Consider the following 57,394-nt stretch of genomic DNA (forward strand, 5'->3'; position numbering starts at 1 on the left):
CCACCTCCGGCGCATCATCAATAATAATGGTGTAGTGCTTACGCGCTTCATCACCCAGCGTAGCGACGATAAATTCGTCCAGTACGCGGAAGTAGTCGGCGCTTTCCTGCGGGCCGGTGAGGATGAGCGGTAATACCTGGTCGCGGTTATGGGGATTCATCAGTATCCCCAGCAGATAGAGCAGCTCTTCAGCCGTTCCGACACCGCCAGGGAAGATAATGATGCCGTGCGCGATGCGCACGAAGGCTTCCAGTCGCTTTTCAATATCGGGCATGATGATCAGCTCGTTAACCAGCGGGTTAGGCGGTTCAGCGGCGATAATCGAGGGTTCGGTCAGACCAATAAAGCGGCCTTCTTTATAACGCTGCTGGGCGTGGCCCACCGCAGCCCCTTTCATTGGCGCTTCCATGACGCCAGGCCCACATCCGGTACAGATGTTCAGCTCACGCAGACCCAACTGGGATCCGACGTTACGGCAATACTGGTATTCAACGGCGTTAATCGAGTGACCGCCCCAGCACACCACGGTATTCGGCTCTTCTCCTATATGCAGCGCACGCGCATTACGCAATATGGAGAACACCAGGTTAGTGATATGCACCGGTTCGACGATTTGCTGATGCTGGAAGCGTCCGGCGTTATCAATCTGTCCGTTGACGAACAGGATATCGCGCAGCACGGCAAACAGGTTAGCCTGTAGGGAACGAATAATACGCCCGTCGACAAAAGCCTCTTCAGGCGGATTGATCAGTTCAAGTTTGACGCCGCGCTCACGTCGCAGCACGTTGATATCGAAGTTTTCAAAGCGTAAAAGCAGTTCCTGGCTACTGTCAGTTTGACTGCCAGAGTTAAGTACGGCGAGCGAACAGTTACGGAACAGCTGATAAAGATCGCTGCTCGCCGTACGTTTCAGCATGTCGACTTCCAGTTGGGAAAGCAGATCCATTGAGCCGAGTGGGCTGATTTGTGTAATCAAGTGATCTCCGTTACACCCGCCTGGGTGTGTCATAACTCCGTGACTTCGCTATCACGGAGATAATATATATCCCTGGGCCGCGTCAGGTTGCGGCCTGTGTTCAGATTAGCCTTTACCGTGGATAAATAACACCTGGCTGAGCCGTCTTTACTGGCGTACCAGCCGCGAGTGCCCGGGCGTGAAGTGCGTGTTGCTGCGCCACGGATTGATATCAAGCCCACCGCGACGCGTATAACGGGCATAAACGCTCAGGCTTTCCGGCCGGCAGTAGCGCAGAATATCGCTGAAAATGCGTTCTACGCACTGCTCGTGGAACTCATTATGCTGACGGAAAGACACCAGATAACGCAGCAGTGCCTCGCGCTGTATGCGTGGCCCGCGATAACTAATTTGCACTGTTCCCCAGTCCGGCTGGTTGGTTATCAGGCAGTTGGATTTTAGCAGGTGGCTGACTAACTGTTCTTCAACGATTTCATCACCCACGGCGTCGTGCAGATAACCGGCGTTAAATTCATAGTTGTCGATGACAATATCCTGCTCATCAATGCAGTAACCGTCGAAATGACCCACTGGCTGGCCTTCAATTTCATGCAGGCGGTACAGCGCAACGCTAACCTCACCTTCTGCACAAGCACTCAGGTCTCGCTCAAGGATTTGGCGCACCTCACCCCAGTCGGCAAATTTGGTCTGATTAAAACTGTTCAGATACAGCTTGAAGCTCTTGGACTCGATCAGATTGATACTACTGGCATCCAAGATCACTTCGCCGACGGCCACCTGTGGAACCCCCTTGCCATTGAGCCAGGAGAGTTCGTACATTGTCCAGATATCTGCTCCGCCGAACGGCAAACTCTCGGGATAAAGGCCCAAGGGTTCACGATTCAGACTACGAGGTACCGCCTGCAACAGAGCCGGCTGATAAGTATCGTGATATTCTGTGGGTTGCCCCAGGGTCAGTCCTTTCAGAGCATGGTGATTGTCATAAGTAGACATGGCATTCCCTAACGTTGTAGTGCCTGCTGAGGCAGGCGTTGTGACAAATTCGTCAGCCCACGATGAGTTCAGGCTACAATAGAGTGTTAGTGTAACCCAGTCAGTTAAGAGTAAAAAAATGATTGATGAAACTTCTCAGGCACTACGCGACTTTAGTCAGCGGTATTGCGATCTCTGGCAGCAGAAAAGCGGCCATGCTCCCGCCAGTCAGGATCATCATGGTCTTCCTTCACCCTGCGTGATGGAGACACACGAAGATGAAGTCTGGTGGCAGCCACAGCCGTTTACACTGGCCGCCAATCTTGATGCCGTTGAGCGGGCGCTGGATATTCGCCTACAGCCAGCGGTCACCGCATTCTATACCTCACAGTTTGCCGGAGATATGACAGCAACGTTGGCCGGACAGTCGATGTCTCTGGTACAGGTCTGGAGTGAAGATGATTTTATTCGTGTACAGGAAAACCTGATTGCTCACCTGGTGATGAAACGTCGTCTTAAACAATCGCCAACGCTGTTTATCGCCACCACTGACTCCGAACTGGAGGTGGTGTCGGTATGTAATATGAGTGGAGAAGTCATTCTTGAGCAGTTAGGCACGAAAAAGCGTCAGGTTATTGCCTCATCAATTGAGAGTCTTCTTATTGCTTTACAGCCTCTTATCATTGATCGCTCGAATTAGCCCCCGCGTCTTGTGAGAGATCTCTTACAAAATCTGTAAGAGATCGCTTGTTATTGTGCAGATATCATCAGAGCTTAACCATTAAATATGATTTATATCATCTGTTTAGCATATAGTTTATCACTAAAGACGATTAAATCGATTAAATAACCGTCTCAAGCATCTTGTTTGCTTATGTTATTCAGGCACAATAGGCCCCGTTGCAAAGGAGTCGCATAAGATGAGATTAACATCAGGATGATGTGCTCATCGGACCCATCGGGATGATGTATCAGGGACAGGATTCGGGATGGAGCAGAGGATCCCTCAGGAAGAGGTAATGGACACCTCCAGGATGGAGAAGTGCGCCGGGTAGGATATTCGGCCGTTACGGACGATAACAGGATCACTATCAGGACGATAGATCAGGGACAGGCTTCTGGATGAAGCGCAGGAGACCTCAGGAAGAGGTAATGGACACCTCCAGGATGGAGAATGTGAGCCGTACAGGACTGTAGGCGTTCAGGGATGTCAAAGGATTAGCGTCAGGAAGATGTTTGCTCAGGAGAGTGTAGGAATAGTTTTCAAGGATGAGCAGGGAGCATAAAGGTAGCAGGATTGCTGCGAACGAACCGGGGGCACTGTGCAAACAGTGCCCCTTTTTTTTGTCGATACTTTTCCCAGAGCCCGGTGCGAATGATATGCTTTGCGCTCTTTTTACCCCAAATGATTTAAGAGGTTTCCAATGAGCCGCGAACAGCAGGTTCAGCAACGATTGCTGGCGATAGAATCGTTACTCAAACAGGCCGGATTATGGCAATACGTCGCCCCTGTCAGCGAAGCCTTCACCAGTACTGAACCTTTCTGCCTTGATACCATGACGCCCTTACAGTGGCTACAGTGGATACTGCTGCCAAGAATGCAGGCGCTGTTGGACGCGGGCGCACCGCTGCCGGTGTCGATGGCCCTTGCTCCCTACTATGAAGTCGCGTTGGAAGGAGAGATCCCTGAACGCGCACAGCTGCTGCACCTGCTGAATGAGTTTGACCAGCTGTTTGAGTCGCCATAATGCTGGAGATTATCTATCAGGATCGCTGGCTGGTAGCGGTCAATAAACCGTCTGGCATGCTGGTGCATCGCAGCTGGCTCGATCGGCATGAAACCGTGTTTGCCATGCAGACGGTGCGCGATCAGATTGGTCAGCATGTCTTTACCGTTCATCGTCTCGATCGTCCGACTTCCGGCGTGCTGCTGATGGCGCTGTCAAGTGAGGTTGCTCGTCTTCTGTCGCAGCAGTTTGAGCTGCATCAATTGCAAAAAACCTATCATGCGGTGGTGCGCGGCTGGCTGGTGGGGGCAGAAACGCTTGATTATCCACTGTCGGAAGAATTGGATAAAATTGCGGATAAATTCAGTCAGCCGGAAAAAGCCCCGCAGCCAGCGGTAACGCACTGGCGTGGTATCGCTACCGCTGAATTGCCGGTTGCGGTCGGGCGTTATGAGACCTCGCGCTATTCATTAGTGGAGATGTTGCCTGAATCCGGACGAAAACATCAGCTTCGCCGCCATATGACCCACTTGCGTCATCCCATTATTGGCGACAGTGCTCACGGTGATTTAAAGCAGAACCGTTCTGCCGCGGCTCACTTTGGTATGGATCGCCTGATGCTGCATGCCAGTGAACTCAGTCTGACGCATCCCGTGACCGCCGAGCCGCTGCAATTGCGCGCCGGGTTAGATGCGGTCTGGCAGAAGATAATCAATCAGTTTGATTGGCGGGCGAGTTTGCCTGAAGTGATGCGCACCGGGCTGGTGCAGGACGTTCCACAAAATTAAGTATGAGTAATGGAGAAGATGATGGCTGAAGTAGGCATTTTTGTTGGCACCGTTTATGGAAACGCGCTGTTAGTCGCTGAAGAAGCTGAACCTTTGCTAACGCAGGCGGGCCACAAAGTCACAATTTTTGACGATCCGACCCTGGAAGAGTGGCAGCGTTATGCGGATAAAGTGGTGCTGGTCGTCACCTCCACCACCGGTCATGGCGATCTGCCGGACTGCATTGTCCCGCTGTATCAGTCTGTTAAAGATAAGCTGGGCTATCAGCCCGGGCTGCGCTATGGCATTATCGCGCTTGGCGACAGTAGCTATGACAATTTCTGTGGCGGTGGCAAAACGTTTGACGCGCTGTTATCTGAACAGAGTGCGGTACGCGTGGGCGAAATGCTGTTGGTGGATGCGAGCGAACACCCGGAACCTGAAGAGGTCACCTCGCCGTGGATCGAGCAGTGGGCTAAACTTTTAGGCTAAAGGGCCGACAGGAGCGGACTTTTTACCGGTTCGCCGCCTGTTATGCACACGGTTAAAAAGGTCACTCCTGGGGCATTTGATTCATCACCTTGCACCCGGGACAACCAATGAAAATTGTTATCGCTCCTGATTCTTACAAAGAAAGCCTCTCTGCCTTACAGGTCGCCACCCAGATTGAACTGGGCTTCCGCGATATTTTTCCCGATGCGCAATATATCAAACTGCCTGTTGCAGACGGCGGCGAAGGGACGGTTGACGCTATGGTCGCTGCGACTGGCGGGAAAATCATCCCTTTGCAAGCCACCGGGCCGCTGGGAAATACCGTTGATGCATTCTACGGCCTGTCCGGCGACGGGCAGTGCGCCATTATTGAAATGGCGGCTGCCAGCGGGCTGGAGGGGGTACCTGCCGCACAGCGGGATGTGATGACCGCGACCAGCTGGGGAACCGGAGAACTGATGCGTGATGCGCTGGATAAGGGCGTCAAACGGATGATTATCGGCATGGGTGGCAGTGCGACCAATGACGGTGGGGCGGGGATGATTCAGGCATTGGGCGCGAAGCTGCTGGACCAGCAGGGCAAGCGCATTGGCTATGGCGGTGCTGAACTGACAAGGCTGGCTTCTATCGATCTCAGCGGATTCGATAGCCGAATTGCTGATTGCCAGATTGACGTTGCCTGCGACGTGTCCAATCCGTTGACCGGCGAGCAGGGGGCATCCGCCGTGTTTGGCCCACAAAAAGGGGCCACGCCACAACAGGTCGTAAAGCTGGATCATGCGCTGAAGCACTTCGCGGCGCTGATCCTGCGAGAGATGCACTGCGATGTGTTGACCCTTGCGGGGGGAGGGGCTGCGGGTGGTATGGGAGCCGGGCTTTATGCCTTCTGTCGTGCCACGCTGCGTCCGGGGATTGATATTGTTACTGAAGCGCTCGGACTGGATCTCCTGGTGCGGGATGCCTCGCTGGTGATCACCGGAGAAGGGCGCATCGACAGCCAGACCATTCAGGGTAAAGTGCCTGTGGGAGTGGCGCGGGTGGCAAAACGGTATCATAAGCCGGTGATCGCCATTGCCGGAAGCCTCTCCCGCGATGTGGGCGTGGTGCATCAGCACGGGCTGGACGCGGTATTCAGCGTGATTTACCGCATCTGTAGCCTGGATGATGCGCTCCAGGAAGCCGCTGAAAATGTGCGTATGACGGCGCGTAACGTTGCCGCTACCCTCAATATCGGGCGGCAAATATAATCGGCAGGGGCGATATCATCGCGTTATTTATCCTGTCGTGGTCTCACTGCTGTCGTTACCGTTTCAGCCGTTCCTTAGCTAGTCGCGCCACATTGTGCATTTCGTCCAGCAGCTCCAGCAGCTCGGGTTCTGACGCCGTGATATCGTCACTGTGGCGTAGATTTTTTTCCAGCTGCAGACAGAGCTGTTTCATGCGTGGCACGCCGCTATAACTGGCACTGCCGTGTAGTTTATGAATGATATCGCACAGTGCCCCGGCGTTGTTATCTGCCGTATGCTGCTCCACCAGCTTTTCTACCTCGGGCAAAAAGTCGACCAGCATCTGCAAAAGATCGTGCGCCAGATCGGGCTTATTCGCGGCCTGGCGCAGTGCCATCGCCCAGTCGAGAGAGGCCGGAACCTCCACCACTGGCGGCAGTACATGCTGCCCGGTTGATGAATAACGGGCCAGCAGGTGGCTAAGCCTCTGCTCATCGATAGGCTTGGCGAGATAGTCATTCATCCCCGCTTTCATCAGCTGCTCGCGTTCGCCGTCCATTGCATGAGCGGTGACGGCAACAATCGGGGTATTCGCATGTTGTGGCATTTCGCGGATCAATTCACTGGCGCGGATGCCATCAATATCAGGCATTTGAATATCCATCAGAATGATATCGAGATGCTGCTGCCGCGCCTGCACAATCGCCGCTTCACCACTGCCGCACAGGACAATATCGACCACCAGTTCTTCCAGCAGCGCACCGATAAGTTTAAGGTTCGCCGGATTATCATCCACCGCCATCACCCGCAGTGGCAGAAGCGTGCGTTCTGGCTGTGGCAGCATATCGCGTCGATGGTGGTGATCGACCAGAACCGGCAGCAGGCGCGTCATGGACAGGGGTTTAATCAGGCAGGCGGTCACGCCACGCGCTTTCAATTCTTCCGCATATATCTGCATCTGGAAGGGCAGAGCAATGATCACGCTGTTGGCGCGTTGCAACATCGGCGCGAGCTGTTCTTCGCCAATCTCAAGGTTTTGCCTCTGCACCACCGGCAGCCCCATCAGCAGTACATCGTAGTGGTCTTCCGCCAGCTCATCGAGTGAGGGACTGTAACTCACCCTCATTGGGGTGGCATTGAGCATCTCCAATACCGCTTTTGCCGCCGCTGCGTTAGGTTCAATGTAAGCCAGATGCTGATTTTCGATACAATCCATGATGCTCGGATCGCTGGCGGCGTTAGGGTTAAGTGCCAGGTTAACATGGAACCAGAAGGTTGAACCGCGATGCAGTCGGCTGTGGAATGAGATTTCGCCGCCCATCTCATTAACCAGCTTTTGGGTGATCACCAGCCCCAGTCCGGTGCCGCCGTGACGGCGTGAAATGCTGGCATCCGCCTGGCGGAATGCCTGGAACAGCTGCGACTGCTGTTTGTCAGATATGCCGATGCCCGTGTCATGGATCTGCACTTCCAACTCCATGCGGTTATTGCTCAATGCGCGCTTTTCCACACGAATATCGATATTGCCAGATTCGGTAAACTTAATGGCATTACCCAGCAGATTAACGATGATCTGCTGCATGCGCATCGGATCGCCAATGGCATTATCCGGCACATCACTCTGAATATTCAGCGTGAGCTCCAGCCCTTTCTCATGCGCGGACTGTGCCAGTAACACCACCACTTCATCCAGGGTGGCACGCAGCGGGAACGGAATGGTTTCCAGCACCAGCTTTCCGGCTTCCAGCTTAGAGAAATCCAGCACGTCATTGATAATGCCCAGCAGATTATTGGCCGAGCGCTCAATGGTATGCAAATAGTCGCGCTGGGTTGAGTTGAGAGTGGTCTTCAGCGTCTGGCGGGTAAAGCCGATCACTCCGTTGAGGGGAGTGCGTAATTCGTGGGACATATTCGCCAGGAATTCTGACTTGATACGCGCCGCTTCCTGGGCGCGTCGCTTCGCCAGATCCAGCTCAACATTCTGAATTTCCATCTGTTCCAGCGTTTCACGCAGATCTGAGGTGGCCTGATCGATATTCTGCTGCATCTCTTCGTGGTAGGCGGTGAGCGACATGGCCATCGAATTGATACCGTTTTTCAACACGTCAAGTTCGCCCAGCATGTAGCCTTCCACACGGCTGTCGAGCTGCCCACGGCGGATGCGGTCAACGGTACTCACCATATTGCGGATGGGCCAGGTAACGTCACGCATCAAACGATAAGCAAACAGCATCGCGATACACAGACATAGCAGCAGCAGTAGCGTAGAGATAAACACCTCTTTGTACTGCTGCAGTCTGACCGATTGCAGATCCAGCTCAATCGCAACATAACCAAGCGGATTACCGGTTGGTTTGGCATCCTGATCGGGTGATTCATCCGGATAATAGCTTTCAGAAAGAATTGGAGTGCGCAGGATGACGGAATTACCATAACGCAGTTTCATGGTTTGCCTGGTTAAGGGCGTGTTATCCGGCAGGCGCAGCAGGTCCGGAGCCTGATGATAATTCGAGGTAACGAAAAGCTGATTATGGTCGTCAAAAACTGAAATAGCCCGCACAATACCCGAGTGGCGGCGATGTAGCAGGCTAACTAACTGGCGTACTGATTCACGGCTGTGAAAGGTCATGCCGTACTCGCTGGAAACGGCCAGCGGTTCGATAATATTGATCCCGGCATCCGTCAACTGGCCCTGTAATTCGTTGTAGCGGTTAACAACAAAAAAAGTGGAAAGCAGCAGGCCGATCATCAAGGTCGGTGCCAGAATCAAAATCATCATGCGCGCCCGCAGGCTGTATTTGGTCATCATATTCCCTGTGTGCGACAGTGCGCGGTGCCGTCCATTTGGCATTGTGTCCTTAAAAGGTCGAATTATGACTGACGTTATGTCAGGCTACGCCCGTTTTTTTACCATCATCATATTTACTTTTCGAGAACGAAAAAAATAATGGCGCAATTCTACTCTGCAAAAAGGCGCGTGACGACCCGCCAGACAATTACCGTAACCGTCCATGAGCTGGACAGCTTTGGTCAGGGCGTGGCGCACCATAATGGCAAGGCGCTGTTCGTACAGGGAGCACTGCCTGACGAAGTCGCCGAAGTGAGCATCACTGAAGACAAACGCCATTTTTCACGCGGAGTAGCAAAACGCATCATTACCGCCAGCCCGCATCGTGTCGAACCCCGTTGCCCTCATTATAGCCACTGTGGCGGCTGCCAGCAGCAGCATGCCTCCCCGGCTCTGCAACAAATCGGTAAAGCCAAAGCGCTAAGCCGTCTGTTGTCAAAGTCGTGCGGCGAGGCGGTGGAAGTGGACGATATTATCGCCGCCCAGCCGTGGGGCTATCGCCGACGCGCGCGCCTCGGGCTTAGCTTCCAGCCGAAAAGCCAGAGCTTACAGATGGGATTTCGTGAGAAATCCTCCAGTGAACTGGTCAATATTTCGCAATGCCCTATATTAAAACCCGAGCTTAACGCATTGCTCCGGCCACTTCATGCGGTGCTGAGCAGCCTGCAGGCGGTTCGTCGCCTCGGTCACGTCGAGCTGGTACAGGCAGATAACGGGCCACTGCTGGTGTTACGCCATCTGGATGCGCTAACGGCGGAGGATCGACAAAAACTGGTACAGTTTTCGCATAAGTATCGGCTGTCATTATTTCTGGCCGCAGAAAGCGACACGCTGGAGCAGGTTAGCGGCGGGATGCCGCATTACCAGTCCCACGATCTGACCCTGACGTTCAGCCCGCGTGACTTTATTCAGGTTAATGATGACGTTAACCAGCAAATGGTCGCGCGTGCGCTGGCGTGGCTTGACCTGCAACCAGAAGACCGTGTGCTGGATCTGTTCTGTGGAATGGGAAACTTTACGCTGCCAATGGGGAAAATGGCTAAAAATGTTGTGGGAGTGGAGGGCGTTGCAGCATTAGTGGCCAAGGCTGGGTATAATGCAGAATTAAATCGTCTTAATAATGTGACGTTCTGGCAGCATAATCTTGAAGAGGATGTCAGCCGTCAGCCGTGGGCGGCGCAGGGATTCAATAAAGTATTACTTGATCCAGCGCGTGCCGGTGCAGCGGGAGTGATGGCGCATATCATTAAGATTGCGCCGCAACGGGTGGTCTATGTTTCCTGTAACCCCACGACGCTTGCCCGCGATAGTGAGATTTTGCTTACGTCCGGCTACCAGTTAGAAAGGGTAACGATGCTTGATATGTTTCCCCATACCGGGCACCTGGAATCTATGGTGCTGTTTAGCCGAAAATAAGTTCCTGAAAGGGGACGATGCCTGGAGAGCATATGGTTGCGGTAAGAAGTGCGCATCTTAATACGGCTGGCGAGTTTGCACTCGATCAATGGATCGCCGGGCTGGGGATCTCTAACCCGCAGTCATGTGAACGACTGGCCGATACCTGGCGCTATTGTGACACGGCGACAAAAAATCATCCCGATGCATCCCTGCTGCTGTGGCGCGGCGTTGAGATGGTGGAAATCCTCTCCATGCTCAGCATGGATAATGAGACGTTAAGCGCCGCCCTGCTTTTCCCGCTGGCCAATGCCAACGTGGTCACTGAAGAGGTGCTCGAAGCGCAGTTTGGTAAACCGATCGTCTCGCTGGTCCACGGCGTGCGCGACATGGATGCCATTCGCCAGTTAAAAGCCACGCATAATGATTCGATGGCCTCCGAGCAGGTTGATAACGTGCGCCGTATGCTGCTGGCGATGGTGGAAGATTTTCGCTGCGTGGTGATCAAGCTGGCGGAACGTATCGCCCACCTGCGAGAAGTGAAAGATGCGCCGGAAGATGAGCGCGTGCTGGCGGCGAAAGAGTGTACCAATATCTATGCGCCGCTGGCGAACCGCCTCGGGATTGGCCAGCTCAAATGGGAGCTGGAGGATTTCTGCTTCCGCTACCTGCACCCGGAAGAGTACAAACGCATCGCCAAACTGCTGCACGAGCGGCGCATCGATCGTGAAGATTATATCGATACCTTTGTGCAATCACTGCGCACTGAAATCATTAAAGAGGGCGTAAAGGCCGAGGTGTATGGCCGCCCGAAACATATCTATAGCATCTGGCGCAAGATGCAGAAAAAGTCGCTGGCTTTCGATGAGCTGTTTGACGTGCGTGCGGTACGTATCGTTGCTGAACGTTTGCAGGACTGCTATGGCGCACTGGGTATCGTACATACGCTTTACCGCCATTTGCCGAACGAGTTTGACGACTACGTTGCCAATCCCAAACCCAACGGCTACCAGTCGATCCACACCGTGGTGCTGGGGCCGAAAGGCAAAACCGTCGAGATCCAGATCCGCACTCGCCAGATGCATGAAGATGCGGAACTGGGCGTTGCCGCGCACTGGAAGTATAAGGAAGGGGGCGTGGGCGGCAGCGCACGCGGCGCATCCGGCCATGAAGAGCGCATTGCCTGGCTGCGTAAGCTGATCACCTGGCAGGAAGAGATGGCGGACTCCGGTGAGATGCTCGACGAAGTACGCAGTCAGGTATTCGACGATCGGGTTTATGTCTTTACGCCGAAAGGGGATGTGGTCGATCTGCCTGCCGGTTCGACGCCGCTTGATTTCGCCTACCATATCCACAGTGATATTGGTCACCGCTGCATCGGGGCAAAAATTGGCGGGCGCATTGTGCCCTTTACCTATCAGCTGCAAATGGGCGATCAGATCGACATCATCACCCAGAAGCAGCCCAATCCAAGCCGCGACTGGCTGAACCCTAACCTCGGCTATGTCACCACCAGCCGTGGGCGCTCAAAGATCCACGCATGGTTCCGCAAGCAGGACCGCGACAAAAATATTATTGCCGGTCGGCAGATCCTCGACAACGAACTGAGTCATCTGGATATCAGCGTCAAAGAGGCAGAGAAAGTGCTGCTACCGCGCTATAACTACAACTCGCTGGACGAACTGCTGGCGGCGATTGGCGGCGGCGATGTGCGTCTGAATCAGATGAGTAACTTCCTCCAGTCGAAGCTGCATAAGCTGAGCGCCGAAGAGGAAGATCGCGAGGCGCTGCGCCAGCTGACGCAGAAAACGTCCAATAGCGTGCCGCGTAGCAAAGAGAGTGGGCGCGTGGTGGTCGAGGGCGTTGGCAATCTGATGCATCATATTGCACGCTGCTGCCAGCCGATACCCGGTGACGACATCACCGGCTTTATCACCCAGGGGCGCGGTATTTCCATTCACCGCGCTGACTGTGACCAGCTGGCCGACCTGATATCACACGCGCCAGAACGCATCGTCGATGCCGTGTGGGGAGAAACCTATTCCAGCGGCTATTCGCTGGTGGTGCGTGTGACCGCGAACGACCGCAGCGGTCTGCTGCGCGATATCACCACTATTCTGGCCAATGAAAAGGTCAATGTGCTCGGTGTTTCCAGCCACAGCGATACCAAAAAGCAGCTGGCAACCATTGATATGGATATTGAAATTTACAATCAGCAGGTACTGAGCCGGGTATTGGCGCGTCTGAATCAGGTGCCCGATATCATTGACGCCAGGCGTCTGCATTAACCCGTCTGACCGAATAAAAACGACCTGAATGGATAACACTATGACTTCTCTCGATCGCCTGCTGGGCATCATGAAAATCCTGCGCGACCCGGAAAACGGCTGTCCGTGGGATCGCCAGCAGACTTTTGCTTCCATTGCGCCCTATACGCTGGAAGAAGCCTATGAAGCGATTGACGCCATCAATCGTGCTGATTATGACGATCTGCGCGGCGAACTGGGTGACCTGCTTTTCCAGGTGGTGTTTTACGCCCAGATGGCCCAGGAGCAGGGGCATTTCAACTTTGATGATATTTGCCAGACTATCAGCGATAAGCTGGAGCGTCGCCATCCGCATATCTTTGCCAGCGCGCAGGATAGCGATCGGGCGCAGAGCGACTGGGAAACCATCAAAAGCGCCGAGCGTGCAGAGAAAGCACAGCACTCGGCGCTCGATGATATTCCCCATGCGCTACCGGCCCTGATGCGCGCCCATAAAATCCAGAAACGCTGTAGCAGCGTGGGCTTTGACTGGGATACCCTCGGGCCGGTGTTGGATAAAGTGCATGAAGAGATTGATGAAGTGATGCACGAAGCGCAGCAGGCGGTAATCGACCGCGACAAGCTGGAAGAGGAAATTGGCGATTTGCTGTTTGCCACGGTCAATCTGTCGCGTCATCTCGGCAGTAAAGCGGAAACTGCCTTGCAAAAGGCCAATCTCAAGTTTGAACGTCGCTTCCGCCAGGTTGAGCAGATCATTGCCGCACAGGGCTTGCAGATGCAGCAGGCGAGCTTGGATCAAATGGAAGCCGCATGGCAAATCGTCAAATCGCAGGAATAGTTAGCTGACACGATTCAACAAAAGTGTGACGCACGTCAACCTCCTGCGGCCAACATTCAGGTAATCTCATGCGGTAAATACGGTGGGACGCACACAACTGGAAACGATTAATTGTCGGCCCCGGGGGTTTCGGGTATACTATTTTCCCGTCTTGGTTATTCATTCCATCGTCTTTAAACCTACATTCTCAGGTTCAGCATGACAACGAACTATATATTTGTGACCGGCGGGGTCGTTTCCTCTCTGGGTAAAGGCATTGCCGCAGCCTCCCTGGCTGCCATCCTTGAAGCACGTGGTCTTAAAGTGACCATCATGAAGCTGGACCCGTACATCAACGTGGACCCGGGCACTATGAGCCCGACGCAACACGGTGAAGTTTTTGTCACCGATGATGGCGCGGAAACCGATCTGGATCTCGGTCACTACGAGCGCTTTATCCGTACCCGGATGAGCCGCCGTAACAACTTCACCACTGGCCGTATCTACTCCGAAGTGCTGCGCAAAGAGCGTCGCGGTGACTATCTCGGCGCGACCATTCAGGTGATCCCACACATTACCAATGCCATCAAAGAGCGCATCATCGAAGGTGGCGAAGGCCATGATGTGGTGCTGGTGGAAATCGGCGGTACCGTCGGCGATATCGAATCCCTGCCGTTCCTGGAAGCCATCCGTCAGATGGCGGTTGACGTGGGCCGTGAGCACACCATGTATATGCACCTGACGCTGGTGCCGTATATGGCGGCGGCGGGCGAGGTCAAAACGAAACCGACTCAACATTCAGTCAAAGAGCTGCTGTCAATTGGGATTCAGCCCGACGTGCTGATCTGCCGTTCCGATCGTGCGGTGCCGGCTAACGAACGGGCGAAAATCGCGCTGTTCTGCAACGTGCCGGAAAAAGCGGTGATCTCGCTGAAAGACGTTGACTCCATCTACAAAATCCCAGGCATGCTGAAATCGCAGGGCTTGGATGACTATATATGTAAGCGCTTCCACCTGGATGCACCTGAAGCTAATCTGCAAGAGTGGGAGCAGGTCATTTATCAGGAAGCCAACCCGGGCGGCGAAGTTAACATCGGCATGGTGGGTAAATATGTCGAACTGCCGGATGCCTATAAGTCGGTGATTGAAGCCCTGAAGCATGGCGGTCTGAAAAACCGTGTGACGGTGAATATTAAACTTATCGATTCACAGGATGTCGAAACCCGTGGTGTGGAACTGCTGAAGGATTTGGATGCGATCCTGATCCCCGGCGGATTCGGCTACCGTGGCGTTGAAGGCAAGCTGATGACGGCGCAATATGCCCGTGAAAACAATATCCCTTATCTGGGCATCTGCCTGGGGATGCAGGTGGCGCTGATGGAATTTGCCCGTAACGTCGCGCATATGGAAGGGGCGAACTCCACGGAGTTTGTACCGGACTGTAAATACCCGGTGGTGGCGTTGATCACCGAATGGCGTGATGAAGAGGGTAACGTTGAGCAGCGTACCGAGCAGAGCGATTTGGGCGGCACCATGCGTCTGGGTAGCCAGCAGTGTCAGCTGACCGAGAACAGCCTTGTGCGCGAGATGTACGGCTCCGACACCATCGTTGAGCGCCACCGTCATCGTTATGAAGTCAACAACATGCTATTGAAGCAGATTGAAGCGGCAGGACTACGTGTGGCAGGTCGCTCCGGGGATGACCAGCTGGTTGAGATCGTTGAGATCCCAAATCACCCTTGGTTTGTTGCATGTCAGTTCCATCCGGAATTCACCTCAACACCTCGAGACGGTCACCCGCTGTTCAGCGGCTTTGTTAAGGCTGCTAGCGAGTACCAGAAGCGTTTGGCAAAATAAGTGTTTTCATAACCTGTTGAAACTGAAAAGTTTCAACAGGTGTGTCTAAGTTTAAGCTAACTTGTACTGAGGAAAAACTAATGTCCAAAATCGTTAAAGTCATCGGTCGCGAAATCATCGACTCTCGTGGAAATCCGACCGTTGAAGCAGAAGTTCATCTGGAAGGCGGTTTTGTCGGCCTGGCAGCTGCGCCATCAGGTGCTTCTACCGGTTCGCGCGAAGCGCTGGAACTGCGTGACGGTGACAAATCGCGTTTCCTGGGTAAAGGCGTAACCAAAGCGGTTGCTGCGGTTAACGGCCCTATCGCTGAAGCGGTCACCGGTAAAGATGCGAAAGACCAGGCTAACATCGATAAGGTCATGATCGATCTGGACGGTACTGAGAACAAATCTAAGTTTGGTGCTAACGCCATTCTGGCTGTTTCTCTGGCTGCTGCTAAGGCTGCCGCTGCCGCGAAAGGCATGCCGCTGTATGAGCACATCGCTGAACTGAACGGGACTCCGGGCAAATTCTCAATGCCACTGCCAATGATGAACATCATCAACGGTGGTGAGCACGCCGACAACAACGTCGACATTCAGGAATTCATGATCCAGCCTGTTGGCGCGAAAACCCTGAAAGAAGCGGTACGCATCGGTTCTGAAGTCTTCCACAACCTGGCGAAAGTGCTGAAGTCGAAAGGCATGAGCACCGCTGTCGGTGACGAAGGTGGCTACGCGCCTAACCTGGGTTCTAACGCCGAAGCGCTGGCGGTTATCGCTGAAGCGGTAAAAGCAGCAGGCTATGAGCTGGGCAAAGATGTGACCCTGGCGATGGACTGCGCAGCGTCTGAGTTCTACAAAGACGGTAAATATGTGCTGGCTGGCGAAGGCAATAAAGCCTTCTCTTCAGAAGAGTTCACTCACTTCCTGGAAGACCTGACCAAGCAGTACCCAATCGTTTCTATTGAAGACGGCCTGGACGAATCTGACTGGTCTGGTTTCGCTTACCAGACCAAAGTGCTGGGCGACAAAATCCAGCTGGTGGGCGACGATCTGTTCGTCACCAACACCAAGATCCTGAAAGAAGGTATCGATAAAGGCATCGCCAACTCCATTCTGATCAAATTCAACCAGATCGGTTCTCTGACCGAAACGCTGGCAGCGATCAAAATGGCGAAAGATGCGGGTTATACGGCGGTCATCTCTCACCGTTCAGGTGAAACTGAAGATGCGACTATCGCTGACCTGGCGGTAGGTACTGCGGCTGGCCAGATCAAAACCGGTTCTATGAGCCGTTCTGACCGTGTTGCTAAGTACAACCAGCTGATCCGTATTGAAGAAGCGCTGGGTAACCGTGCGCCATTCAACGGCCTGAAAGAAGTAAAAGGTCAGTAAGATGCTGATATCCTGAGCCCTAAGCGGCTGAGGTTTCTCTGAAAAGCCCTGTCTTCGGACGGGGCTTTTTTTTTCTTCTTTTATTATCAATAGATTACCTTGTTACCCTCCTCGGTGGGAATAATCCTAGTTAACGCTGGCATGACGTTTTCCCGTGTATTTTTGTGTAAATTGCCAGTAACTATTTGTGATTAGGATTGGATAAATGAAATATCGTGCTGATATCGACGGGCTGCGTGCGCTCGCCGTGCTGCCTGTCATTGCTTATCATATGGGGATAGGAGGCATCCCCGGTGGTTTTACCGGGGTGGATATCTTCTTTGTGATATCGGGCTATCTGATCTGCGGCATTATTTATCACAGTGCGCTTTCTGGTCACTTCTCTTATCTCGATTTCTATAAACGTCGCTGCCTGCGTATTCTGCCACCGCTGTTTGTGGTTCTGCTGGCAACGTTGCTTTTTGGCTATTACCATCTTCTCCCGGCACAATTTAACGATCTGAGCAACAGCGCCACGGCAGCGCTGCTTTCCGTCTCCAATATTTTTTTCTGGAAAACGACCGGTTACTTTGACGGGCCAGCCGAGCTGAAGCCGCTGCTACATACCTGGTCACTGGCCGTAGAAGAGCAGTTTTATATTATTTTTCCGATAGTGCTGCTGTTTGTGATACGGATTTTCCGCCGCCGCACCACCCAGGTCATGCTGCTTATCATTGTCGCGTCGCTGGCGTTAAGTATTTACGGCGTGACGCGCAAACCGACTTTCACCTTCTATATGTTACCGACCCGAGCCTGGGAGCTGGCGCTGGGTGGGATTATCGCGGTCGCTGGACTGGAGGCGAAAGCGGCGCGTTTAGGTCATGCTGTCAGACACGGCATCAGTCTCGTCGGGCTGGCGCTGATCCTTTATGGTTTACTGATGCTCAACACCGATATGCCATTCCCGGCGTGGAATGCGCTGTGGCCGTGCGTGGGGAGCTTCCTGATTATTCTTGCCGGCCAGCAGTCGGTGGTATCGCGCCTGCTGGCGCTGAAGCCGGTCGTTTATATCGGCATGATCTCTTACTGCCTGTATCTGTGGCACTGGCCGATTATCGTCTACGCCCGCATGTTCTTTAACTTTGCACCGGGAGTACGTGAAGCGGTGATTATCGCCTTAACCCTGGGGCTGGCGGTGGCGTCACGCTACCTGATTGAAATTCCGTTTCGTTACAAGCTGTCTTACGTGACCGCAGGCAGAACGGTGACCGCTGCCGTTATCGGGCTGGTGGTGATGGCCAGCGGCACCTTATATAAAGGCCATATCGATAACCATTCAGGACATTTCTCCCAGCAGGCCATCGCGCTTGCTCACTATGCTGAATACAGTAAGACGCCGGAATTCAACTATCAGTACCGCCGGGGTCAATGCTTTGTGGATGGTAAAAATGAGGAAGATAAGCCGTTCGATCGCACCTTCTGTCTGCAAACTTCAACGGTAGCGAAAAACTATGTGATGATCGGTGACAGTCATGCCGCCCATCTGTGGCGCGCTATCAGCCTTGCGGCAGGTAATGGCATTAACGTGATTCAGGCGACATCGGCAGGCTGTAAACCTCTCTCTCAACAGGCATTGCACAATCCGTGTACAAAACTGGTGGACTATATTTATGACGAGTGGCTTCCGCAGCATAAAGTGGATGGCATTATTCTTTCGGCCCGCTGGGCTGCGGAAGATATTGCCCCGCTGCGCGCCACGCTCGACCATCTTAAATCGCGTTCGAACAATATTATCGTGATGGGGCCGACCGTCGAGTACACCGAGGCGCTGCCAAATCTGCTGGCATATCAGACCGATGGGCGTAAAGATCTGGTCGCCTCTTCGGTTAAGCCCGATATCCATGACACCGATCTGAAGATGGCAGAGGCGATGTCCCGACAGGGAATACGCTATATTTCGGTCTGGTCGATTGTCTGTCCGGGCGGCTTCTGTCGCGGTTTAGCCTCTGACGGCCGACCTTTCTCCAACGACTATGGGCACTTTACTCTGAGCGGGTCAAAAGATGTCGCGCAACGTGCGGTGGCTCAGATGCATGATGACAACTTTATGTGACTAACGCAGAAAGGAGCATGGCAGGGGGCATACGTTCCCGGCATTGATGCTGGGGGGAAATGATTGCATTTCGCTAAGGTCAGACACAATCGCACGCTTTGTTTGGCCTTATCTGTGCAATCTGCCATAATTTGCGCCCGTAATTTGCCACCAGTCGAGAAGTTGATGCAGTACCCGATAAATGAGATGTTTCAGACGTTGCAGGGAGAAGGTTTTTATACCGGCGTTCCGGCAATTTTTATCCGCCTGCAAGGATGCCCAGTGGGTTGCAGTTGGTGTGATACCAAACACACCTGGGATAAGCTGGCCAATCGGGAGACATCGCTGGGGGATATTCTGCTGAAGACGGTAGAGACCGATGCCTGGGGAGCCGCCGATGCGCCAGCGCTGCTGGAAACGATCCGCCGACATGGCTGGACGGCAAAGCATATCGTGATCACCGGCGGTGAGCCGTGCATTCATGATCTGACGCCGTTAACGGCCACGTTACAGGATAGCGGTTTCAGCTGTCAGATAGAAACCAGCGGCACCCATGAGGTGAGCTGCACGGCGCAAACCTGGGTAACGGTATCGCCAAAGGTGAATATGCGCGGCGGTTATGATGTGCTTCATCAGGCATTAGTGCGTGCCGATGAGGTCAAGCACCCGGTAGCGCGTCAGCGCGACGTGGATGCGCTGGATGAACTGCTGGCCACACTGAATGATGATAACAAAGCGCGTATTATCGCCCTACAGCCCATTAGCCAGAAGGCCGATGCCACTCAACTTTGTATTGATACTTGCATCGCCCGTAACTGGCGGCTATCGATGCAGACACATAAATATCTCAATATTGCCTGACGTGACGGCCTGCTGGACATGGTTAATCAAGGGGCTGTAGCGCCACCCGGCGCGTCAGCCCGTATCTGGCGGGGCTATGACCTTACTGCGGCCACTTCATCTCACCTTTTAGCACTTTTGCGCTTAACTCAAGAGCAGACCCATCTTTAAGTGCAGGATAGTGGGTTTTCATCGCCTTAATCAGCTCTTCTGAATTGCGGCTTTTTGCCAGCTGAGTTTCCGCCGTGTTCAAATAATTGAGCGTAAAGTTCACTGAGGCAACCGTCTCCTGCGCCCCCGGCAGGAAGTGCCCCGGCACCACGCGAGACGGTTTCAGCGCTTTAATATCTTCCAGCTTCTGCTTCCATGCTGAACGTTCGGCGGTCGTCTGCGCATCCGCCATCCAGACGTGCATATTGTCACCTGTTACCACAACGCCCCCCAGTACGGTTTTGAGTGCCGGAACCCACAACCAGGTATTTTGCGGCTGCGGGCCGTTCAGGCCTTTGATCTCAATGGGCTTACCATCGACGCGGAAGCTATCGCCCGGTAACACATCTGGCACAATCAGCGAGCGGGGGCTGTTAGCACCCATTTTCGGTCCCCAAAAGGCCAGCTTGCCATCTTTGGTCTGCTTAATCAGATCGACCGTTGCGGCGGTGGCATAAATTTTTACCTGGGGAAAGGCTTGTTTAATGGTGTCCAGACCGAAATAAAAGTCCGGGTCAGACTGGCTGATAAACACCGTCGTCAACCGTTTGCCGGTCGCTTTGATTCGTTTGACCAGCGCTTCTGCGTCATTGCGCTGAAACTGTGCATCAATCAGTACCACCTCATGTGGGCCGGAGATAATCTCGCTGGAAACGGCAAATAGACTGGATTCGGCCGGATTATAGACTTCAACATGCAGCGATTCAGCCGCATACAGTGGAGTACTGGCAGCCAGTGCCAGCAGTAAAGTCAGTTGGGGTTTCATTATGGCAACCTGTTAGTGAGGAAAGAACCCAGTGTAAGTTGCATAATGCGGCTGATAAACCGACTATTGCTCAACAGATTGTTGCATAAAATGGACACATTATGGATCGCCTGACCGCAGCCAACGTCTTTATTACCATTGTTCAGCGCGGCAGCTTGACGGCTGCGGCAGAAACGCTGGATATGTCGCGGGCAATGGTAACGCGCTATCTCACGCAAATGGAAAACTGGTCTGGTGCGCGCCTGCTGCACCGCAGCACCCGCCGTCTTAGCCTAACGCCAGCAGGGGAGCACGCGCTGGCACGTTGCCAGCAGATGATGACGTTGGCGGCGGAAATCGAGTACAGCAATCAGCCCGAAGGGGAGGCGCTGTCGGGATTGCTGCGTGTCTCCTGTTCGTTGTCGCTTGGTCAGAGCCTGATTATGGCCGCGATACACACTTTCCAGCAGCGGCATCCTGGCGTAGGCATTGATCTGCACATCAGTAATCAGCGAATCAATTTGGTTGAGGAACGTATCGATCTGGCATTGCGGATTACCGCGCAGCTGGAGCCTAACCTGATCGCCCGGCCCCTGAATAGCTGCAGGTCGGTGATCTGCGCGGCCCCGCAGTATCTGGCGCGTGCGGGAAAGCCGCAGACTCCGCAACAGCTGACGCAGTATAACTGCCTGACCTATTCGCACTTCGGCAAAAGCCTGTGGCATTTTACAAAGGGAGAGGAGAAAGAAGCGGTGGCGGTAAGCGGCAATCTTAGCGCTAATGATTCGGTAATGCTGCTGGCTGCCACCCAGGCAGGAAGCGGGATCTCCATGCAGCCGATATACAGTGCAGCGCCGCTGCTGGCAAACGGTCAACTGATCGCCCTGTTGCCCGAATATCAGCTGGAGGATCTTGGCATTTACGCGATTTATACCTCGCGCCAGCATCAGCCAGCAAGGCTACGCGCGCTGGTGGATTTCCTGGCTAGCTGGTTCGTCGGGGAAGAGGCTGAACGGCTATTGAAGGGGGGATCCTGAATGCACCATCGCAGCGGACGAAATATTGAGCCAACCCCGACCATGATGCTGAAAAGCAGCACGCGGGGTGCAGAAGCCCCGCGTGGTGAGACTATTTAGAAACGTCCGCGCCGAAAAAGCGTTGTGAGATCTGCTGGTAAGTACCGTCAGTTTTGATATCGCCAATAGCCTTATCAATCGCTGCCTTAAGTTCAGGATTGTTCTTGCGTAGCAGGATACCTTCATCTTCGGCATCGGGCAGCGTGGCGGCAATCTTCACGTCTGCATCCGGCTTATGTTTTTTAAAATCGAGGTAAGAGAGGTTGTCGTTGATGGTGGCGTCTGCGCGACCGCTGGCGACCAGATCGACCGACTGATTAAAGCCGTCAGTTCCGACAACTTGTGCACCGTAGCGCGTTGCCAGCTGGGCAAAGTTGCTGGTCAAGGTATGGGCTGATTTTTTACCCTTCAAATTATCAAACGACGTAATCGCATTGTTATTGCTGCGTACGATCAGTACCGCTCTGGAAGAAATATACGGAACAGAAAAATCGTATTTTTGCTGGCGTGGCGCAGTGATGGCAACCTGATTGATCACCGCGTCATAGCGGCGTGCATCCAGTCCGGCAATCAGGCCGTCCCATTTCGCTTCAACAAACTCCGCCTTAACATTAAGACGCTTAGCGACTTCACGCCCGATTTCCACATCAAAGCCGGTGAGTTTGCCGCTGGTATCATGGTAGCTGAAAGGGGGATAGGTGCCTTCAGTGCCGATTTTCAGCGTGCCCGCCGACTGGACTTTAGCCAAATCGGTTTCTGCCAGTGCCTGTGATGAAAAGCCGAACTGTACCATGCCTGCTAATAACAGCGTTGCGATAGATTTCATGTCATAACTCCTGAATGCGCTCGGTAGTGTGGTCTTCGGTTTAAATTTCCCAATCGGGTAAGGTTTCGGTCAACGTCGAGATAAAGGCTTTGGTTCTGGCTTTACTGGCCCGGGTGAAAATATGTTGCGAGCTGCCGCTCTCGACAATGTCGCCCGCCTCAAGAAACACCACCTGATTGGCCATATTCGCGGCGAGACGCAGGTCGTGTGTTGCCATCAGCATGGTCGTGCCCTCGCTGGCGAGCTGCTTTAACACCGCCACCACTTCCTGTGAAAGCTCCGGGTCCAGCGCCGACGTGGGTTCATCGCACAGCAACACTTTAGGCGAAGGTGCCAGCGCTCTGGCGATGGCCACGCGCTGCTGTTGACCACCGGACAGCGTGGCAGGCCAGGCATCGCGTTTGTGCAACATGCCCACTTTATCCAGCAACATTTCGGCACGTTCCCGTGCCTGTAGCCGGGGCTGTTTTTGTACGGTGATCAGACCTTCCATAATATTGTCGATGACGGTCAAATGCGGGAACAGTTGAAAATTTTGAAAAACCATTCCGGTTTGCTGACAGATGCGCCGCGTGTCTTTTTTGCTTACGCGGGCGCTGCCGGTGAAGGTAAGCTGCTCATCACCAATGGTGAGTTCTCCCGCCTGAGGGATTTCCAGCAGATTGATACAGCGCAGCAGGGTGCTCTTACCGCTGCCTGAAGGGCCAATCAGGGCGGTAACCGTGCCTTCTTCAATGGTCAGGTTGATGTTTTTCAACACCGGGTTATCGTCAAAACGTTTTTCAATGGCGGATAATTTAATCATTATCTCTTCCTTTTATTGCACCGTTGTTAGCCAGTTTTTTCTCCAGTCGCGCCTGCAAAGAAGATAACACCGAACTGAGCAGTAAATAAATAATCGCTGCTTCGGTATACAGTATTAACGGCTGGTAGGTCACCGCAGCAATGCGCTGCGCGGCAAGAAACAGCTCGGGTACGGTAATAACCGATGCCAGCGAGGTATCTTTGACCAGTGCGATAAAGGTATTTGATAAAGGCGGCACCGCCACTCGCGCCGCCTGGGGCATAATAATCCGTCGCAGCGTCTGGCTCCAGCTCATCCCGATGGAGTGTGCGGCTTCCCACTGCCCTTTAGGGACGGACAGCAGCGTGGCACGGATAATCTCAGAAGTGTAAGCCCCGATATTCAGCGTAAAGCCGATAACGGCCGCCGGGAACGCGTCGATGGTAATACCGACCCCGGGCAAGGCATAAAAGATAAGAAAAAGCTGAACCAGCAGCGGCGTGCCGCGAATAAGCCAGACATAAAAGCGTACCAGGCTTTGTAACGGGCGCGGGCCATACAATCTGGCCAGAGCGACGACAATGCCCAGGGATAACCCCAGGGCAAAAGCGATCAGCGTGAGTGGAATGGTGAACGTCAGACCGGCATAAAGCATGGGCCAGAACGATTCGATTGCTAAATTAAACCATGAGGGCATTTGACACCTTCCCTAAAATAGACTTTTAAGCCTCTTCGTTTTGTCATGAAAGGTTATCATGTGCGCACAAACAGGCTATATAACGTGAAGTTATAGAATATTCTTAACGGGAATAGACGCGGGTGACTGACACCGGCAGATAAAACGGCTAACGTGTTCAGGCCCGGCTGATAACCAGCCTTTCGCCAGGCCCGTCCGGTATCAGCCGCGATAGACGCATCCGGCGGTGCAGGTCTCTTTCACCATGACGGCGCTCAGCAGAGGCAGGGCGGGTTTCATCTGCTGCCAAATCCACTCGGCCAGCACTTCGCTGGTTGGATTTTCCAGACCGGGTATATCGTTAAGGTAGTAGTGATCCAGCCGATCATAGACGGGTTTAAATGCGCGCTTAATCTCTGAAAAATCCATAACCCAACCGGTATAGGGATCCACATCGCCAGTAATTTCCAGCCGGACCATAAAGGAGTGTCCGTGCAGGCGGCCGCACTTGTGCCCGGCTGGCACATGCGGTAAAAGGTGCGCGGCTTCAAATTGAAATTCTTTAAATAGCGTGGTGGCCATGATCCCGGTCTCTGTAAAGGTCTTAAAAAACGTTGCAGGATACCCGAAAACCGCTTTTTTCGCACCCGTTTACGGGATTAAGGTCGTAACAGAAAGCATAACGAAATGTATATTTTTTAACTAATTGAAAAATATAACAATAATCAATCTGTTTTGTCGCTAATGCTTACCTGAAAAACCGTTTAGTCATTTTGGTTATGAATTAGTACCAACCCTTATTTAAGGGTTTTTATCCTTACCTTTACCCTGTTGCTATAGATCTTTGACTCTGGAACTTTTGACGCAATGACGACTCAGGCACCTTTAAACATGCTACCGCTCAATGCGGAGCAGCTCGCCCGCTTACAGGCGGCAACCGGAGATTTTTCACCCACGCAGCTGGCCTGGCTCTCCGGTTATTTCTGGGGCATGGTTAATCAGGCACCGGGTGCCGTCGGCGTCTCCGCACCGGCAGTCAACGACGTGCCGACGGTCACCATCCTTTCCGCATCCCAGACCGGCAATGCCCGCCGACTGGCTGAACAGCTGCGCGACGATCTGCTGGCTGCTAAACTGAACGTCAATCTGGTGAATGCCGGTGACTACAAGTTCAAACAGATCGCACAGGAAAAACTGCTGGTGGTGGTCACTTCCACCCAGGGCGAGGGGGAACCCCCGGAAGAAGCGGTGGCATTGCATAAATTCCTGATGTCAAAGAAAGCGCCAAAAATGGACGCCAGCGCCTTCGCGGTGTTCGGTCTTGGTGATACGTCCTACGAATTCTTCAGCAAGGCCGGTAAAGATTTTGACGGCAGGCTGGCCGAACTGGGCGCTGAACGCCTGCTGGATCGCGTCGATGCTGACGTCGAGTACGCCACTGACGCGCAGGCCTGGCGTCAACGGTTAAGCGATATCCTGAAAGCGCGTGTGCCACAGGCGGGTGCGGTACAGGTGACGGCGGCCGTAACGGGAAGCGTCAACGAAATCCACAGCAGTCCCTACAGCAAAGAAGCACCGCTTAGCGCCAGCCTGGCGGTCAGTCAGAAAATCACCGGGCGCGACTCCGATAAAGATGTGCGCCACATTGAAATTGATCTGGGTGATTCCGGTCTGCGCTATCAGCCTGGCGATGCGCTGGGGGTGTGGTTTGAAAACGATACTGCGCTGGTACAAGAACTGTTGGAACTGCTGTGGCTTAAAGGCGACGAGCCGGTGACGGTGGATGGTCATTCCGTACCGCTGGCACAGGCGCTGCAAAAGCACTACGAACTGACGGTGAATACCCCGCAGATCGTCGAAAAGTTTGCCGGGCTGTCACGTAATGAGGCGTTGATGGCGATGATCGGCGATAAGAGCGCATTGCAGCATTACGCACAGACCACGCCAATCGTTGATATGGCGCGTTACGCGCCGACCGAGCTAAATGCCGAACAGCTGACGGGGCTGCTACGTCCGCTAACCCCGCGCCTGTACTCTATTGCCTCATCACAGGCGGAAAACGAAAGCGAAGTCCATATTACCGTAGGCGCAGTGCGCTTCGATATTGAAGGCCGTGCCCGTACGGGGGGCGCTTCCAGCTATCTGGCCGATCGCCTGCATGAAGATGACGAGGTACGCATTTTCATTGAGCATAACGACAACTTCCGCCTGCCGGCCGATCCGCAGGCACCGGTCATTATGATTGGCCCCGGCACCGGGATTGCGCCGTTCCGCGCCTTTATGCAGCAGCGTGACAGTGACGGGGCGGGCGGCAAGAACTGGTTGTTCTTTGGCAATCCGCACTTTACCGAAGATTTTCTCTATCAGGTTGAGTGGCAGCGCTATGTGAAGGATGGCCTGCTGACCCACATTGATTTAGCCTGGTCGCGCGACCAGCAGCATAAGGTCTACGTGCAGGACAAAATTCGCGCCAGAGGTGCGGAGCTGTGGCGCTGGATTGAAGAGGGCGCACATATTTATGTCTGTGGCGATGCCAACCGCATGGCCAAAGACGTTGAGCAGGCATTACTGGAAGTGGTAGCCGAATTTGGTGCAATGGACATCGAAGCGGCAGATGAATTTTTAAGCGAGCTGCGCATTGAGCGCCGTTATCAGCGAGATGTGTACTAATGAGCGATGAAAAATATCCTGGGCCGCTGGTGGTTGAAGGTAAACTGGTCGACGCCGAACGCCTGAAGAAACAGAGCAACTACCTGCGCGGTGGTATTGCTGAAGACCTGCACGACGGGCTGACCGGTGGCTTTAACGGCGATAACTTCCTGCTGATCCGCTTTCACGGCATGTACCAGCAGGACGATCGCGATATCCGCGCCGAGCGTGCCGAACAGAAGCTGGATGCGCGTCATGCCATGATGCTGCGCTGTCGCCTGCCGGGCGGGATCATAACGCCAAAACAGTGGCTGGCTATCGATAAATTCGCCAGCAATAACACCATCTACGGCAGTATCCGTCTGACCAACCGTCAGACGTTCCAGTTCCACGGCATCCTGAAGGGCAACGTCAAACCGGCTCATCAGATGCTACACGAAGTCGGGCTGGACGCGCTGGCCACCGCGAACGACGTTAACCGCAACGTGCTGTGCAGCTCGAACCCGATTGAATCCGAACTGCACCAGGAAGCGTACGAATGGGCGAAGAAGCTCTCCGAGCATCTGCTGCCGCGCACCCGCGCCTACGCGGAGATCTGGCTTGACCAGGAAAAAGTCGCCACCACCGATGAAGAGCCGATCCTCGGTGAAACCTATCTGCCGCGTAAGTTCAAAACCACGGTGGTGGTTCCGCCGCACAATGACGTTGACCTGCACGCCAATGACATGAACTTTATCGCCATTGCCGAACACGGCAAGCTGGTTGGTTTTAACCTGCTGGTTGGCGGCGGTCTCTCTATCGATCACGGTAATAAGGCAACCTATGCCCGTACCGCCAGCGAGTTTGGCTATCTGCCGCTGAGTAAGATCCTCGACGTAGCTGAAGCGGTCGTGACCACCCAGCGTGACTGGGGCAACCGTACCGACCGCAAAAACGCCAAAACCAAATATACCCTGGAGCGCGTAGGGCCGGATGTCTTCAAGGCTGAAGTAGAACGCCGTGCCGGTATCGCCTTTGAGCCGATCCGACCGTATGAATTTACCACCCGTGGCGATCGTTTTGGCTGGGTGAAGGGCATCGATCATAAGTGGCATCTGACGCTGTTTATCGAAAATGGCCGCCTGCTGGATTACCCCGACCGCCCGCTGAAAACCGGTCTGGCCGAAATTGCCAACATTCACCAGGGTGACTTCCGCTTAACCGCTAATCAGAACCTGATTGTCGCCGGGGTGCCGGAGTCGGAAAAAGAGAACATTGAGCAGCTGGCGCTGTCACACGGTCTGATGGAAAACGTTAGCCACCAGCGTGAAAACTCAATGGCCTGCGTGGCATTCCCTACCTGCCCGCTGGCAATGGCGGAAGCAGAGCGTTTTCTGCCGCAGTTCGTCACCCGTGTGGAAGCGATCATGACCGCGCACGGCGTGGGCGATGAGCATATCGTTCTGCGCGTCACCGGCTGCCCTAACGGCTGCGGTCGTGCGCTGCTGGCAGAAATCGGCCTGGTGGGTAAAGCGCCGGGGCGTTATAACCTGCACCTCGGCGGGAATCGCATCGGCACGCGCATTCCGCGCATGTATCAGGAAAACATTAACGAAGAGCAAATTCTGGCTACCCTTGATGACCTGATTGGCCGCTGGTCACAAGAGCGTGATGCAGACGAAGGCTTCGGTGATTTCACCATCCGTGCCGGAGTGGTAAAACCGGTACTCGATCCGGCCCGTGATTTCTGGCAATGATGGAGGCATAACATGGCGCTTCTCGATCTCTCTGAACTGAATGAACTCCCTAAGGTCGAGCGCGTGATGGCGCTCGCCGAAACGAATAATATGCTGGATACACTTTCCGCCGAGGATCGGGTTATCTGGGGGCTGGAGAATCTGCCAGGTCAGGCGGTATTGACCTCCAGCTTTGGTATTCAGGCGGCGGTGAGCCTGCATCTGGTGACGCGTCAGAAAGCCGATATCCCGGTGATCCTCACCGACACCGGATACCTGTTCCCGGAAACTTACCAGTTTATTGATCAACTGACGGAAAAGCTCGATCTTAACCTACAGGTGTTCCGCGCTGCACAAAGTCCGGCGTGGCAGGAAGCTCGCTACGGCAAGCTATGGGAGCAGGGCGTGGAAGGCATTGAGCGCTACAACCAGATCAATAAGGTGGAACCGATGAACCGTGCGCTGGAAACGTTGCAGGGTCAGACGTGGTTTGCCGGACTGCGCCGCGATCAGTCCGGCAGCCGCGCCCATCTTCCGGTGCTGGCTGTCAAAAAAGGCATTTTCAAACTGCTGCCGATTATTGACTGGGATAACCGTCAGGTTTACCAGTATTTGCAACAGCATGGTTTGAGCTACCATCCGCTGTGGGAGCAGGGCTATCTGTCGGTCGGCGATACTCACACCACGCGTAAATGGGAGCCGGGTATGGCGGAAGAAGAAACCCGCTTCTTCGGCCTCAAGCGCGAATGCGGCCTGCACGAATAGTGCTGATATTGTAGCGGGCTCCCAACCGGGGTTCGCTGCGCTGACTGTTTCCATCTCCCTTTTTGTATACGTCACTCCTCTCCCTGTTTCCCTCCCGCTTGTGAATATCTCGCCGAATGATGTTGCGATCGCGCCAGAGTAAAGATTAATTTTAGTTAAGTTATAACCTTGAAATTTAGGCGTGTTAATTAAAATAGTCTATGAAAATGACAGTTTCATTAATATTCTCTCAAGCCATTGTTTAATTTTTGTTATGAATAAATACTTGTGTTGAGACGTTACGATCTTGCACAAGGAGATAAAAAATGAAATCTCATGTTTCTGGTAAGACTTGGCACACAAAGCGTTCACTCCACTTTGCCAGGCAGAAAATGCCGCCAGATATCAGTATTGAACCGGTGAGTACCCTGCATGATTTTTGTTGCGCCATGCGCAAGTTGCATACGGAGTATGTTCGTCTTGGGATACTTAAACGTCAGCAGGGCGATATGCTGTTCTCGCCGTGGCTTTTACACCAGGGCAGCCGTCTGCTGGTGGCGAAAAAAGGAGATGAAGTAGTGGGAAGTATTTCTCTGATCCCACAGGCTGGGTTGGGGATGCCGGCCGAGGCGGTATTCGGTGATGCAATCCGTCAACAGGGTAGCGCACCGCAGCGCACCGCAGAGATTGGTTCATTGTGTATTGACGAGCGCTATCGCGGTACTGGATTGCTGCGTGGGCTGTATGCAACCGCCATCCTCTATGCGGCTTTCTGGCAGAATATCGACACCATTTTTATTCAAATTGACAGTCGTAAGGCGCGTTTCTACCGTGAAATGTTGTTCTTCAAGTCGGTTGTCAGTAGTCGCCCACATCCTGGCTATCAAAATTTGAGCGCTGCATTAATGCGGGTAGATATCAAATCTGCGCTGGTGCAAATACGTTCCAGCCTGGACTCGCAGCGGCGTATGACGCTAAAGCAGGTGATGGCGTCCCTGCACATCGACAATCTCTATCAGCAGCTGCATGTCAGCCTGGCGCGGAAACAACGATTTCATTGGAACACGCGATGTGTCCATGATTATTGTCAGCGCTGTGGCGTCGACACCGAGCGCTGCGACGAGCGCTTGCGTCAGGTTTTGCAGCAGTCATGGGGTTAGCTCCGGAAAATAGGGAGCTCTGTCCCTTCTAGACGCCGACTAACGCGGAAAACTCAGCCGCAGCACGGGTGATATTGACTTTGGTCACCTCATACTGCGCCACCGCCTGAAACGGGTCCTCTGCCAGAATGGCATCCAGCCGGGGACGATCCATCTCTTTCACCATAATCATGCCGCCCGTGCGCGGGTCTTTACGCCCGGCGCTGATAAAGTCTCCGCTGGCAAAATAGCGGTTAAGCCATTCGATATGCGGTTCCAGCAGGCGGTTAACTTCTTCCATTGGGTGGGTATAGCTAAGAAAAACAAGATACATAACGACTCCAGATGTTAAAAGAGAGCAGACAGTATTGAATAACCTTACAGATCAAGCGCTCCGGAAGGAAGGAAACAGGGTGTTATCTGCTGCCCATCAGGAAAAATTTTCAATTAGCCACGTTGGCCACAGGTCGATATGCCAGTCGGTTCATCAGTTAAACGCCAGAAATATCATTTGTTAAGCACAATTTGTTCGTAGCTTTACCACGACGTTATTCCATTCGGTAACTACTCATTCCAATTAGTAATTTCATAACCCTTCAGCCAGACACGTATAGTCCCTTTCAAGCTTATGTGATTAAGAAGGTTCGCGTGGATTATCTCCCTCTTTTTGCTGATATCAGACACAAGCCGGTGCTGGTGGTGGGCGGCGGCGATGTGGCTGCACGCAAAATCGAACTACTGCGCCGGGCTGGAGCACGGGTACAGATCGTTTCACGCGAGCTGTGCGAAGAGCTTGCCGTTCTTGCCGAGAGTCACAGCGTGGAATGGCTGGCCACCGCCTACCAGCCAGAACAGCTCGAACGGGTATTCCTGGTGATTGCTGCCACCGATAATGCGGAACTCAACGGGCAGGTTTATCAGGATGCCACCGCTCGCCATCTGCTGGCTAACGTGGTGGATGACCAGCCGAAATGCTCATTTATCTTCCCTTCCATCGTCGACCGTTCTCCACTGGTGGTAGCGATTTCTTCCAGCGGCACCGCGCCGGTGCTGGCGCGTCTGCTGCGTGAAAAACTGGAGGCGTTGCTGCCTGCTAATCTCGGCCAGATGGCGCAGATCGCCGGGCAGTGGCGCGACAAGGTTAAAGCACGCTTCTCAATGATGTCCGATCGCCGCCGCTTCTGGGACAAAGCCTTTAACGGGCTGTTCGCCAGCCAGGTGGCCTCGGGCAATGTGGATGGAGCCAAACGCACGCTCGACAGCCAGTTAACCGATGTGGAAACGCCCCAGGGAGAAATCATCCTGGTCGGTGCTGGCCCTGGGGACAGCGGGCTGCTGACTCTGCGCGGATTACAGGTGATGCAGCTGGCGGATGTGGTGCTGTATGACTATCTGGTCAGTGACGAGATCCTTGATCTGGTGCGGCGCGATGCCGACCGTATCTGCGTCGGCAAACGTGCTAACGCTCACAGCGTGCCGCAGGGAGAGATCAACCGCATGCTGGTGGAGCTGGCGCAGCAGGGTAAGCGCGTGGTGCGGCTGAAGGGCGGCGATCCGTTTATCTTTGGCCGTGGCGGTGAAGAGCTACAGGCGGCTGCGGCTGCGGGCATCCCGTTCCAGGTGGTGCCCGGTGTCACGGCGGCTGCCGGTGCCACCGCCTACGCCGGTATTCCGCTCACCCATCGCGACTATGCCCAGAGCGTACTCTTCGTCACCGGGCAGTGCCGTACCGACGGTAATGGTACCGACTGGCCTTCGCTGGCGCGTGCGCGACAGACGCTGGCGATTTATATGGGGGCTATGGCTGCGGGGGACATCGCCGATCAGTTAATGACCCACGGGCGCGATCCGGCAACGCCGGTGGCGGTGATCGGGCGCGGCACTCGTCAGGATCAACAGGTACTGACCGGCACGCTCGAACAGCTGGGAGAACTGGCACAAAATGCCCCAACCCCAGCGCTGTTGGTGATTGGCGAAGTGGTCAATCTGCATCAGCAGCTGGCGTGGTATCAACATTCAGCGCAGCAGGACGGACGACAGTCCCCCGTTGTGAATTTGGCTTGAGGAAAAATTATGGATCAACAACGACTCACTCACCTGCGTCAGCTGGAGGCGGAAAGTATCCATATTATCCGCGAAGTGGCGGCAGAGTTCGCCAATCCGGTGATGATGTACTCCATTGGCAAAGATTCATCGGTGATGCTGCACCTGGCGCGTAAAGCCTTCTATCCGGGCACGCTGCCTTTCCCACTGCTGCATGTTGATACCGGCTGGAAATTCCGCGAAATGTATGAATTCCGCGACCGCATGGTCAAGAACATTGGCGCAGAACTGCTGGTCCACCGTAACCCGGAGGGTCTGGCTATGGGGATTAACCCCTTTGTGCATGGCAGTTCCAAACACACCGACATCATGAAAACCGAGGGGCTGAAGCAGGCGCTGGATAAGTATGGTTTTGATGCCGCCTTCGGCGGCGCACGCCGCGACGAAGAAAAATCCCGTGCCAAAGAGCGTATCTACTCTTTCCGCGATCGCTTCCACCGCTGGGACCCGAAAAACCAGCGTCCGGAGCTGTGGCACAACTACAACGGCCAGGTTAACAAAGGCGAAAGCATCCGCGTATTCCCGCTCTCCAACTGGACCGAGCTGGATATCTGGCAGTACATTTTCCTTGAAAATATCGAGATCGTGCCGCTGTACCTGGCCGCACCGCGCCCGGTGCTGGAGCGTGACGGCATGCTGATGATGATTGATGATGACCGTATCGATCTGCAGCCTGGCGAAGTGATTGAACAACGCATGGTGCGCTTCCGCACCCTCGGCTGCTGGCCGCTCACCGGTGCGGTGGAGTCGGAAGCACAAACGCTGCCCGGCATTATCGAAGAGATGCTGGTCTCAACCACCAGCGAGCGCCAGGGGCGAATGATAGACCGCGATCAGGCCGGCTCGATGGAGCTGAAGAAACGCCAGGGTTATTTCTAAGGAGCCGCCATGAACAACATTATTGCACAACAGATTGCCGATCAGGGCGGGGTGGAAGCCTGGCTGCACGCCCAGCAAAATAAAAGCCTGCTGCGTTTTCTCACCTGCGGCAGCGTCGACGACGGTAAAAGCACCCTGATTGGCCGCCTGCTGCACGATACGCGCCAGATTTATGAAGACCAGCTCTCTTCGCTGCATAACGATAGTAAACGCCACGGGACTCAGGGAGAAAAACTGGATCTGGCGCTGCTGGTCGACGGCTTACAGGCCGAGCGCGAACAGGGCATTACCATTGACGTGGCCTATCGCTACTTCTCTACAGAAAAACGCAAATTTATTATTGCCGATACTCCCGGCCACGAGCAGTACACGCGCAATATGGCCACCGGGGCGTCAACCTGCGATCTGGCGATCCTGCTGATCGATGCACGTAAAGGCGTGCTCGATCAAACCCGCCGTCACAGCTTTATCTCGACGCTGCTGGGCATTAAACACTTGGTGGTGGCTGTCAACAAAATGGATCTGGTGGACTACAGCCAGGCAACCTTTGAACAGATCAAACAGGATTATCTCGATTTTGCTACGCAGCTGCCGGGCAATCTGGATATTCGTTTCGTGCCGCTGTCGGCGCTGGAAGGCGAAAACGTGGCCGCACCGAGCGAACAGATGGGCTGGTACAGCGGCCCGACGCTGCTTGACGTGCTGGAAACCGTCGAAGTGCAGCGCGTTGTTGAGCAGCAGCCGATGCGTTTCCCGGTACAGTACGTTAACCGCCCCAACCTGGATTTTCGTGGCTACGCGGGGACCCTGGCATCCGGCAGCGTGCAGGTCGGACAACGGGTGAAAGTGCTGCCTTCTGGCGTTGAGTCGAGCATTGCACGCATCGTTACCTTTGACGGCGATCTGCAACAGGCTGCCGCCGGGGAAGCGATCACCCTGGTGCTGAAAGATGAGATTGATATCAGCCGTGGCGACCTGCTGGTGGATGCCAGTTCGGAACTGACTCCTGTTCGTGCCGCTACGGTTGACGTGGTATGGATGGCCGAGCAACCGCTGGTGCCCGGGCAGAGTTTTGATGTGAAAATCGCCGGTAAGAAAACCCGTGCGCGTGTTGAGAACATTCAGCATCAGGTTGAAATCAATCATTTGACGCAGCATTCCAGCGCGGAACTGCCGCTGAACGGCATCGGTTTGGTTGATATCATTTTTGATGAACCTATGGTTCTTGACAGCTATCAGCAGAACCCGGTCACCGGCGGCATGATCTTTATCGATCGCCTGAGTAACGTCACGGTGGGAGCCGGAATGATCCGTCAGCCGCTGGCAGAAGAGACCTCAGCCGGTAGCGCGAACTTCAGTGCTTTTGAGCTGGAGCTGAATGCGCTGGTTCGCCGTCATTTCCCGCACTGGAATGCACGCGATCTGTTGGGCGGAAAATAATATGGCGCAACATGATGAGAACGTGGTGTGGCATGCGCATCCGGTAACGCGGGAGGCGCGTGAGCAGCGGCATGGTCATCAGGGCGCGGTATTGTGGTTTACCGGGCTGTCGGGGTCCGGTAAGTCCACCGTTGCCGGGGCGCTGGAGCAGGCGCTGCATCAGCTTGGCGTCAGCAGTTATCTGTTGGATGGTGATAACGTGCGTCACGGCCTGTGCCGTGATCTCGGCTTCAGTGATGACGATCGTAAAGAGAATATCCGCCGGGTGGGTGAAGTGGCACGGCTGATGGTGGATGCCGGGCTGGTGGTGCTCACCGCGTTTATCTCCCCCCATCGTGCTGAACGTCAGATGGTGCGCGATATGCTGGGAGAGGGGCGCTTTATCGAGGTGTTCGTTGATACGCCGCTGGCCACTTGTGAAGCACGTGACCCGAAGGGGCTGTACAAGAAGGCGCGGGCGGGAGAACTGCGCAACTTCACCGGTATTGATGCGGAATACCAGGCCCCTTTGCATGCCGATATCCATCTTGATGGCGAACAATTAGTAACACATTTGACCCGTCAAATATTAGATCTGTTGCGTCAGCAAGATATCATCAAACCCTGAGGTGATTTTGGCTAACGTCCATCAAAGGGCGATGTGCAGGCAGGGTGATGTGATCGTTCCCTGCCTGAGTTTCAACGGGATATCTATGCAAAACGTGACTCCTGTACCGGCAGAGAAAAACGAGCGGCAGCGAAAAGAGAGTTCATGGTCTCTCCCCGGTGGCGTGATGGGCTTTATTGCCTGGTGGATAGCGCTGGCGATCCCGCTAATGATGTACGGCTCTGGTACGCTCTTCTTCTTTTTTCTCTATACCTGGCCTTTCTTTCTGGCGCTGTTACCCATATCGGTAATGGTTGGCGTGATCATGAGCGCGCTGCTGCGCGGGCATGTGATTTGGATTGCGCTGGTCACTACCCTGCTAACGATATCCCTGTTCTGGCTCCTGCTCAGCCTGCTGACGGGCTGGTAATGCGCTTTTCTCTGATGTACAAACACGTCGATGAGTGACAAAACCTTGCGTACCCGTCCACAAAGCGGGTAACACGGTGCTGCTTTTTAACGCGTTACCTCAACTTTTTTTCTCAATGGCGTGCAATTTTATCGTCGGAGTGGAGTAACGTTAAAAGTTATGGGATGATTGGGCCGTTTCGCAGGGGGCGGGGATGGGAAAACTTACGCTGCTGTTACTTGTACTTCTCGGCTGGCTGCAATATTCGCTCTGGCTGGGCAAGAACGGCATTCATGACTATACGCGTGTTGACGAAGATGTTGCATCGCAGCAGGGCAATAACGCCAAACTTAAAGCGCGTAACGATCGGCTGTTTGCTGAAATCGATGATTTAAACGGCGGTTCAGAAGCGATCGAAGAGCGCGCGCGCAATGAGCTGGGTATGATTAAACCCGGCGAGACTTTCTATCGCCTTGTGCCGGACCAAAACAGACGCAACGCGCAGCAGGGACGGCCAGCCAGCCAGTAATCACCACATGAATAATGCCAATTCTTTACCGGACGTGATTGCCGTGGTGCCCGCAGCGGGTATTGGCAGCCGTATGCAGTCCGCCTGTCCTAAGCAGTACCTCACACTTTGCGGTAAAACCATTCTGGAGCACAGCCTGAATGCGCTGCTGGCGCATCCGGCGGTTAAGCGGGTGGTGGTGGCCCTAAGCCCACAAGACACCTGTTTTCATCTACTGCCCGTAGCCCGGGATAAGCGCATCACCACGGTGATTGGTGGCGTCCAGCGTGCTGACTCGGTGCTGGCGGGGTTGCAGGCTGCGACGTCAGCCCAGTGGGCGCTGGTACATGATGCCGCGCGTCCCTGCCTCCATCCTGATGATTTGGCCCGTTTGCTGGCACTGACTGCCAGCAGTGAAGTGGGCGGCATCCTGGCGGCGCCTGTGCGCGACACCATGAAGCGCGCCATCACCGGCTGTAGCGATATCGATCATACCGTTGAACGTGAGGCCCTGTGGCACGCACTGACGCCCCAGCTTTTTCCGTTGGTCCTGCTGCGTGACTGCCTGCAACGCGCGCTGAGCGAAGGTGCAACGATTACCGATGAGGCCTCGGCGCTGGAATACTGCGGCTATCATCCCGAGTTGGTCAACGGACGTAGCGACAATCTGAAAGTCACGCGACCGGAAGATCTGGCGCTGGCGCAATTTTATCTGACCCAAAGACAACGTTAATCAGGAGCGCAGAATGCGTATTGGTCACGGTTTTGATGTACACGCTTTCGGCGGAGAAGGTCCGTTGATTATTGGCGGCGTACGCATCCCCTATGAAAAAGGTTTACTGGCCCACTCTGATGGTGACGTAGCGCTGCACGCCCTGACTGACGCCCTGCTCGGCGCGGCGGCGTTGGGCGATATCGGCAAACTGTTCCCGGATACTGATGAGGCCTACAAAGGTGCCGATAGCCGCGCGCTGCTGCGCGAAGCGCTGCGCCAGATCGCGCAGAAAGGTTATCGCGTGGGCAACGTTGACGTGACGATTATCGCCCAGGCACCAAAAATGCTGCCGCATGCGCCGCAGATGCGTATCAATATTGCCGAAGATCTGGGCATTCATATGGACGAGGTCAACGTAAAGGCGACCACCACCGAAAAGCTCGGCTTTACCGGGCGCGGCGAAGGCATTGCCTGTGAAGCCGTCGCGTTATTGTTTAAGGCGTAACTCATGGATTTAACCTGTCAGGGCTGGCTGCACGGCAAACCGACCGCCAGCGGTGTCGTTAAGAGTATTCCCGAAGATTTCGTGGTGATTGAAGATCTCGGTTACGCCCCGGATGGGGATGGCGAACAGCTGCTGGTGCGTGTGCGTAAACAGGGCTGCAACACGCGTTTTGTTGCCGAGGCGCTGGCGAAATTTGCCGCTATCCCTGCGCGTGACGTCAGCTTTGCCGGTATGAAAGACAGACATGCCGTTACCGAACAGTGGTTCTGTCTGCGTCTGCCGGGCAAAGTGACGCCGGACATGAGCGCCTTTCAGCTCGAAGGGGTTGAGGTGCTGGAAAGCACCCGCCATCGCCGCAAACTGCGCACCGGAGCGTTACAGGGCAATGCCTTTACGTTGATTTTGCGCGAGATTTCCGATCGTGACGCGGTGGAACAGCGCCTGCAACAGATTACCACTGCCGGGGTGCCGAACTATTTTGGTAGCCAGCGTTTTGGTCATGATGGCAATAACCTGAAGCTGGCGCAGCGCTGGGCGGCGGATGAAATTCGCGTGCGCGAGCGCAGTAAACGCAGCTTTATTCTGTCAGCGGCGCGTAGCGCGATGTTTAATCAGGTGGTGAGCGATCGTCTCGCCCGGCAGGGTTCCCTGCGCCGGGTGTTGGCAGGCGATGCGCTGCAACTGACCGGGCGCGGTAGCTGGTTTGTGGCGGAAACGGCTGAAATCGACAGCCTGCAACAGCGTGTGGACAACAACGAGCTGCGCATCACCGCGCCGCTACCGGGTAGCGGCGAATGGGGTACGCGCGATGAGGCGCTGGCCTTTGAGCAGGACAGTCTGGCACAAGAAGGGGCACTTATCGCCCTGATGCAGCGTGAGCGGGTCGATGCTGCCCGCCGTGCGATGCTGGTGATACCGCGTGATCTGTGCTGGAGCTGGGCGGATGACGCCACGCTTGAGATAAGCTTTTGGCTACCGGCCGGTAGCTTTGCCACTAGCGTGGTAAGGGAACTGTTGGTCACGCAGAGCAGTGCCAACGAGGCTGACGAATAGCCGCCCTCCGGCAGAGCCTGAGTTGTTTAGCAGGCTCTGCCGCTTTCACATTCAACATTCAGTTCCTGTCTGTTTAGCTGCCGAATTGTGCTGATGTCATGGTATGTGCATCGCGTCTGCGGAAAGCCCCTTTGTATTTGGTGCCCCTGGAGGCAGTCAAACTTACTGGCGGATGAGCAGCCAGTTCCAGGCATCTTGCGATTAAGCAGATATTTACACCTACCACTCATCTGAGCATCCAGCTAAAATATGCCAACCAGACCACGCGGCTGAGCGCATAAAAGCGTTCTGTACAGGGCAAACAGGGATGTATCATGGCAGGACATCCCTGTGGCTTTGACGGTGGTTTACTTAATTCAACAAGTCAGGTATCAGATGCGCATATTGCTGAGTAATGACGACGGTATCCATGCGCCAGGCATTCAGACGCTGGCAAAATCACTGCGTGAATTCGCCGAGGTACAGGTCGTTGCCCCCGATCGCAACCGAAGCGGAGCCTCAAACTCGCTGACGCTGGAAACGCCTCTGCGTACCTTCAATTACCCCAACGGCGACATCGCGGTGCAGATGGGCACTCCCACTGACTGTGTCTATCTCGGCGTCAATGCGCTGATGCGCCCGGTGCCGGATATTGTGGTCTCCGGGATTAACGCCGGCCCTAATCTTGGCGACGATGTGATCTACTCCGGGACCGTTGCGGCAGCGATGGAAGGTCGGCATCTCGGCCTGCCGGCGCTGGCGGTCTCACTCAACGGGCATCAGCATTATGACACTGCGGCGGCGGTGACCTGCTCAATCCTGAAGGCGCTATTGCGAGAGCCGCTGCGGACCGGTCGTATCCTCAATATTAACGTGCCGGATCTGCCGCTGGATCGGATTAAGGGCATCCGCGTGACGGCGTTGCGGCAGCCGTCACCCCAGCGATCGCGCAATCGCACAGCAGGATCCACGCGGCAATACGCTGTACTGGATCGGCCCTCCGGGTGAAAAACTGGATGCCGGCCCCGGTACTGACTTTGCCGCCGTTGATGAAGGCTACGTTTCAGTGACGGCGCTGCATGTTGACCTGACTGCTCATGCCGCGCAGCAGGTTGTCTCCTCATGGCTGGCGAGCGCAGAGGTCACCAGAGAATGGTGAGCGGGAGGATAGAGATCTTGCTAGCGCAGTTGCGCCTACAGGCTATTGATGACGAGCGTTTGTTAAAGGCTATTGGTGATGTCCCACGCGAGCGCTTCATTGATGAAGCCTTTGAGCATAAAGCCTGGGAAAATACCGCGCTGCCGATCGGTAGTGGGCAAACGATTTCCCAGCCTTACATGGTGGCTAAAATGACGTCGCTATTGGCACTAACGCCAGCATCGCGCGTGTTGGAAATTGGTACCGGCTCCGGCTATCAGACGGCTATCCTGGCGCACCTGGCCGCGCACGTCTATTCGGTAGAACGCATCAAGGGGTTGCAGTGGCAGGCCAAACGCCGCCTGAAACAGCTCGATTTGCACAATGTCTCTACCCGACATGGTGATGGCTGGCTTGGCTGGCCTGCACGAGGGCCATTTGACGCTATTATAGTTACGGCCGCACCGCCGAGTATCCCTGACGCGCTGATGTCGCAGCTTAATGATGGCGGGGTGATGGTATTGCCGGTCGGGGAAGAGCAGCAGGTATTACAACGTATTCGCCGTAAAGCAGATGAATTTATTGTAGATACGATTGAGCCAGTACGTTTTGTTCCGCTGGTTAAAGGCGACCTTGCCTGACATCAGCGGTCAGGATTATTTGTACACAACTGTTTCGTGGCACGCGTTCATTGATATTGTTAGTATCTCGCTATGTTGCGCAGCCGTGCCGCTGCGGTTTAGTTAATCATTATTTATTAAAGTATTGCCGAAATGGGGGAGTAAATGAGCATGGGAAGCCCGGTCTTTAAGCTGCGTCGTATGGCGGCTGTTTCACTGGTAGGATTTTGGCTGGCAGGTTGTTCCAGCAGTAACGATAACCAGGCCCCTATCAGCTCGGTGGGTGGAAGTGAGTCAGGCATGATGAGCGGTAATCCAGCCACTGTCGGCAATGCCGGGGCCGGGGAGAGTAACAATGGCAATATCATTCGCCCGGCGCGACCACCTGCGTTGAAAAGTGCAACCAATCCCCCCGTATCCAGCCAGCCACAGAATGTGGAAACTGAAAATGGCCGTATAGTTTATAACCGTAGTTATGGGAATATTCCGAAAGGTAGCTACGGTGGAGACACCTATACTGTCAAACGCGGCGATACTTTATTCTATATTGCCTGGATTACCGGAAACGATTTCCGCGATCTGGCACAGCGTAATAATGTCGCTGCGCCTTACGGCCTCAACGTCGGCCAGCAGTTACAGGTCGCCAACGGCACCGGTACTCCTATCACCGGCGGTAATGCGGTGACGGCTGCTGACGCAACGGCCAGCGGTGTCACTCCCCCTTCTTCGGGTATTCAGCCTAAAACGCCAACTGTTGCACACCAACCGGTAATTACGTATTCTGAAGATTCAGATACAACAAGTGGAGGCAAAATGCTGCCTTCATCCGGTAAAACTGTTGCAACGACGACAGTTCCGGTTGCCGTTCCGACCGTTAGTAGCACAACGGACAGCGCTACCCCAGTGGGAAGCTGGCGTTGGCCCACCGACGGTAAGATCATTGATAACTTCTCTGCTTCCGAAGGTGGCAATAAAGGTATCGATATCGCAGGATCGCATGGGCAATCCGTTGTTTCCACCGCTTCAGGGCGCGTGGTTTACGCCGGCAATGCGCTACGCGGTTACGGTAATTTGATTATCATCAAACATAATGATGACTATCTGAGTGCTTATGCTCATAACGACACGATGCTGGTCCGTGAACAACAAGAAGTGAAAGCGGGTCAGAAGATCGCTACGATGGGCAGTACTGGCACGAGCTCTGTTAGATTACACTTTGAAATTCGTTACAAGGGGAAATCCGTAAACCCGTTGCGCTATTTGCCGCAACGATAATCCGGCAGAACCTTAGCTGTTCTGCCCTGGGATCACGGGTAGGGGCCGCTTATGAGCCAGAATACGCTGAAAGTTAACGAGTTAAATGAAGACGCGGAATTCGACGAAAACGGAGCTGAGGTTTTTGATGAGAAGGCTCTTGTCGGAAATGAACCCGGTGATAACGATTTAGCTGAAGAAGATCTGTTATCTCAGGGTGCAACGCAGCGCGTACTGGATGCAACACAGCTTTACTTAGGAGAGATTGGTTACTCTCCACTGCTGACGGCGGAGGAAGAAGTCTTCTTTGCCCGTCGTGCGCTACGTGGCGATGTGCCTTCACGTCGCCGCATGATTGAAAGTAACTTACGCCTTGTGGTTAAGATCGCCCGTCGTTACAGCAATCGTGGTCTGGCCCTGCTGGACCTGATTGAGGAAGGTAACCTCGGCCTGATCCGTGCGGTAGAGAAGTTTGATCCGGAAAGAGGGTTCCGTTTCTCTACCTACGCCACCTGGTGGATACGTCAGACGATCGAACGGGCAATTATGAATCAAACCCGTACTATTCGTTTGCCGATCCACATCGTAAAAGAGCTGAATGTATATCTGCGTACCGCACGTGAACTTTCGCACAAGCTTGATCATGAGCCTAGCGCGGAAGAGATTGCCGAAAAGCTGGATAAACCCGTTGATGACGTGAGCCGGATGCTGCGCCTCAACGAACGCATTACCTCAGTTGATACGCCACTGGGCGGGGATTCAGAGAAAGCGCTGCTGGATATCCTGGCCGACGAAAAAGACAACGGCCCGGAAGATACCACCCAAGACGATGATATGAAGCAAAGCATCGTTAAATGGCTGTTCGAACTGAACGCCAAGCAGCGCGAAGTACTGGCACGTCGTTTCGGCCTGTTAGGCTATGAAGCGGCCACGCTGGAAGATGTAGGGCGTGAAATCGGTCTGACCCGCGAACGTGTGCGTCAGATCCAGGTCGAAGGCCTGCGTCGTCTGCGAGAAATTCTGCAGGGACAGGGGTTGAGTATTGAAGCGCTGTTTCGTGAATAACGGCGTGGAAAAATAACGGTCCACATCATTTAGTAATGCGTAAGGCGGTGACCACGGTCACCGCTTTTTTTTTATGGATTTTTTCAGGATCATCAGAGGGTGAGATGTCACTCTCACCCATTGTCAGAGCGATCCGCGCGAGTCAAACCAGCGACTTGAGACGATAGATCCACTCCAGCGCCTGGCGAGGAGACAGAGAATCAGGATCTAACGCTTCAAGAGCCTCGACTGCTGGCGATGTCTCCTCAACCAGCAGCGGCAGCTGGGAGCCATCGGCCCTGGTGCTGGCTGCACTCCCGGAGAGGGCTTCTAACTCTTTCAGTTTCTGACGGGCCCGTTTGATAACGTCTTTGGGTACTCCGGCCAGCGCAGCGACGGCCAGGCCGTAACTCTTACTGGCGGCACCTTCCTGCACGCTGTGCATAAAGGCGATGGTATCGCCATGCTCGACAGCATCCAGATGCACGTTAGCCACGCCTTCGATTTGCTCCGGCAGGGTGGTGAGTTCGAAATAATGAGTGGCAAACAGCGTCATGGCTTTGATGCGGTTGGCAAGGCTTTCGGCGCAGGCCCAGGCCAGCGACAGACCATCATAGGTTGAGGTACCACGGCCTATTTCGTCCATCAGCACCAGGCTGTACTCAGTGGCATTATGCAGAATATTGGCGGTTTCGGTCATTTCTACCATAAAGGTTGAACGGCCAGAGGCGAGATCGTCCGCCGCACCTACGCGGGTGAAAATCCGATCGATTGGGCCGATAACCGCCTGCTCAGCGGGAACGAAGCTGCCAATATAAGCCATCAGGGTAATCAGAGCGGCCTGACGCATATAGGTACTTTTACCGCCCATATTAGGACCGGTGACCACCAGCATACGGCGTTGCGGCGACAAAGTAAGAGGATTTGCGATAAACGGATCTTTTAACACCTGCTCAACCACAGGATGACGGCCACCGCTGAGTTTTATACCGGGTTTATCGCTCAGCGTCGGACAGCTGTAGTTAAGCGTCCAGGCACGTTCAGCAAGATTAGTTAAAACGTCCAACTCTGCCAGGGCTGCGGCACTGTCCTGTAATGCTGCCAAATGAGGTAGCAACATATCAAACAGCTGTTCATATAGCGCCTTTTCCAAAGAAAGTGCTTTGCCTTTAGAAGTCAGTACCTTGTCTTCATACTCTTTCAGCTCGGGAATAATGTAGCGCTCTGCGTTTTTCAGCGTCTGACGGCGTACGTAGTGGATGGGTACCAGGTGGCTCTGACCCCGGCTGACCTGAATGTAGTAGCCGTGAACACCATTAAAGCCAACTTTTAGCGTATCCAGCCCCAGCTTTTCCCGTTCGCGGATCTCCAGGCGGTCAAGATAGTCAGTGGCCCCATCGGCCAGCGCCCGCCATTCATCCAGCTCCTGGTTATAGCCGGGGGCGATCACCCCTCCGTCACGAACCAGCACCGGCGGCGTTTCTATAATGGCGCGCTCCAGCAGCTCGCGTAGCTCGGTAAATTCCCCCATCTGACTACGCAAAGTCTGTAGGTGCGCGTTATCACTGTCGGCCAGCTCTTCATTCAGCAGCGGCAGCTGCTGGAAGGCATGGCGCATGCGTGCCAGATCGCGAGGCCGTGCAGTGCGCAGCGCAAGACGAGCCAGGATACGCTCGAGATCGCCGACCTGGCGCAGCAGCGGGGGCAGGTTGTCATTCAAATCCTGTAGCGCCCGGATACTTTGCTGGCGCAGGGTGATGACCTGCGTATTACGCAACGGCATATGCAGCCAGCGCTTGAGCATACGGCTGCCCATCGGCGTCACGGTTTTATCCAGCACTGACGCCAGGGTATTGTCACTGCCTCCGGCGAGATTCTGTGTAATTTCAAGATTACGGCGGGTTGCGGCATCCATAATAATACCGTCCTGCTGGCGTTCCATAGTCAGCGAACGGATATGTGGTAACGAGGTGCGCTGCGTATCTTTAACGTACTGTAGCAGACAGCCAGCGGCACGCAGGGCATGATGCGCTTGCTCCACGCCGAAACCACTAAGATCGCGCGTGCCAAATTGCATATTCAGCTGCTGGCGAGCGGTATCCAGTTCATATTCCCACAGCGCTCGGCGGCGCAGACCACGGCGGTTCTCAATCAGCATCATGGCGGCAAATTCTTCCGGGTAGAGCAGCTCGGCCGGATTGGTGCGTTGCAGTTCGGCAGCCATTGTTTCTTGATCGGTGGGTTCAGCCAGGCGGAAGCGTCCAGAGCTGATATCCAGCGTGGCATAGCCAAAGCCGCGCGGGCTCTGCCAGATTGCCGCCAGCAAATTATCCTGGCGTTCATTCAATAATGCTTCATCACTGATCGTGCCGGGAGTGACGATGCGTACGACTTTGCGCTCGACCGGGCCTTTGCTCAACGCCGGGTCACCAATCTGTTCGCAGATAGCCACCGACTCACCCAGCTGTACCAGTTTTGCCAGGTAGTTCTCCACCGCATGATAGGGTACGCCCGCCATGGGAATAGGCTCTCCTGCTGAGGAGCCGCGTTTGGTTAAGGAGATTTCCAGCAGCTGCGAGGCGCGTTTGGCATCGTCATAAAACAGCTCGTAGAAGTCCCCCATGCGGTAAAACAGCAGTATCTCCGGATGCTCCGATTTGAGGCGCAGGTACTGCTGCATCATTGGGGTATGCGAATTTAGGCTCTTATTGTCAATGACAGACATGATTTTTCTATTCCATTGAATTTAAAGTGAATTGTGATTTTATTTTTATCATTAAGTATCACGTTGTCTTATACAGAATCACCCAACTCTGTTTGTAAGAGCAGGGAATGATGGCGGTTATGGTGTGATTGCGGTGCTTCTTATATCCAGACCTTTTCCGGGCACTATACTATCCCAGTGACCAATAAGCTGTCACAGGTAAAAGTTGGAAGCTTCCCGCAAAACTTGCTTGCAACGGCATATATGAAGTTGCAAGAAATCAAACTGAGCGGAAATGAAGGGCGCTGTGGGGTGTCGGGGCTAAAGATGTGAGGCGCCGATATTGGGAGGAAATCAAAAAAACGAAGATTTCAAGTTTAGGACTTCACTGATTTTGGGCCAGTGTCAAGGCGAGTCTGGCGTAAAAAAACGGTAGAAATGATTCAGGGGGGATATTAGCTGTCACTTACGTCAGCTAAAAAAGGGAGCAATGAATGCAGACAGGAAAAAAACCGGGATCTTCGATCAAAAAGTGGACGCACCAAAAAGCGTAGATGGGATGGTGAGTGATAATGGTGAAAATGCAACATGCAGGGAATATGATCGTTCTCAATAGTCGTGGGCTGGATACCCGGTAAATGACAGGGTCAATTCAGCCTGTTTGCACTACAATAATGTCAGGATTACTGGCAAAGAATAAATGCCCGGAAACGGGGACAGAGCCCTCTTCGCGGCGAATATCTGGCGCGAAGAGGAAAGGATGAGTCAGCTGGTTCCGTTCTGGAAAAGGTCCCACCGGTTACCGTAGAGATCCTCAAACACCACGACGATTCCGTACTCTTCCTCACGCGGTTCTTCACAGAAATGCACGCCTTTTTCCTTCATGGCCGTATAATCGCGCCAGAAGTCGTCCGTCTGCAGGAACAGGAAAACGCGGCCTCCGGCCTGATCGCCGATGAATCCGGTCTGACGCTCATTAGAAGCCAGGGCAAGCAGCAGATTACAGTCACTGCCGGGCGCAGGGGTAACTACAACCCAGCGCTTGCAGGGCTGGGGCGTATCTTCCACGAGGGTAAATCCGAGTTTGTCAGTGTAATAACTGATAGCTCTGTCATAATCATCCACTACCACCGCCACGTAACCGAGACATCTTTTCTGTGCACGCATCGCTTTCTCCTTATTAAGCCCTCCAATGGTATATAGCAAAAACGTTTATCACCATATATATAAATCCTTAAAAAAATAGATAGACAGATAAATGTTATTTTTAGATTTATGTCACAGTATTAATCCGTAAAAAGTAATCGCCTGTAAAAAGCTATCGTTCGAGTCATAATCCCACGTAAAGCACTGCCAATATAAAAAATGCCAGCATAAAAACTAGCAGGCTAATAGCCACTCAACACAATAAAGATTAATATCATAAATCACGTCATCTTGGTAAAAAAAAGAAAAATATTGATTTTTAATAAAAAAGTAAACCACCACCCAAACCTCTCTCATAAATTTAACTTATATTTATCATTTTTATATGTTATATATCAATGCATTAAAAAAATTAGTTACAATATGTTTATATTTGAAATACATTGAAACATCCATTGCGTTGATTTACATTGCGCGGGGGTTATATAAAAAAGAAGACGCACGGAACGCAAGTGAAGTTTAATTTAACATGCCATATCCTGCCGAGTATCAAGAGGTAGTCAGCGCAAGTACCTGATAAAATGTTATTTCGTATTTTAAGGATAATTTATGCAAGAAACATTACGGTCATGTCCTGCAACACAGGAAGTTAAAAAGCGCTTTGTCACACTTAATAACTACCTGAATGATGAAAAAAATTTTTTTGATGAGTCATCCCGGTTCCTTGAATTTATACGAGACGAAAAGCTACTACCTGCCATCATTTTTGAAGTTCTGAATGACAATGAGTACCTTAATGAAGTTTCCTCAAATTCTTACAAGCATGTTAATCACTTCTCTAAAATCGTCCTGATTAATGATGAAAATCAGGATAACTGCAGGCTTACGCTGCATATATGGAAACCGCCATTTACCGAAAGCGAAATAAGTCAGGAACTCATTCATGACCATCGGTTCAGTTTTTCATCCTATGTCCTCTGCGGTGAACAGGTCCATGAAATTGTTCAGGAGTCCAAAGATAAATCGATCACAAAGGTCAGGTTTCAGAAATATAAATACCTCCCTTCTAATACAGGAAATATTCATGACTGTTTTTTTGAAGAAGACGTATATCTCGATGAGATTGCAGAAAAAAAAGTAAGCCGCGGTCAGGTATATACCATGCACAATGAAGAAATTCACCGCATTGTGTTTCCTGAAGGTGATGAACCTATCATTTCATTTCTTGTAAGAGGGCCGAGGAAAAGAAACTACACCCACACGTATAACACTTTTTACCCCCGGGAAGGAATGGTATCAAACGTTCCGATGTATACCCCAAATGAATTGCGTGAATTGTTAGTATATACTCTGGATAAAATTTAAGGAGAAATAATGAGTCTTATTGTTGATATCGAAGGTTCAATTCATGAAAAGCACGGCGAATATAATATCTTTCGTCAACTCGCAGTAAAAGTATTTGCAGATCATATTGATGATGCACAGTACTATAAATGGCTTGATGAAGTTCCCCATGAACTGAAAAGCCGGTTTCCTTCGGTTGAATTCAAAGAGCGCGACTGGGTAAGGGCCTCTCCTCCTCTGAATACAGCCATATATTATGATACTCCCGAATACGACATTCTCCCCACTGGCGCATTGCTTAGAACCTCCTGCAGCAAACTTACCCATGCCTTCTGTGCCTTCAAGATGCCTGAAGATGCGACCGGTAACCGGCTGGACAGGCGTCATGTATTTGAGGGAGAGGAAAAAGCGACGATTCAGAATGACCCCAGCGGTAACGCTGCAGTGAGCATCGTTAAAAAACTTATCACCCGCAGCGATGCTGATCAGCCCGGCACCTTCCTCAAGCTTGCAACAGGGATTTCGCCAGATAACCTGAGCCCTGCGCTGGTACTGAAGGGACACCGCACCACATTTTATGTGCTCATAGACGGCCATGACGTCCTCAGGTGTTCCATCGACCGTTCTTCCGTTTTTGATTTCCGCTCGGGCAAGGATGCTGACGATCTTGCTAACTGGAAAAGTTTCCGTGAGGTCGAGCTATCGCTTTATCCGCGGATTTTGGACGAAATCAAAGGCGACCCCCGGGTTGTTGAAGTGATAGAAGCCCTTCGCGACTCCCTGATTAAACGCTTTGATACGCACGTTATTTATGACATCAAATACCAGCGTGGCAAGAAGCTGTTAGGGAAATACTGAAAATTTATTTGTGGGGTATCACGTGCTTCCAGCAATATTTATTACAGCCATTTTGGCAGTCATGAATGGGGCAAAATATCAGTCCCTGAGTAATTATTTACACCTGACGTATGGTTATCACACGCGTGAAGTTGCTTTTATTTTTTCCCTGTCTAATCTATGTGGACTTGCTTTTGGCCTGATGATGCTTTCATTTCCATCGGTCAGGGAGAAACTGTTTAGGCTGCATGTGATAGTTTTAATATTCCAGGTGACGGCTTTTGTAATAAGCTATTTTTATCGCGATATTTACGTGGCAATGCTGTTACAGCGCGTACTCGAAGGATTCGTCTTTGCCTATATAATGAATTTCTATCCGGTTGCATTAACCCGCTATGCCCGTCAGGATAAAACTGAACTTGTCATGTGTATGTGGGGGCTGGTGTACGCATTGGGGTTTGCTTTTTCAAACGGAATCGCCGCGTGTGATATTCCGGATTCGTTCGCATTTAATATGCCATCGCTGATGCTCTTCGCATGCCTGCTTATCGTTAACAGGAAAATAATGCAATCCGTGAAAGTTAATAATTCTGCCGCCGGGAATGCCAGGAAACCACAGATTGTAATTCTGGGTAAAATTGGGCTTATCGCCATTCCATTCTTTCTTTTTACCTTTGTGTATAACAACTTTCTTTTTTCTTATTCTCTTGCAAACCCTAAAAGTAATCCTCTTTACTGGATGATGATGGTTAATGGTGCGGGCATAATCCTTTCAAATATTTTGGTTTCATCCGGCAGAATAAACGCCACATTTTATTTTGCCTTACTTATCGTCGTGCTCTGGCTACAAACCATCTTCTCTTCTACAAGTGGGCTGACTGCCGCTGCAGGGATAATCCTCGTACTGGGCCTAATTGAAGGGGTTGTATTTGGTTTCTTTATCCGTCATTTCGCATCCGAAGAGTTTGATCTTGTTAAAGCTGGTTACTTGGTTTCAGGAAGCCTGGGCGCAACACTCGGGCCACTCCTGCCGCTGCACTTCGGTACTGCTTCGTTGCCGGTTACTGCGCTGTTCCTGGCATCAGTCATCTGCCTGCTGGTTCTGAACGGAAGCCGTAACAGGACCTCACGGCTGAGCAAGGGAGAAAAACATGTCTGACCGTGCACTGATGTTCTTAAAACCTGAGTTCACGCCTGAAGATCGCGCACGGTATTTTCCGGTTATCCGGCACTATCTTGATGCATACGGCCTGTCCATCGAGGCCGATTGTGAGGTGCTCGCGCACGATGAAAAGGAGGCCCTCTTTGATCGTGTTTACTCCAAGCTCCTGAAAAATGCACGCCAGCCACTGTCAGGAAAGGTTATCGGTGGATATGCCTACCTGAAAACAGCCTCCGGTGCAGACGAAGAGCAACTGTTTCATGAATGGATCTCCCCGCAGAATCCTGCGTTGCGGACCGGTGAAGATAATTACTACCTGCAGAAGGATGACCTCCGTGTAGTTAATCCCTTTTGCCCCTATCAGAGACGCCTTTTTATCGAAAGCCAAGGCTCTGCGCACCTCTTTATCATTAGCAGAAATGGTGCTCGGCCGTGGGCGGAGATTAAACCCCTGTTTCAGGGGGCGCCGACGCAGACTGGTGGCCAGGGCAGTGGGATCCGTTCACACCTCAGTCAGTGCCGCTGGTATACCCCAACCACAAATGGCCTGCACCTGTCAGCATCAGATCATGATGCCCTCTGGGAAACCAATGAAGTAATGGAATTTTTCATGGAGAGAAGGCGAAATAAACATGAAGAAAGAACTCATTCTTATCCGGCACGGACATTCTGAATGGCAGGCCGGCACAACCCGCGACAGAAACAGCCACCTGACCGGGAAGGGTTTTACGGAAGCGGGAAAACTCTACAACACGCTTGCAGCCTATACCGACGTAGCAGATTTTCATTTAATAAGCAGCCCGCTCCACAGGGCAGTTGAAACCAGCAGACTGGCTTTACCTCCTTGCCTGTTCAGCTCCGTTTCTTTTGACAGAAACTTCAGGGAGGCTTCCTTCCATGTCCGTGGTTGTCTGAACCTGCCGGAAGACTTTTATCCGGTAGCAAACGGAAAAGTGTGCAGTGAATATCTGGATTTCAAGGCCGGAATTAAGTCAGCGCTCAGTACTATTCTCGCCGCTCACAACCGCGTAATGATATTCACCCATGGTGGTGTAATTAAAACCATTCTGCGCCTCCACTGCGGCTCAGATTCATTTTGCACTCAGATAGATAACTGTTCAGTCACACATTTCGTAAAAAAAGAAGACGTGTGGCTTCTTAAGAGGGTAAATCAACGATGCTGAGTCATGAAACGCTTTATCTTAACGCAGTCGTCATCCTCTGCGCGCTGTGTCAGTCCGTTGTGGGAGTAGGACTTATCATGATAGGCCTCCCGACGCTTATCCTGAGCGGATACCCATTTGATCATGCGCTTTCGATCTGTCTGCCCGGCTCGCTTATCATCAACGTATTCCAGGTCTTTGTTGAACGTAGCAACTACCGGCGAGCAGATCTTGTGTCTTATACAAGCATTTCTGTCATTTACACTGCTTTTCTTTTTTATCTGAACTTGGTCATCGGCCTCAGCTTTAGCAAACTGACCGCAGGAATAATACTGATTCTTACCGGGATGGTGGGTTTTATGCCGGCACTCAGAGAACGCTTTCTGAGAACGCTCAATATTAAACCCGGTGTTACCAATATAGCTATCGGCGTGATCCATTCCGTATCCAGCCTTGGAGGCTCACTGCTGTCACTGACGGGAACTGCCAGATATGCCGAAAGTTCAGAGGCCAGGCGATTTATTTCCGGTGGATATCTGTCACTGGGAGCCATCCAGCTTGCCTTTTATTCCACTCACGGCGTGAGCATTACGCCCGTCATCTATTCACTAATCGCAGTCCCCGCTTATTTTATTTCTCGCATACTGGTTACGCCTTACGTTAACCATCAAAAGTTAAAAACGTTCATTTTCATCCTGATTCTTATTTACGGTGTATTGTTAATTAAACAGTCAATGTGAGGCAAGTATGGACCTTAAGAGTACTGATGGAAAAATCATTACAGGAGCGCGTGAAAGGAAAGGGAAAAAGGAAGTGCGGCGTACATTGGAAATGATGTAGTTGTTAAACCTGGCGTGCGCATTGCCGTGAAAATCGGTCAAGTATTCAACGCATTGATGTCTAAGTAAAATGCTCATTTTGTCGGGGGGGCTGTGACGACGGTTGCTGTAGAATGTCGGTTCTGTACGAAGCCGGAGTCCGTTAAAAAAATGGAATATACCGATCCAGAACTGGCGACTGGCCATGAGTCGCTTTATTATCGAGTTCGGTGACCGCCTGAGCGATCACCTTTAATTCTGTGTAACTATAACGTGAGTACCCATACTCCGGAAAAAACATGTACACAACTATTTACACGCAGTGTTTGCTCCGTGACCCCCATCTTTTTTTAGAGACTTGAAATGGATACTATTGATTTGCATCATTCCAACCTCAACCGTGGTATTTTTTCTGTTAATGACGTTCTTTTGATTCGTCGACTCTTGCCAGATGATGGTTTTAATCAATCAATAGTTTATTTAAAGCATGTTGCCGCTTCGCTAATACAGCCAGTCTGTTGAGTTAAATCTAACGGGGAAAGCCGGATTGCTAATGTGAAAATAAAAGTAATTATAATTTTAGTACACGTGGAAAAGATTTCCGGTTTATATCCGGATCAGAAGCTAAATGGAAGAGTGAAATACGGGGGGAGTTCAAAGAAAACTATTGTCATCGTCCTTGTCATCAGGGGATGAAATCCACTTCATCATCATGCTGTTGACCATCATGTTCACCCCTAACATCTGAGAGGTATTTTTGTCGAGCGTATCTTTAGTATAATCCCGAAAATTCGGGTCGCCTCGCAGCGTGGTATCAGTGTAAAGCAGGGCCTTATTTAGTTGTTGTAATGAATAAGCATTATCAGGATCGAGGGACTTGAGCTTAGTGATAAGATCATTGAGTGTTCCTTCCGGTCTATTCTCACGAATAAACTGTAGAACGCGATTGTCGAAATTTAATTCACTCGTCTCATCAAGGTTTTTTAGTTTATGTTCGTAAGCCGTCATATGTGTATTAACTTTGCTCATTTACTGCTCCTTAGATCAATATTTATTTTATACGTGGGTCTTTTTTTCTTAACTCCGTCAGCTGTACGGCAATATCATCCAGTAAATCTGGTATTAGATCCCCAATTTCATGGTTAAGTGTAACCATTTCTGCCTCGGCTTCAGACAGCCATTGTCGACACAGAGAATCACTGGGAAAGCGTATCGAGTCTACACCATTCTGTACGGTTATATGGTTTTCTTCACAGAACAGATAATGAGAAATATCAGTATTCTCTTGCAGATGAACTGATTCAGGTATGATGATCTTTAATGGTTTCTGGTGACCACATTTCTCCTGTAGATGATGAATTATTCGCTCAACAATAACCGTGTCGTGTAGCGACGACTTGAGCGCATTGTACAAATTTTCATTAAGTGATTGCATCCGGGATTCTTGGATCTTCTCATAGTTATCGAGCATCGTCACCAATTGAGAAAAGAAAAGTTTGAATCCTGTGGCGAAGCCCTCTTTTTTGCAGTGCTCTATGAGTTCAGCAGTATGTAACTCATATTCGGCATAAATTTCGCTACAACGATTGAATGTTTTCTCAAGGGCAATTGCCATACTACGGTGGCGATTGCGCTCCCTGGATTTTATCAAGATATGTTTATGAGAATCTTTGGGTAATTCATCACTGATAATTTTTCGCATAAGTGGCTGCTATTCTGAGTAAATTAATATGATTAGGTGCAACTGCAGCATTGATTTTGGGCAAATTAATATCGGAAGGAAGGCTTAACAGAATACGCTGTTTAATCGCTGGGGGGAGAACCGATGCCAAACTGAGTATGAAGGCGGCTCCCCAGGCAAGTGTATCAACTCCTTGCTCCGCATTATCGAGGGCAACATGGTGAATAAGTGGAAGAGAGATAAATGCGAGAAGCTGCGGATCGGCCATTAGTGTCGCTCCGTGGTCTGGTAACCTGTTACGTAATAAGTAACCACCAAGCAGATGAGCCACGCGAGGCAACTGATACCAATGTGCGACTACCAGCGAAGATATGATGTCAGATGGCTCCCAGTTTTTATCCACATTTTCAAGTTGAAAATGTGTCAGTATCCAGTAATTTACCAGCACATCATTAAACATGTCACCCGACGCTATGCCGTCGGGTAAATGACTGTGGTCGGTATAGCATGAGGGGGCATACAGGATCCTCATGACCCGCTCGGCGTCATGCTTCATTTATCACTTCTTCTTTTTGGCAGGGAGTCGAGTTATGTTTAACAGGACGACGACTGGCCTGGTAAAATAAATATCCTCCTGTCGCTATTGCACAGAAAGTCATCACCGTCAGCAGAATTAGCCATTTATCGACACTACTGACCGGGGCCTTTACCGGTGATGAGTACTGAATCATCGGGGCCGGGAATAGCACAACAGATATATTTTCATAAAATACATCATCTAAACTGTTTTTTATGAGTGATTTAATTTGGGGTATAAACATAGCTTCATCGATTTCTCCTTTATATGAAATCAGCACAGCAACATGACCGCTGTGCTTTTTTACGCTGATGTCACTGTTGTAAGACGGATAGCTTAAATGCACACGAGCATTCACCACCTGAGCAATGATCCTCAGTGATTGTTCCAGCCTTTGCTCCTGTAATGAAAGTACCCTGGCCTGTTCTGCATTCGGTGAAGCAACCAAAGAACTACTGGGGAATGCTTGACCGATTTGAACATCCGCCGCCCACGGCAGCTGATACTGATTGATAACGGAAAGTGCAGCCGTATTTTCGGACTGCCCGACGGTTACCGCATAGCCTGCTTTCAAGTTGCCACTTTTATGTGCGGAAATATTATGCTGCTGCAATATGGCTACGACATGATTAGCTTGCTCTTGAGAAAGGTTTTCAAGCAGCTTTTCGTTATTACAGCCAGAGATCAGGCTTACTGTCAGTAAAATGATAATGACCCGGAAATGATATTTTCTCATTATTGAGACTTTACCAACGTTTCGATTGTACTGACTCCTTTTCGTGCCAGCGTACTGATAAGGGATACATAATTAGTATATTCACCAATATAATATTGTAACATTAACAGCTTATTAGGATCGCTGGTAAATTCAGGCGACTGGTGCAATGTATTGATCACATTCTTAAACTCCAGATTGGTTTCACTAATTTCATTGAACTTGCTGGATACAAGGTTATTAAAGTTTTGATCTTGCAGAGTAACCGAAAAAGTGTCATCAGGTACAGTGTTGTCCGATGATAATTTTATTAATTTTGGTAAAGCTTCTATAGCCTGGCTCATGGATAAATAATCTCTGGATGAGAAAGGGTACGGAATTCCGTACCCTGAAATTAGCGGAAGTTTTGGATAATAGCAGCGCCAATATCCTTGTAGGCTTTTACCGTGCTGGTTTGAGCGTTTCGGAACAGCGTGTACTCTTGTAATTTTGCCTGATACCTCGCCAATACTGCTGGGTTTGAAGGATCTTTTTCAAGAGCCTCTTCAGCCTTATTGAGTTCTGTCATCATATCTTTAGCGCCAGCTTCAAACCCCTCGGAAACCTCATCTAAGAAGTAACCATTACCTTTTGCAGCAGGACTTTCAGTTTCAAAAAAAGCCATAATCAAAAATTCCCATGATTGAGTGGAAAATACCAGTGGCGTGGGTTCATAAAGAGGTAGCCGTTAGAAGAGTCCAGATAAGACTTATCTTTTAACCAATTTTCATCAAGATTGATTGAAAAACTAATTATACTGTTACCCCATTTATGATTGAATTCGTTAATCAGATGTTTCAGACTGCTAAGTGTGCTATCGCTGAGTGCATCACGGACAATTAGACCGTAGCCGGTAGCGGTGGTGGTCTGTCGATAAGGGATATGCAGTCGCTCAAGTCCCTGGCGTGCATCCTGAAGTAATTGTTTCTTAGTCCTGGTTTTCACACCGACGTCAAGTGCAAAGGGGATATACTGCAATACTGCATTTTTCAAACTTGCTTCTTCGAGTTTGCTTAGCTGGCGATATACGCTAAGCAATGGATTTTGCGGTTTGCTGTAGTCAATCTGAATGACCGGATGACCTGAATGCTGCAACCGGGCCACAACAGTCAACCTCTGTTCTTTAAGCCAAACAGGGATGACGTCAGGCTTTGTCTTCAGCTTGAAGAGGGCTTCTTTAGCCCACTCCATCTCCTGAAAATTATGTGCCAGGACATAAATATCCTGTTTATCCCGAGCTTTAACAATATAGAGAGGAGAGGGTGCCCCGGCGAGTGATTCGCTCAGAGTGAGTACGCGTTGCTGTGACTCAAATTTGCTAAACCAAATCAACGATGCTGATGCCAGCAGAGTAGCCATTAAAAAAATTGCCGAAATTATGGTGCGAATTTTCCTTTTTTTAAGCAAAACAGCCGACTTTCTTTCATTCAGCACAATATTTGAAGCCGTGGGTTGATTGAAATTTTTAATCTCATCTGACCATATCTCGTCACTACGCTTCAGGGCGAAGCGGATGGGCCCAATCGTAACTACTTGATTTTCTGCTATCATCGAGTCATAACTTCCTGATGCATCGCTCACTTCAATATGAAAACGACGCGATTCGTCGCTATCAGAAGTTCCCGAGAGGTATAAGGTGATGTTGGGAGATGCAGAATCGCTTGGAATATAAAGTGTGTTAATCGAGTAGTGGGCTGCATGATGGTGGGAGGATTCTAGGGGGATGGTTTTATCCTGGAGCGAGAGTGCCGGATTGATTAAAAGGAAATAGTCGTCAGCAGTCAGATGTAGTTCGCAGCCATACATGGGGCCAAACAGTATTTTCAGTGAGTAATTAGGCTGTATTTTATCTGGCATAAAAGTATCCGGCATTTCTTCAGGCATGGTATTCATAAAAGTGGCCACCGGCATATATAAGCAGGATATTTGGTTTAACCAAGATACGACTGCGATTTATCATGTCAGGCATCGGTATCTATTAATAATGCATAAAATATATTAAGGTATTCTGGTTAAATAAACGTATATCCGCACCTCTTTACGAACGCATACCTATTTACATTTAAGTTAATACTTCTTCATTTTAACTTTGATCCAAAGTCAGGTTCCCTCTCTCTTAGGAAATTATATATTATTAAAGTTCCGTAAGAACCAAAAATATATTATATATTTGTTATATTTTTATTGGTTGAATATTTTCTTGACCTTGTGTTTTTTTCTGAGAGAATGCATCTATGTTTTTATTAAAAGATGCTTTTCCCAGATATATTTGCTGTTCTAATATAAAAGCTTATGCGTTTCTGACCTGATTTATCTTTACTCACAGGCGTTGGTGTGAATTTATCATGAATTTGACATTAGAAAATATGATAGAGCACTACAAAGCAAGCCTGAATGTCAATGTTGATAAGCTTATCAGGAAAAATATAATTGTTGCTAATAATACTCTTGAGGTAAGCAACAGCCTGATATTTGCAAATCCTGTCGAAAAGGATGCGGTGCTGGAACTTCAGGTAAATGACACTAATATTTGTGGTCTGCCTGTATTAAAGCAATCTGCGCTGATCGCATCAATAAAAGAGACCAAGTTAGATGTTGATGGGGGATGGAGTATTGAGGTGTTACCTATCCCAAAGGTGGCTATTCTTTTGTCCTTTATAGATTATCATTTTAAAAGTATTGCTAATTTAATAAAGAAAAGGAGTGTGAAAGAGTATGGTCCAGCTGTATTTGAAAACAGCATCCTGCATATATCGCTGACTGAAGGTGGTCATGATGGG

Annotated in this window: 55 protein-coding genes and 1 pseudogene (2 of these 56 only partly in view); 37 read left to right on the top strand and 19 right to left on the bottom strand. The window is 51.9% G+C overall.

From position 1 onward, the window contains the following. Both ppnN and queF read right to left on the bottom strand, forming a co-directional pair. Positions 1-976, bottom strand: partial view of a nucleotide 5'-monophosphate nucleosidase PpnN gene (ppnN, locus tag EPIR_RS03845; RefSeq protein ID WP_048696884.1) — the 5' portion only. Its footprint begins 389 nt before the window's first position; the window shows 976 of its 1,365 coding nt (coding positions 1-976); its start codon is at positions 974-976; the stop codon falls past the left edge of the window. Positions 977-1,123: 147 nt separating this feature from the next. Then, positions 1,124-1,969: an NADPH-dependent 7-cyano-7-deazaguanine reductase QueF gene (gene queF, locus EPIR_RS03850; protein WP_023653990.1), complete on the bottom strand. Its 846-nt coding sequence runs from the start codon at positions 1,967-1,969 to the stop codon at positions 1,124-1,126. Positions 1,970-2,087: 118 nt separating this feature from the next. Between queF and syd the strand changes: the two genes are divergently transcribed. The 5 genes from syd to EPIR_RS03875 all read left to right on the top strand — a co-directional run bounded on the left by syd (position 2,088) and on the right by EPIR_RS03875 (position 6,181). Further along, positions 2,088-2,648: a SecY-interacting protein gene (gene syd / locus EPIR_RS03855; protein WP_023653991.1), complete on the top strand. Its 561-nt coding sequence runs from the start codon at positions 2,088-2,090 to the stop codon at positions 2,646-2,648. Between the two features lie 724 nt (positions 2,649-3,372). Further along, positions 3,373-3,696, top strand: a complete 324-nt coding sequence (locus tag EPIR_RS03860) for a YqcC family protein (RefSeq protein ID WP_023653992.1) — start codon at positions 3,373-3,375, stop codon at positions 3,694-3,696. Further along, a complete protein-coding gene (gene truC, locus EPIR_RS03865) occupies positions 3,696-4,463 on the top strand; it encodes a tRNA pseudouridine(65) synthase TruC (RefSeq protein WP_023653993.1) in 768 nt (255 codons plus the stop codon). The genes EPIR_RS03860 and truC overlap by 1 nt, the downstream gene beginning before the upstream one ends. A gap of 21 nt (positions 4,464-4,484) precedes the next feature. Further along, a complete protein-coding gene (locus EPIR_RS03870) occupies positions 4,485-4,934 on the top strand; it encodes a flavodoxin (RefSeq protein ID WP_023653994.1) in 450 nt (149 codons plus the stop codon). A gap of 107 nt (positions 4,935-5,041) precedes the next feature. Continuing rightward, positions 5,042-6,181: a glycerate kinase gene (locus tag EPIR_RS03875; RefSeq protein ID WP_023653995.1), complete on the top strand. Its 1,140-nt coding sequence runs from the start codon at positions 5,042-5,044 to the stop codon at positions 6,179-6,181. Between the two features lie 55 nt (positions 6,182-6,236). On the opposite strand, the gene barA is transcribed toward EPIR_RS03875, so the two are convergent. Beyond that, positions 6,237-8,966: a two-component sensor histidine kinase BarA gene (gene barA / locus EPIR_RS03880; protein ID WP_048696887.1), complete on the bottom strand. Its 2,730-nt coding sequence runs from the start codon at positions 8,964-8,966 to the stop codon at positions 6,237-6,239. A gap of 141 nt (positions 8,967-9,107) precedes the next feature. Here barA and rlmD point away from each other — a divergent pair, with 141 nt between their 5' ends. From rlmD to queE, 7 genes are all read left to right on the top strand, one after another. Further along, entirely contained in the window at positions 9,108-10,424 is a 1,317-nt protein-coding gene (rlmD, locus tag EPIR_RS03885; protein WP_023653998.1) for a 23S rRNA (uracil(1939)-C(5))-methyltransferase RlmD, read from the top strand. Between the two features lie 32 nt (positions 10,425-10,456). Further along, positions 10,457-12,691, top strand: a complete 2,235-nt coding sequence (gene relA / locus EPIR_RS03890) for a GTP diphosphokinase (protein ID WP_023653999.1) — start codon at positions 10,457-10,459, stop codon at positions 12,689-12,691. A gap of 40 nt (positions 12,692-12,731) precedes the next feature. Continuing rightward, the gene (gene mazG / locus EPIR_RS03895; RefSeq protein WP_193387532.1) at positions 12,732-13,508 is read left to right on the top strand and encodes a nucleoside triphosphate pyrophosphohydrolase; all 777 of its coding nucleotides are present in this window, start codon (positions 12,732-12,734) and stop codon (positions 13,506-13,508) included. Between the two features lie 198 nt (positions 13,509-13,706). Continuing rightward, positions 13,707-15,344: a glutamine hydrolyzing CTP synthase gene (gene pyrG, locus EPIR_RS03900; RefSeq protein WP_023654001.1), complete on the top strand. Its 1,638-nt coding sequence runs from the start codon at positions 13,707-13,709 to the stop codon at positions 15,342-15,344. Between the two features lie 80 nt (positions 15,345-15,424). Beyond that, complete coding sequence (gene eno, locus EPIR_RS03905; RefSeq protein ID WP_023654002.1) at positions 15,425-16,720, top strand: phosphopyruvate hydratase; 1,296 nt, start codon at positions 15,425-15,427, stop codon at positions 16,718-16,720. Between the two features lie 205 nt (positions 16,721-16,925). Continuing rightward, positions 16,926-18,812, top strand: a complete 1,887-nt coding sequence (locus EPIR_RS03910) for an acyltransferase family protein (protein ID WP_023654003.1) — start codon at positions 16,926-16,928, stop codon at positions 18,810-18,812. A 165-nt stretch (positions 18,813-18,977) separates the two neighbouring features. After that, a complete protein-coding gene (queE, locus tag EPIR_RS03915) occupies positions 18,978-19,652 on the top strand; it encodes a 7-carboxy-7-deazaguanine synthase QueE (RefSeq protein WP_023654004.1) in 675 nt (224 codons plus the stop codon). Positions 19,653-19,734: 82 nt separating this feature from the next. On the opposite strand, the gene EPIR_RS03920 is transcribed toward queE, so the two are convergent. After that, a complete protein-coding gene (locus EPIR_RS03920) occupies positions 19,735-20,607 on the bottom strand; it encodes an MBL fold metallo-hydrolase (RefSeq protein ID WP_023654005.1) in 873 nt (290 codons plus the stop codon). Positions 20,608-20,708: 101 nt separating this feature from the next. On the opposite strand from EPIR_RS03920, the gene EPIR_RS03925 reads away from it, so the two are divergent. Next, positions 20,709-21,623, top strand: coding sequence for a LysR family transcriptional regulator (locus EPIR_RS03925; RefSeq protein WP_023654006.1), 915 nt, complete (start codon positions 20,709-20,711; stop codon positions 21,621-21,623). A gap of 91 nt (positions 21,624-21,714) precedes the next feature. Here EPIR_RS03925 and EPIR_RS03930 read toward each other — a convergent pair whose 3' ends face one another. The 4 genes from EPIR_RS03930 to queD all read right to left on the bottom strand — a co-directional run bounded on the left by EPIR_RS03930 (position 21,715) and on the right by queD (position 24,530). Next, positions 21,715-22,488: an amino acid ABC transporter substrate-binding protein gene (locus tag EPIR_RS03930; RefSeq protein WP_023654008.1), complete on the bottom strand. Its 774-nt coding sequence runs from the start codon at positions 22,486-22,488 to the stop codon at positions 21,715-21,717. 40 nt (positions 22,489-22,528) lie between these two features. Further along, the gene (locus EPIR_RS03935) at positions 22,529-23,293 is read right to left on the bottom strand and encodes an amino acid ABC transporter ATP-binding protein (RefSeq protein ID WP_023654009.1); all 765 of its coding nucleotides are present in this window, start codon (positions 23,291-23,293) and stop codon (positions 22,529-22,531) included. Further along, positions 23,286-23,969, bottom strand: a complete 684-nt coding sequence (locus tag EPIR_RS03940) for an amino acid ABC transporter permease (protein WP_023654010.1) — start codon at positions 23,967-23,969, stop codon at positions 23,286-23,288. Before EPIR_RS03940 ends, EPIR_RS03935 begins: the two co-directional genes overlap by 8 nt. Before the next feature lie 201 nt (positions 23,970-24,170). Beyond that, the gene (gene queD, locus EPIR_RS03945; protein ID WP_023654011.1) at positions 24,171-24,530 is read right to left on the bottom strand and encodes a 6-carboxytetrahydropterin synthase QueD; all 360 of its coding nucleotides are present in this window, start codon (positions 24,528-24,530) and stop codon (positions 24,171-24,173) included. A 285-nt stretch (positions 24,531-24,815) separates the two neighbouring features. Here queD and cysJ point away from each other — a divergent pair, with 285 nt between their 5' ends. From cysJ to EPIR_RS03965, 4 genes are all read left to right on the top strand, one after another. Continuing rightward, the gene (gene cysJ / locus EPIR_RS03950) at positions 24,816-26,618 is read left to right on the top strand and encodes an NADPH-dependent assimilatory sulfite reductase flavoprotein subunit (RefSeq protein ID WP_023654012.1); all 1,803 of its coding nucleotides are present in this window, start codon (positions 24,816-24,818) and stop codon (positions 26,616-26,618) included. Continuing rightward, positions 26,618-28,333, top strand: coding sequence for an assimilatory sulfite reductase (NADPH) hemoprotein subunit (gene cysI / locus EPIR_RS03955; RefSeq protein ID WP_023654013.1), 1,716 nt, complete (start codon positions 26,618-26,620; stop codon positions 28,331-28,333). The genes cysJ and cysI overlap by 1 nt, the downstream gene beginning before the upstream one ends. A gap of 12 nt (positions 28,334-28,345) precedes the next feature. Next, a complete protein-coding gene (locus EPIR_RS03960; protein WP_023654014.1) occupies positions 28,346-29,077 on the top strand; it encodes a phosphoadenylyl-sulfate reductase in 732 nt (243 codons plus the stop codon). A gap of 305 nt (positions 29,078-29,382) precedes the next feature. Next, positions 29,383-30,216 (top strand): GNAT family N-acetyltransferase, encoded by an 834-nt coding sequence (locus EPIR_RS03965; protein ID WP_023654015.1) that lies wholly within the window; start codon positions 29,383-29,385, stop codon positions 30,214-30,216. 28 nt (positions 30,217-30,244) lie between these two features. Here the strand turns inward: EPIR_RS03965 and EPIR_RS03970 are convergent, their stop codons facing one another. Then, positions 30,245-30,529 carry a YciI family protein gene (locus EPIR_RS03970; RefSeq protein ID WP_023654016.1) on the bottom strand — a complete coding sequence of 95 codons (285 nt, stop codon included), beginning with the start codon at positions 30,527-30,529 and terminating at the stop codon, positions 30,245-30,247. A 314-nt stretch (positions 30,530-30,843) separates the two neighbouring features. On the opposite strand from EPIR_RS03970, the gene cysG reads away from it, so the two are divergent. From cysG to rpoS, 13 genes and pseudogenes are all read left to right on the top strand, one after another. Further along, positions 30,844-32,259, top strand: coding sequence for a siroheme synthase CysG (cysG, locus tag EPIR_RS03975; protein WP_023654017.1), 1,416 nt, complete (start codon positions 30,844-30,846; stop codon positions 32,257-32,259). Positions 32,260-32,268: 9 nt separating this feature from the next. Then, positions 32,269-33,177, top strand: coding sequence for a sulfate adenylyltransferase subunit CysD (gene cysD / locus EPIR_RS03980; RefSeq protein WP_023654018.1), 909 nt, complete (start codon positions 32,269-32,271; stop codon positions 33,175-33,177). A gap of 9 nt (positions 33,178-33,186) precedes the next feature. Next, on the top strand, positions 33,187-34,617 hold the full coding sequence (gene cysN, locus EPIR_RS03985) for a sulfate adenylyltransferase subunit CysN (protein WP_023654019.1): 1,431 nt from the start codon (positions 33,187-33,189) through the stop codon (positions 34,615-34,617). 1 nt (position 34,618) lies between these two features. Continuing rightward, the gene (gene cysC / locus EPIR_RS03990) at positions 34,619-35,224 is read left to right on the top strand and encodes an adenylyl-sulfate kinase (RefSeq protein WP_048696892.1); all 606 of its coding nucleotides are present in this window, start codon (positions 34,619-34,621) and stop codon (positions 35,222-35,224) included. Positions 35,225-35,309: 85 nt separating this feature from the next. Continuing rightward, the gene (locus EPIR_RS03995; RefSeq protein ID WP_023654021.1) at positions 35,310-35,633 is read left to right on the top strand and encodes a DUF3561 family protein; all 324 of its coding nucleotides are present in this window, start codon (positions 35,310-35,312) and stop codon (positions 35,631-35,633) included. A gap of 193 nt (positions 35,634-35,826) precedes the next feature. Further along, on the top strand, positions 35,827-36,141 hold the full coding sequence (gene ftsB / locus EPIR_RS04000; protein WP_012442405.1) for a cell division protein FtsB: 315 nt from the start codon (positions 35,827-35,829) through the stop codon (positions 36,139-36,141). A 7-nt stretch (positions 36,142-36,148) separates the two neighbouring features. Continuing rightward, complete coding sequence (gene ispD / locus EPIR_RS04005) at positions 36,149-36,853, top strand: 2-C-methyl-D-erythritol 4-phosphate cytidylyltransferase (protein ID WP_023654022.1); 705 nt, start codon at positions 36,149-36,151, stop codon at positions 36,851-36,853. 13 nt (positions 36,854-36,866) lie between these two features. After that, positions 36,867-37,340 (top strand): 2-C-methyl-D-erythritol 2,4-cyclodiphosphate synthase, encoded by a 474-nt coding sequence (gene ispF, locus EPIR_RS04010; protein ID WP_023654023.1) that lies wholly within the window; start codon positions 36,867-36,869, stop codon positions 37,338-37,340. A gap of 3 nt (positions 37,341-37,343) precedes the next feature. Then, complete coding sequence (gene truD / locus EPIR_RS04015; protein ID WP_023654024.1) at positions 37,344-38,393, top strand: tRNA pseudouridine(13) synthase TruD; 1,050 nt, start codon at positions 37,344-37,346, stop codon at positions 38,391-38,393. A 375-nt stretch (positions 38,394-38,768) separates the two neighbouring features. Then, positions 38,769-39,531, top strand: a pseudogene (gene surE / locus EPIR_RS04020) (5'/3'-nucleotidase SurE). After that, positions 39,525-40,151: a protein-L-isoaspartate(D-aspartate) O-methyltransferase gene (locus EPIR_RS04025; protein WP_023654027.1), complete on the top strand. Its 627-nt coding sequence runs from the start codon at positions 39,525-39,527 to the stop codon at positions 40,149-40,151. Before surE ends, EPIR_RS04025 begins: the two are co-directional and overlap by 7 nt. 150 nt (positions 40,152-40,301) lie before the next feature. Continuing rightward, a complete protein-coding gene (gene nlpD, locus EPIR_RS04030; RefSeq protein WP_023654028.1) occupies positions 40,302-41,405 on the top strand; it encodes a murein hydrolase activator NlpD in 1,104 nt (367 codons plus the stop codon). A gap of 51 nt (positions 41,406-41,456) precedes the next feature. Then, positions 41,457-42,449 carry an RNA polymerase sigma factor RpoS gene (gene rpoS / locus EPIR_RS04035; RefSeq protein WP_012442399.1) on the top strand — a complete coding sequence of 331 codons (993 nt, stop codon included), beginning with the start codon at positions 41,457-41,459 and terminating at the stop codon, positions 42,447-42,449. Positions 42,450-42,591: 142 nt separating this feature from the next. Here rpoS and mutS read toward each other — a convergent pair whose 3' ends face one another. Together mutS and EPIR_RS04045 are read right to left on the bottom strand one after the other, a co-directional pair. Continuing rightward, positions 42,592-45,153 (bottom strand): DNA mismatch repair protein MutS, encoded by a 2,562-nt coding sequence (mutS, locus tag EPIR_RS04040; RefSeq protein ID WP_023654030.1) that lies wholly within the window; start codon positions 45,151-45,153, stop codon positions 42,592-42,594. A 744-nt stretch (positions 45,154-45,897) separates the two neighbouring features. Next, entirely contained in the window at positions 45,898-46,299 is a 402-nt protein-coding gene (locus tag EPIR_RS04045; protein ID WP_048696896.1) for a VOC family protein, read from the bottom strand. A gap of 588 nt (positions 46,300-46,887) precedes the next feature. On the opposite strand from EPIR_RS04045, the gene EPIR_RS04050 reads away from it, so the two are divergent. Genes EPIR_RS04050 through EPIR_RS04075 form a run of 6 tightly spaced genes read left to right on the top strand, consistent with a single transcriptional unit; the run spans position 46,888 to position 51,524 of the window. Continuing rightward, positions 46,888-47,643: a hypothetical protein gene (locus tag EPIR_RS04050; protein ID WP_023654033.1), complete on the top strand. Its 756-nt coding sequence runs from the start codon at positions 46,888-46,890 to the stop codon at positions 47,641-47,643. Between the two features lie 9 nt (positions 47,644-47,652). Further along, positions 47,653-48,480 carry a hypothetical protein gene (locus EPIR_RS04055; protein WP_023654034.1) on the top strand — a complete coding sequence of 276 codons (828 nt, stop codon included), beginning with the start codon at positions 47,653-47,655 and terminating at the stop codon, positions 48,478-48,480. Between the two features lie 22 nt (positions 48,481-48,502). Next, on the top strand, positions 48,503-49,618 hold the full coding sequence (locus tag EPIR_RS04060; protein ID WP_023654035.1) for a hypothetical protein: 1,116 nt from the start codon (positions 48,503-48,505) through the stop codon (positions 49,616-49,618). Continuing rightward, a complete protein-coding gene (locus tag EPIR_RS04065; protein ID WP_023654036.1) occupies positions 49,611-50,294 on the top strand; it encodes a hypothetical protein in 684 nt (227 codons plus the stop codon). Before EPIR_RS04060 ends, EPIR_RS04065 begins: the two co-directional genes overlap by 8 nt. Next, positions 50,254-50,805 (top strand): histidine phosphatase family protein, encoded by a 552-nt coding sequence (locus EPIR_RS04070; RefSeq protein WP_048696902.1) that lies wholly within the window; start codon positions 50,254-50,256, stop codon positions 50,803-50,805. The genes EPIR_RS04065 and EPIR_RS04070 overlap by 41 nt, the downstream gene beginning before the upstream one ends. Further along, positions 50,799-51,524: a hypothetical protein gene (locus EPIR_RS04075; protein WP_023654037.1), complete on the top strand. Its 726-nt coding sequence runs from the start codon at positions 50,799-50,801 to the stop codon at positions 51,522-51,524. Before EPIR_RS04070 ends, EPIR_RS04075 begins: the two co-directional genes overlap by 7 nt. Positions 51,525-51,911: 387 nt before the next feature. On the opposite strand, the gene EPIR_RS19010 is transcribed toward EPIR_RS04075, so the two are convergent. The 8 genes from EPIR_RS19010 to EPIR_RS04110 form a co-directional block, all read right to left on the bottom strand. Continuing rightward, a complete protein-coding gene (locus EPIR_RS19010; protein ID WP_240987342.1) occupies positions 51,912-52,070 on the bottom strand; it encodes a transglycosylase SLT domain-containing protein in 159 nt (52 codons plus the stop codon). A 186-nt stretch (positions 52,071-52,256) separates the two neighbouring features. Continuing rightward, complete coding sequence (locus tag EPIR_RS04080; protein ID WP_023654038.1) at positions 52,257-52,631, bottom strand: hypothetical protein; 375 nt, start codon at positions 52,629-52,631, stop codon at positions 52,257-52,259. 22 nt (positions 52,632-52,653) lie between these two features. Beyond that, the gene (locus EPIR_RS04085; RefSeq protein ID WP_023654039.1) at positions 52,654-53,304 is read right to left on the bottom strand and encodes a hypothetical protein; all 651 of its coding nucleotides are present in this window, start codon (positions 53,302-53,304) and stop codon (positions 52,654-52,656) included. Then, complete coding sequence (locus tag EPIR_RS04090) at positions 53,285-53,839, bottom strand: type III secretion system protein (RefSeq protein WP_023654040.1); 555 nt, start codon at positions 53,837-53,839, stop codon at positions 53,285-53,287. The genes EPIR_RS04085 and EPIR_RS04090 overlap by 20 nt, the downstream gene beginning before the upstream one ends. Next, positions 53,829-54,596 carry a type III secretion system inner membrane ring lipoprotein SctJ gene (gene sctJ, locus EPIR_RS04095; protein WP_023654041.1) on the bottom strand — a complete coding sequence of 256 codons (768 nt, stop codon included), beginning with the start codon at positions 54,594-54,596 and terminating at the stop codon, positions 53,829-53,831. Before sctJ ends, EPIR_RS04090 begins: the two co-directional genes overlap by 11 nt. Further along, positions 54,596-54,919 carry a type III secretion system inner rod subunit SctI gene (gene sctI / locus EPIR_RS04100; protein WP_023654042.1) on the bottom strand — a complete coding sequence of 108 codons (324 nt, stop codon included), beginning with the start codon at positions 54,917-54,919 and terminating at the stop codon, positions 54,596-54,598. The genes sctJ and sctI overlap by 1 nt, the downstream gene beginning before the upstream one ends. A 50-nt stretch (positions 54,920-54,969) precedes the next feature. Beyond that, positions 54,970-55,239 (bottom strand): type III secretion system needle filament subunit SctF, encoded by a 270-nt coding sequence (gene sctF / locus EPIR_RS04105; RefSeq protein WP_023654043.1) that lies wholly within the window; start codon positions 55,237-55,239, stop codon positions 54,970-54,972. Positions 55,240-55,241: 2 nt separating this feature from the next. Beyond that, positions 55,242-56,507: a PrgH/EprH family type III secretion apparatus protein gene (locus EPIR_RS04110; RefSeq protein WP_023654044.1), complete on the bottom strand. Its 1,266-nt coding sequence runs from the start codon at positions 56,505-56,507 to the stop codon at positions 55,242-55,244. Between the two features lie 452 nt (positions 56,508-56,959). Here EPIR_RS04110 and EPIR_RS04115 point away from each other — a divergent pair, with 452 nt between their 5' ends. Further along, positions 56,960-57,394, top strand: the start of a protein-coding gene (locus tag EPIR_RS04115; protein WP_023654045.1) for a helix-turn-helix domain-containing protein. Its footprint extends 444 nt past the window's final position; only the first 435 of its 879 coding nucleotides appear in the window; it begins with the start codon at positions 56,960-56,962; its stop codon lies beyond the right edge, outside the window.

Source organism: Erwinia piriflorinigrans CFBP 5888 (assembly GCF_001050515.1).
Classification (GTDB): domain Bacteria; phylum Pseudomonadota; class Gammaproteobacteria; order Enterobacterales; family Enterobacteriaceae; genus Erwinia; species Erwinia piriflorinigrans.

What these genes read in the sequence shown, in the direction of transcription:
- queF (WP_023653990.1), bottom strand. Translation starts at nt 1,969, where the DNA reads ATGTCTACTTATGACAATCACCATGCTCTGAAAGGACTGACCCTGGGG.
- syd (WP_023653991.1), top strand. Translation starts at nt 2,088, where the DNA reads ATGATTGATGAAACTTCTCAGGCACTACGCGACTTTAGTCAGCGGTAT.
- EPIR_RS03860 (WP_023653992.1), top strand. Translation starts at nt 3,373, where the DNA reads ATGAGCCGCGAACAGCAGGTTCAGCAACGATTGCTGGCGATAGAATCG.
- truC (WP_023653993.1), top strand. Translation starts at nt 3,696, where the DNA reads ATGCTGGAGATTATCTATCAGGATCGCTGGCTGGTAGCGGTCAATAAA.
- EPIR_RS03870 (WP_023653994.1), top strand. Translation starts at nt 4,485, where the DNA reads ATGGCTGAAGTAGGCATTTTTGTTGGCACCGTTTATGGAAACGCGCTG.
- EPIR_RS03875 (WP_023653995.1), top strand. Translation starts at nt 5,042, where the DNA reads ATGAAAATTGTTATCGCTCCTGATTCTTACAAAGAAAGCCTCTCTGCC.
- barA (WP_048696887.1), bottom strand. Translation starts at nt 8,966, where the DNA reads ATGACCAAATACAGCCTGCGGGCGCGCATGATGATTTTGATTCTGGCA.
- rlmD (WP_023653998.1), top strand. Translation starts at nt 9,108, where the DNA reads ATGGCGCAATTCTACTCTGCAAAAAGGCGCGTGACGACCCGCCAGACA.
- relA (WP_023653999.1), top strand. Translation starts at nt 10,457, where the DNA reads ATGGTTGCGGTAAGAAGTGCGCATCTTAATACGGCTGGCGAGTTTGCA.
- mazG (WP_193387532.1), top strand. Translation starts at nt 12,732, where the DNA reads ATGACTTCTCTCGATCGCCTGCTGGGCATCATGAAAATCCTGCGCGAC.
- pyrG (WP_023654001.1), top strand. Translation starts at nt 13,707, where the DNA reads ATGACAACGAACTATATATTTGTGACCGGCGGGGTCGTTTCCTCTCTG.
- eno (WP_023654002.1), top strand. Translation starts at nt 15,425, where the DNA reads ATGTCCAAAATCGTTAAAGTCATCGGTCGCGAAATCATCGACTCTCGT.
- EPIR_RS03910 (WP_023654003.1), top strand. Translation starts at nt 16,926, where the DNA reads ATGAAATATCGTGCTGATATCGACGGGCTGCGTGCGCTCGCCGTGCTG.
- queE (WP_023654004.1), top strand. Translation starts at nt 18,978, where the DNA reads ATGCAGTACCCGATAAATGAGATGTTTCAGACGTTGCAGGGAGAAGGT.
- EPIR_RS03920 (WP_023654005.1), bottom strand. Translation starts at nt 20,607, where the DNA reads ATGAAACCCCAACTGACTTTACTGCTGGCACTGGCTGCCAGTACTCCA.
- EPIR_RS03925 (WP_023654006.1), top strand. Translation starts at nt 20,709, where the DNA reads ATGGATCGCCTGACCGCAGCCAACGTCTTTATTACCATTGTTCAGCGC.
- EPIR_RS03930 (WP_023654008.1), bottom strand. Translation starts at nt 22,488, where the DNA reads ATGAAATCTATCGCAACGCTGTTATTAGCAGGCATGGTACAGTTCGGC.
- EPIR_RS03935 (WP_023654009.1), bottom strand. Translation starts at nt 23,293, where the DNA reads ATGATTAAATTATCCGCCATTGAAAAACGTTTTGACGATAACCCGGTG.
- EPIR_RS03940 (WP_023654010.1), bottom strand. Translation starts at nt 23,969, where the DNA reads ATGCCCTCATGGTTTAATTTAGCAATCGAATCGTTCTGGCCCATGCTT.
- queD (WP_023654011.1), bottom strand. Translation starts at nt 24,530, where the DNA reads ATGGCCACCACGCTATTTAAAGAATTTCAATTTGAAGCCGCGCACCTT.
- cysJ (WP_023654012.1), top strand. Translation starts at nt 24,816, where the DNA reads ATGACGACTCAGGCACCTTTAAACATGCTACCGCTCAATGCGGAGCAG.
- cysI (WP_023654013.1), top strand. Translation starts at nt 26,618, where the DNA reads ATGAGCGATGAAAAATATCCTGGGCCGCTGGTGGTTGAAGGTAAACTG.
- EPIR_RS03960 (WP_023654014.1), top strand. Translation starts at nt 28,346, where the DNA reads ATGGCGCTTCTCGATCTCTCTGAACTGAATGAACTCCCTAAGGTCGAG.
- EPIR_RS03965 (WP_023654015.1), top strand. Translation starts at nt 29,383, where the DNA reads ATGAAATCTCATGTTTCTGGTAAGACTTGGCACACAAAGCGTTCACTC.
- EPIR_RS03970 (WP_023654016.1), bottom strand. Translation starts at nt 30,529, where the DNA reads ATGTATCTTGTTTTTCTTAGCTATACCCACCCAATGGAAGAAGTTAAC.
- cysD (WP_023654018.1), top strand. Translation starts at nt 32,269, where the DNA reads ATGGATCAACAACGACTCACTCACCTGCGTCAGCTGGAGGCGGAAAGT.
- cysN (WP_023654019.1), top strand. Translation starts at nt 33,187, where the DNA reads ATGAACAACATTATTGCACAACAGATTGCCGATCAGGGCGGGGTGGAA.
- cysC (WP_048696892.1), top strand. Translation starts at nt 34,619, where the DNA reads ATGGCGCAACATGATGAGAACGTGGTGTGGCATGCGCATCCGGTAACG.
- EPIR_RS03995 (WP_023654021.1), top strand. Translation starts at nt 35,310, where the DNA reads ATGCAAAACGTGACTCCTGTACCGGCAGAGAAAAACGAGCGGCAGCGA.
- ftsB (WP_012442405.1), top strand. Translation starts at nt 35,827, where the DNA reads ATGGGAAAACTTACGCTGCTGTTACTTGTACTTCTCGGCTGGCTGCAA.
- ispD (WP_023654022.1), top strand. Translation starts at nt 36,149, where the DNA reads ATGAATAATGCCAATTCTTTACCGGACGTGATTGCCGTGGTGCCCGCA.
- ispF (WP_023654023.1), top strand. Translation starts at nt 36,867, where the DNA reads ATGCGTATTGGTCACGGTTTTGATGTACACGCTTTCGGCGGAGAAGGT.
- truD (WP_023654024.1), top strand. Translation starts at nt 37,344, where the DNA reads ATGGATTTAACCTGTCAGGGCTGGCTGCACGGCAAACCGACCGCCAGC.
- EPIR_RS04025 (WP_023654027.1), top strand. Translation starts at nt 39,525, where the DNA reads ATGGTGAGCGGGAGGATAGAGATCTTGCTAGCGCAGTTGCGCCTACAG.
- nlpD (WP_023654028.1), top strand. Translation starts at nt 40,302, where the DNA reads ATGGGAAGCCCGGTCTTTAAGCTGCGTCGTATGGCGGCTGTTTCACTG.
- rpoS (WP_012442399.1), top strand. Translation starts at nt 41,457, where the DNA reads ATGAGCCAGAATACGCTGAAAGTTAACGAGTTAAATGAAGACGCGGAA.
- mutS (WP_023654030.1), bottom strand. Translation starts at nt 45,153, where the DNA reads ATGTCTGTCATTGACAATAAGAGCCTAAATTCGCATACCCCAATGATG.
- EPIR_RS04045 (WP_048696896.1), bottom strand. Translation starts at nt 46,299, where the DNA reads ATGCGTGCACAGAAAAGATGTCTCGGTTACGTGGCGGTGGTAGTGGAT.
- EPIR_RS04050 (WP_023654033.1), top strand. Translation starts at nt 46,888, where the DNA reads ATGCAAGAAACATTACGGTCATGTCCTGCAACACAGGAAGTTAAAAAG.
- EPIR_RS04055 (WP_023654034.1), top strand. Translation starts at nt 47,653, where the DNA reads ATGAGTCTTATTGTTGATATCGAAGGTTCAATTCATGAAAAGCACGGC.
- EPIR_RS04065 (WP_023654036.1), top strand. Translation starts at nt 49,611, where the DNA reads ATGTCTGACCGTGCACTGATGTTCTTAAAACCTGAGTTCACGCCTGAA.
- EPIR_RS04070 (WP_048696902.1), top strand. Translation starts at nt 50,254, where the DNA reads ATGAAGAAAGAACTCATTCTTATCCGGCACGGACATTCTGAATGGCAG.
- EPIR_RS04075 (WP_023654037.1), top strand. Translation starts at nt 50,799, where the DNA reads ATGCTGAGTCATGAAACGCTTTATCTTAACGCAGTCGTCATCCTCTGC.
- EPIR_RS04080 (WP_023654038.1), bottom strand. Translation starts at nt 52,631, where the DNA reads ATGAGCAAAGTTAATACACATATGACGGCTTACGAACATAAACTAAAA.
- EPIR_RS04085 (WP_023654039.1), bottom strand. Translation starts at nt 53,304, where the DNA reads ATGCGAAAAATTATCAGTGATGAATTACCCAAAGATTCTCATAAACAT.
- EPIR_RS04090 (WP_023654040.1), bottom strand. Translation starts at nt 53,839, where the DNA reads ATGAAGCATGACGCCGAGCGGGTCATGAGGATCCTGTATGCCCCCTCA.
- sctJ (WP_023654041.1), bottom strand. Translation starts at nt 54,596, where the DNA reads ATGAGAAAATATCATTTCCGGGTCATTATCATTTTACTGACAGTAAGC.
- sctI (WP_023654042.1), bottom strand. Translation starts at nt 54,919, where the DNA reads ATGAGCCAGGCTATAGAAGCTTTACCAAAATTAATAAAATTATCATCG.
- sctF (WP_023654043.1), bottom strand. Translation starts at nt 55,239, where the DNA reads ATGGCTTTTTTTGAAACTGAAAGTCCTGCTGCAAAAGGTAATGGTTAC.
- EPIR_RS04110 (WP_023654044.1), bottom strand. Translation starts at nt 56,507, where the DNA reads ATGAATACCATGCCTGAAGAAATGCCGGATACTTTTATGCCAGATAAA.